General features: G+C 49.8%; 55 protein-coding genes (1 of these 55 running past the window's edge). 20 read left to right on the top strand and 35 right to left on the bottom strand.

All coding sequences use genetic code 11. From position 1 onward, the window contains the following. On the bottom strand, positions 1 to 584 hold the 5' portion of the coding sequence (locus BZG13_RS03290; protein WP_158074860.1) for an ABC transporter substrate-binding protein. 439 nt of this gene lie to the left of the window's left edge; only the first 584 of its 1,023 coding nucleotides appear in the window; it begins with the start codon at positions 582 to 584; its stop codon lies off the left edge, out of view. Between the two features lie 250 nt (positions 585 to 834). Here BZG13_RS03290 and BZG13_RS03285 point away from each other — a divergent pair, with 250 nt between their 5' ends. From BZG13_RS03285 to BZG13_RS15600, 4 genes are all read left to right on the top strand, one after another. Further along, entirely contained in the window at positions 835 to 1,221 is a 387-nt protein-coding gene (locus tag BZG13_RS03285) for a hypothetical protein (protein WP_077484995.1), read from the top strand. A gap of 57 nt (positions 1,222 to 1,278) precedes the next feature. Beyond that, positions 1,279 to 1,635 carry an NADH:ubiquinone oxidoreductase gene (locus tag BZG13_RS03280; protein ID WP_069360848.1) on the top strand — a complete coding sequence of 119 codons (357 nt, stop codon included), beginning with the start codon at positions 1,279 to 1,281 and terminating at the stop codon, positions 1,633 to 1,635. 49 nt (positions 1,636 to 1,684) lie between these two features. Beyond that, the gene (locus BZG13_RS03275; protein ID WP_198532052.1) at positions 1,685 to 2,239 is read left to right on the top strand and encodes a GNAT family N-acetyltransferase; all 555 of its coding nucleotides are present in this window, start codon (positions 1,685 to 1,687) and stop codon (positions 2,237 to 2,239) included. A 156-nt stretch (positions 2,240 to 2,395) separates the two neighbouring features. Further along, positions 2,396 to 3,859, top strand: coding sequence for an MFS transporter (locus tag BZG13_RS15600; protein WP_077484991.1), 1,464 nt, complete (start codon positions 2,396 to 2,398; stop codon positions 3,857 to 3,859). A 63-nt stretch (positions 3,860 to 3,922) separates the two neighbouring features. Here the strand turns inward: BZG13_RS15600 and BZG13_RS03265 are convergent, their stop codons facing one another. After that, complete coding sequence (locus BZG13_RS03265; protein WP_077484989.1) at positions 3,923 to 5,593, bottom strand: methyl-accepting chemotaxis protein; 1,671 nt, start codon at positions 5,591 to 5,593, stop codon at positions 3,923 to 3,925. Positions 5,594 to 6,111: 518 nt separating this feature from the next. Here BZG13_RS03265 and BZG13_RS03260 point away from each other — a divergent pair. The 3 genes from BZG13_RS03260 to BZG13_RS03250 are packed head-to-tail and all read left to right on the top strand — an operon-like array spanning position 6,112 to position 8,470. Further along, entirely contained in the window at positions 6,112 to 6,843 is a 732-nt protein-coding gene (locus tag BZG13_RS03260; protein WP_077484987.1) for a 5-oxoprolinase subunit PxpA, read from the top strand. Next, on the top strand, positions 6,840 to 7,535 hold the full coding sequence (gene pxpB / locus BZG13_RS03255; protein ID WP_077484985.1) for a 5-oxoprolinase subunit PxpB: 696 nt from the start codon (positions 6,840 to 6,842) through the stop codon (positions 7,533 to 7,535). Before BZG13_RS03260 ends, pxpB begins: the two co-directional genes overlap by 4 nt. Then, a complete protein-coding gene (locus BZG13_RS03250; protein ID WP_077484983.1) occupies positions 7,520 to 8,470 on the top strand; it encodes a biotin-dependent carboxyltransferase family protein in 951 nt (316 codons plus the stop codon). Before pxpB ends, BZG13_RS03250 begins: the two co-directional genes overlap by 16 nt. Before the next feature lie 73 nt (positions 8,471 to 8,543). On the opposite strand, the gene BZG13_RS03245 is transcribed toward BZG13_RS03250, so the two are convergent. Both BZG13_RS03245 and BZG13_RS03240 read right to left on the bottom strand, forming a co-directional pair. Beyond that, complete coding sequence (locus BZG13_RS03245) at positions 8,544 to 10,373, bottom strand: DUF3413 domain-containing protein (RefSeq protein WP_077484981.1); 1,830 nt, start codon at positions 10,371 to 10,373, stop codon at positions 8,544 to 8,546. Positions 10,374 to 10,437: 64 nt separating this feature from the next. After that, a complete protein-coding gene (locus BZG13_RS03240; RefSeq protein WP_077485243.1) occupies positions 10,438 to 10,848 on the bottom strand; it encodes a diacylglycerol kinase in 411 nt (136 codons plus the stop codon). Between the two features lie 96 nt (positions 10,849 to 10,944). Between BZG13_RS03240 and BZG13_RS03235 the strand changes: the two genes are divergently transcribed. Then, positions 10,945 to 11,988: a glycosyltransferase family 9 protein gene (locus tag BZG13_RS03235; protein ID WP_077484979.1), complete on the top strand. Its 1,044-nt coding sequence runs from the start codon at positions 10,945 to 10,947 to the stop codon at positions 11,986 to 11,988. 39 nt (positions 11,989 to 12,027) lie between these two features. On the opposite strand, the gene acnA is transcribed toward BZG13_RS03235, so the two are convergent. Further along, a complete protein-coding gene (gene acnA, locus BZG13_RS03230) occupies positions 12,028 to 14,766 on the bottom strand; it encodes an aconitate hydratase AcnA (RefSeq protein ID WP_077484976.1) in 2,739 nt (912 codons plus the stop codon). Between the two features lie 168 nt (positions 14,767 to 14,934). After that, on the bottom strand, positions 14,935 to 15,546 hold the full coding sequence (locus BZG13_RS03225) for a DUF6151 family protein (protein ID WP_131825388.1): 612 nt from the start codon (positions 15,544 to 15,546) through the stop codon (positions 14,935 to 14,937). A 439-nt stretch (positions 15,547 to 15,985) separates the two neighbouring features. Here BZG13_RS03225 and BZG13_RS03220 point away from each other — a divergent pair, with 439 nt between their 5' ends. The 3 genes from BZG13_RS03220 (at position 15,986) to BZG13_RS03210 (ending at position 18,531) form a co-directional block, all read left to right on the top strand. After that, complete coding sequence (locus tag BZG13_RS03220) at positions 15,986 to 16,621, top strand: 2OG-Fe dioxygenase family protein (protein WP_077459016.1); 636 nt, start codon at positions 15,986 to 15,988, stop codon at positions 16,619 to 16,621. A 2-nt stretch (positions 16,622 to 16,623) separates the two neighbouring features. Next, positions 16,624 to 17,871, top strand: coding sequence for a cysteine desulfurase-like protein (locus BZG13_RS03215; RefSeq protein ID WP_077484972.1), 1,248 nt, complete (start codon positions 16,624 to 16,626; stop codon positions 17,869 to 17,871). Between the two features lie 192 nt (positions 17,872 to 18,063). Next, positions 18,064 to 18,531: an ASCH domain-containing protein gene (locus BZG13_RS03210; RefSeq protein WP_046075497.1), complete on the top strand. Its 468-nt coding sequence runs from the start codon at positions 18,064 to 18,066 to the stop codon at positions 18,529 to 18,531. A gap of 51 nt (positions 18,532 to 18,582) precedes the next feature. On the opposite strand, the gene BZG13_RS03205 is transcribed toward BZG13_RS03210, so the two are convergent. After that, positions 18,583 to 18,867: a hypothetical protein gene (locus BZG13_RS03205; protein WP_077484970.1), complete on the bottom strand. Its 285-nt coding sequence runs from the start codon at positions 18,865 to 18,867 to the stop codon at positions 18,583 to 18,585. A 160-nt stretch (positions 18,868 to 19,027) separates the two neighbouring features. On the opposite strand from BZG13_RS03205, the gene BZG13_RS03200 reads away from it, so the two are divergent. Further along, positions 19,028 to 20,413 carry a class II fumarate hydratase gene (locus BZG13_RS03200; protein ID WP_198935501.1) on the top strand — a complete coding sequence of 462 codons (1,386 nt, stop codon included), beginning with the start codon at positions 19,028 to 19,030 and terminating at the stop codon, positions 20,411 to 20,413. A gap of 34 nt (positions 20,414 to 20,447) precedes the next feature. Here BZG13_RS03200 and msrB read toward each other — a convergent pair whose 3' ends face one another. From msrB to BZG13_RS03180, 4 genes are all read right to left on the bottom strand, one after another. Beyond that, complete coding sequence (gene msrB / locus BZG13_RS03195; protein ID WP_077484966.1) at positions 20,448 to 20,891, bottom strand: peptide-methionine (R)-S-oxide reductase MsrB; 444 nt, start codon at positions 20,889 to 20,891, stop codon at positions 20,448 to 20,450. Positions 20,892 to 20,998: 107 nt separating this feature from the next. Then, positions 20,999 to 22,066 (bottom strand): succinylglutamate desuccinylase/aspartoacylase family protein, encoded by a 1,068-nt coding sequence (locus tag BZG13_RS03190; protein ID WP_077484964.1) that lies wholly within the window; start codon positions 22,064 to 22,066, stop codon positions 20,999 to 21,001. Continuing rightward, complete coding sequence (rimK, locus tag BZG13_RS03185) at positions 22,053 to 22,958, bottom strand: 30S ribosomal protein S6--L-glutamate ligase (protein ID WP_077484962.1); 906 nt, start codon at positions 22,956 to 22,958, stop codon at positions 22,053 to 22,055. Before rimK ends, BZG13_RS03190 begins: the two co-directional genes overlap by 14 nt. Positions 22,959 to 22,972: 14 nt before the next feature. Next, positions 22,973 to 23,413: an ATP-dependent zinc protease family protein gene (locus BZG13_RS03180; RefSeq protein WP_077484960.1), complete on the bottom strand. Its 441-nt coding sequence runs from the start codon at positions 23,411 to 23,413 to the stop codon at positions 22,973 to 22,975. A 214-nt stretch (positions 23,414 to 23,627) separates the two neighbouring features. Between BZG13_RS03180 and BZG13_RS03175 the strand changes: the two genes are divergently transcribed. Beyond that, a complete protein-coding gene (locus tag BZG13_RS03175) occupies positions 23,628 to 24,968 on the top strand; it encodes a magnesium transporter (RefSeq protein ID WP_077484958.1) in 1,341 nt (446 codons plus the stop codon). A gap of 298 nt (positions 24,969 to 25,266) precedes the next feature. On the opposite strand, the gene BZG13_RS03170 is transcribed toward BZG13_RS03175, so the two are convergent. The 4 genes from BZG13_RS03170 to BZG13_RS03155 all read right to left on the bottom strand — a co-directional run bounded on the left by BZG13_RS03170 (position 25,267) and on the right by BZG13_RS03155 (position 29,627). After that, positions 25,267 to 27,138, bottom strand: a complete 1,872-nt coding sequence (locus BZG13_RS03170; RefSeq protein ID WP_241824768.1) for a PhoX family protein — start codon at positions 27,136 to 27,138, stop codon at positions 25,267 to 25,269. Between the two features lie 187 nt (positions 27,139 to 27,325). After that, the gene (locus BZG13_RS03165; protein ID WP_069362838.1) at positions 27,326 to 28,177 is read right to left on the bottom strand and encodes a lipase family protein; all 852 of its coding nucleotides are present in this window, start codon (positions 28,175 to 28,177) and stop codon (positions 27,326 to 27,328) included. Between the two features lie 117 nt (positions 28,178 to 28,294). After that, positions 28,295 to 28,795, bottom strand: a complete 501-nt coding sequence (locus BZG13_RS03160) for a hypothetical protein (protein WP_069362839.1) — start codon at positions 28,793 to 28,795, stop codon at positions 28,295 to 28,297. Between the two features lie 97 nt (positions 28,796 to 28,892). After that, positions 28,893 to 29,627: a transporter substrate-binding domain-containing protein gene (locus BZG13_RS03155; protein ID WP_077484954.1), complete on the bottom strand. Its 735-nt coding sequence runs from the start codon at positions 29,625 to 29,627 to the stop codon at positions 28,893 to 28,895. A 235-nt stretch (positions 29,628 to 29,862) separates the two neighbouring features. Here BZG13_RS03155 and BZG13_RS03150 point away from each other — a divergent pair, with 235 nt between their 5' ends. Then, positions 29,863 to 30,453: a TetR/AcrR family transcriptional regulator gene (locus BZG13_RS03150; RefSeq protein ID WP_069362841.1), complete on the top strand. Its 591-nt coding sequence runs from the start codon at positions 29,863 to 29,865 to the stop codon at positions 30,451 to 30,453. 34 nt (positions 30,454 to 30,487) lie between these two features. Here the strand turns inward: BZG13_RS03150 and BZG13_RS03145 are convergent, their stop codons facing one another. From BZG13_RS03145 to tnpA, 5 genes are all read right to left on the bottom strand, one after another. Further along, a complete protein-coding gene (locus BZG13_RS03145; RefSeq protein ID WP_069362842.1) occupies positions 30,488 to 31,207 on the bottom strand; it encodes a YebC/PmpR family DNA-binding transcriptional regulator in 720 nt (239 codons plus the stop codon). A 134-nt stretch (positions 31,208 to 31,341) separates the two neighbouring features. Next, complete coding sequence (locus tag BZG13_RS03140) at positions 31,342 to 33,570, bottom strand: methyl-accepting chemotaxis protein (protein ID WP_077484953.1); 2,229 nt, start codon at positions 33,568 to 33,570, stop codon at positions 31,342 to 31,344. 146 nt (positions 33,571 to 33,716) lie between these two features. Continuing rightward, positions 33,717 to 35,246: a bifunctional GNAT family N-acetyltransferase/carbon-nitrogen hydrolase family protein gene (locus BZG13_RS03135; RefSeq protein WP_077484951.1), complete on the bottom strand. Its 1,530-nt coding sequence runs from the start codon at positions 35,244 to 35,246 to the stop codon at positions 33,717 to 33,719. A 32-nt stretch (positions 35,247 to 35,278) separates the two neighbouring features. Further along, positions 35,279 to 35,962 carry a GGDEF domain-containing protein gene (locus tag BZG13_RS03130; RefSeq protein WP_077484949.1) on the bottom strand — a complete coding sequence of 228 codons (684 nt, stop codon included), beginning with the start codon at positions 35,960 to 35,962 and terminating at the stop codon, positions 35,279 to 35,281. 62 nt (positions 35,963 to 36,024) lie between these two features. Continuing rightward, on the bottom strand, positions 36,025 to 36,438 hold the full coding sequence (gene tnpA, locus BZG13_RS03125; RefSeq protein ID WP_108743538.1) for an IS200/IS605 family transposase: 414 nt from the start codon (positions 36,436 to 36,438) through the stop codon (positions 36,025 to 36,027). 60 nt (positions 36,439 to 36,498) lie between these two features. Between tnpA and BZG13_RS03120 the strand changes: the two genes are divergently transcribed. Further along, positions 36,499 to 37,701 (top strand): RNA-guided endonuclease InsQ/TnpB family protein, encoded by a 1,203-nt coding sequence (locus tag BZG13_RS03120; RefSeq protein WP_077484945.1) that lies wholly within the window; start codon positions 36,499 to 36,501, stop codon positions 37,699 to 37,701. Between the two features lie 50 nt (positions 37,702 to 37,751). Here BZG13_RS03120 and BZG13_RS03115 read toward each other — a convergent pair whose 3' ends face one another. The 8 genes from BZG13_RS03115 to cspE all read right to left on the bottom strand — a co-directional run bounded on the left by BZG13_RS03115 (position 37,752) and on the right by cspE (position 44,827). Beyond that, the gene (locus tag BZG13_RS03115) at positions 37,752 to 38,354 is read right to left on the bottom strand and encodes a hypothetical protein (RefSeq protein WP_077484942.1); all 603 of its coding nucleotides are present in this window, start codon (positions 38,352 to 38,354) and stop codon (positions 37,752 to 37,754) included. Positions 38,355 to 38,512: 158 nt separating this feature from the next. After that, positions 38,513 to 39,145, bottom strand: coding sequence for a LysE family translocator (locus tag BZG13_RS03110; RefSeq protein ID WP_077484939.1), 633 nt, complete (start codon positions 39,143 to 39,145; stop codon positions 38,513 to 38,515). Positions 39,146 to 39,327: 182 nt separating this feature from the next. Further along, positions 39,328 to 40,755: an aspartate kinase gene (locus BZG13_RS03105; RefSeq protein ID WP_069362847.1), complete on the bottom strand. Its 1,428-nt coding sequence runs from the start codon at positions 40,753 to 40,755 to the stop codon at positions 39,328 to 39,330. A 77-nt stretch (positions 40,756 to 40,832) separates the two neighbouring features. Further along, on the bottom strand, positions 40,833 to 41,222 hold the full coding sequence (locus BZG13_RS03100; protein ID WP_046075984.1) for an ectoine synthase: 390 nt from the start codon (positions 41,220 to 41,222) through the stop codon (positions 40,833 to 40,835). A gap of 50 nt (positions 41,223 to 41,272) precedes the next feature. Further along, positions 41,273 to 42,550: a diaminobutyrate--2-oxoglutarate transaminase gene (gene ectB / locus BZG13_RS03095; protein WP_077484936.1), complete on the bottom strand. Its 1,278-nt coding sequence runs from the start codon at positions 42,548 to 42,550 to the stop codon at positions 41,273 to 41,275. Between the two features lie 11 nt (positions 42,551 to 42,561). Next, a complete protein-coding gene (gene ectA, locus BZG13_RS03090; RefSeq protein ID WP_077459636.1) occupies positions 42,562 to 43,119 on the bottom strand; it encodes a diaminobutyrate acetyltransferase in 558 nt (185 codons plus the stop codon). A 318-nt stretch (positions 43,120 to 43,437) separates the two neighbouring features. After that, positions 43,438 to 44,436: a bacteriohemerythrin gene (locus BZG13_RS03085; protein ID WP_077484934.1), complete on the bottom strand. Its 999-nt coding sequence runs from the start codon at positions 44,434 to 44,436 to the stop codon at positions 43,438 to 43,440. 184 nt (positions 44,437 to 44,620) lie between these two features. Further along, positions 44,621 to 44,827 (bottom strand): transcription antiterminator/RNA stability regulator CspE, encoded by a 207-nt coding sequence (cspE, locus tag BZG13_RS03080; RefSeq protein ID WP_025744354.1) that lies wholly within the window; start codon positions 44,825 to 44,827, stop codon positions 44,621 to 44,623. 581 nt (positions 44,828 to 45,408) lie between these two features. On the opposite strand from cspE, the gene BZG13_RS03075 reads away from it, so the two are divergent. Both BZG13_RS03075 and BZG13_RS03070 read left to right on the top strand, forming a co-directional pair. After that, entirely contained in the window at positions 45,409 to 46,359 is a 951-nt protein-coding gene (locus tag BZG13_RS03075) for a slipin family protein (RefSeq protein ID WP_046075979.1), read from the top strand. A 15-nt stretch (positions 46,360 to 46,374) separates the two neighbouring features. Further along, positions 46,375 to 46,845: an NfeD family protein gene (locus tag BZG13_RS03070; RefSeq protein ID WP_443216350.1), complete on the top strand. Its 471-nt coding sequence runs from the start codon at positions 46,375 to 46,377 to the stop codon at positions 46,843 to 46,845. Positions 46,846 to 47,151: 306 nt separating this feature from the next. Here the strand turns inward: BZG13_RS03070 and BZG13_RS15340 are convergent, their stop codons facing one another. Further along, positions 47,152 to 47,325 (bottom strand): hypothetical protein, encoded by a 174-nt coding sequence (locus BZG13_RS15340; RefSeq protein WP_198532068.1) that lies wholly within the window; start codon positions 47,323 to 47,325, stop codon positions 47,152 to 47,154. A 259-nt stretch (positions 47,326 to 47,584) separates the two neighbouring features. On the opposite strand from BZG13_RS15340, the gene metC reads away from it, so the two are divergent. Next, complete coding sequence (gene metC / locus BZG13_RS03065) at positions 47,585 to 48,778, top strand: cystathionine beta-lyase (RefSeq protein WP_077484928.1); 1,194 nt, start codon at positions 47,585 to 47,587, stop codon at positions 48,776 to 48,778. A gap of 66 nt (positions 48,779 to 48,844) precedes the next feature. Here metC and BZG13_RS03060 read toward each other — a convergent pair whose 3' ends face one another. From BZG13_RS03060 to BZG13_RS03040, 5 genes are all read right to left on the bottom strand, one after another. Beyond that, positions 48,845 to 50,443, bottom strand: coding sequence for a methyl-accepting chemotaxis protein (locus tag BZG13_RS03060; RefSeq protein WP_077484925.1), 1,599 nt, complete (start codon positions 50,441 to 50,443; stop codon positions 48,845 to 48,847). A gap of 239 nt (positions 50,444 to 50,682) precedes the next feature. Next, entirely contained in the window at positions 50,683 to 51,921 is a 1,239-nt protein-coding gene (locus tag BZG13_RS03055) for a quaternary amine ABC transporter ATP-binding protein (RefSeq protein WP_077484922.1), read from the bottom strand. Continuing rightward, complete coding sequence (locus BZG13_RS03050; protein WP_069362854.1) at positions 51,914 to 52,810, bottom strand: ABC transporter permease; 897 nt, start codon at positions 52,808 to 52,810, stop codon at positions 51,914 to 51,916. The genes BZG13_RS03055 and BZG13_RS03050 overlap by 8 nt, the downstream gene beginning before the upstream one ends. 67 nt (positions 52,811 to 52,877) lie before the next feature. After that, positions 52,878 to 53,873, bottom strand: a complete 996-nt coding sequence (locus BZG13_RS03045; protein ID WP_069362855.1) for an ABC transporter substrate-binding protein — start codon at positions 53,871 to 53,873, stop codon at positions 52,878 to 52,880. Positions 53,874 to 54,039: 166 nt separating this feature from the next. Continuing rightward, on the bottom strand, positions 54,040 to 54,579 hold the full coding sequence (locus BZG13_RS03040; RefSeq protein WP_077459272.1) for an isochorismatase family protein: 540 nt from the start codon (positions 54,577 to 54,579) through the stop codon (positions 54,040 to 54,042). Between the two features lie 159 nt (positions 54,580 to 54,738). Between BZG13_RS03040 and BZG13_RS03035 the strand changes: the two genes are divergently transcribed. Then, on the top strand, positions 54,739 to 55,608 hold the full coding sequence (locus BZG13_RS03035) for a DMT family transporter (protein ID WP_235614313.1): 870 nt from the start codon (positions 54,739 to 54,741) through the stop codon (positions 55,606 to 55,608). A gap of 23 nt (positions 55,609 to 55,631) precedes the next feature. On the opposite strand, the gene BZG13_RS03030 is transcribed toward BZG13_RS03035, so the two are convergent. Next, a complete protein-coding gene (locus BZG13_RS03030) occupies positions 55,632 to 56,615 on the bottom strand; it encodes a lipid A deacylase LpxR family protein (protein WP_077484919.1) in 984 nt (327 codons plus the stop codon). A 138-nt stretch (positions 56,616 to 56,753) separates the two neighbouring features. On the opposite strand from BZG13_RS03030, the gene BZG13_RS03025 reads away from it, so the two are divergent. After that, positions 56,754 to 57,584 carry a rhodanese-like domain-containing protein gene (locus tag BZG13_RS03025; protein WP_077484917.1) on the top strand — a complete coding sequence of 277 codons (831 nt, stop codon included), beginning with the start codon at positions 56,754 to 56,756 and terminating at the stop codon, positions 57,582 to 57,584. Positions 57,585 to 57,671 lie beyond the last annotated feature (87 nt).

The raw sequence follows: 57,671 nt of genomic DNA, 5'->3' as shown, positions 1-57,671 counted from the left end.
TCATCCCACTGACCATGAACGACTTGATGTAACGTAATGTCTGAGCGTTCAACGAAAAAGCGTTTGCCGCCTGCTTCGCGTTTTACGGATGCGGGGGTGGTGAGATCACCTGAAATCATGACGGCTTCGCCAGGGGCATTATCGCCTGCTTGCACCATGGCTTCGGCGATCGCATAGCCTATCGCATGATTATTGGGAATGATGCTTGGCAATAGGTATTGTTGCCAATGTGGATCTTGATAGAGTTGAGTTTTGGTCTGCTGATCGACATCATTCAAGATAAGTTGCACATAAATGGGATATTTGCTCAGTATGGGGAGTAGGTTTTTGGCCGCCAGCTTTTCATTCACAATAATAATGTAATCAGGGTGGGTCGGTTTACTCAAGGTAGCGGCTAGGATTTGACGCACCGCGAAGTGATTGCGATCGGCGTGACGAATTGTTAGATCCACATTCAATGCAGAGGCTGCGGCATTGGCATATTCATCCACGTCCTGCCAGAAGCTTTCCGTTGCATAACCAGGGTTAATAAATAATACACGCGGCTGGGCCTGTTCAGCGTGAGCGTGGATACTGAACAGCATGTATACAGAAACAACACACCACAAAACCAGTCTTCTACACATGTAGGGAAGGCTCCTCTCCATTTGCCATCTGTGTTAAGGATAGCGCATATGTATACGCTTGATTGCGGTAGATTTATCATTGTCTGTCATTGGTTTAGATTGCCGCTGCTTGACACATAAATTTTATTGGGCAAGCGAAAGCTTATACGGCATCATAGCTGTGTAGACTCGCGTGCCAGTCCATGGCGAATAAAATGAAAATAATGTAATGAAATCTTACTACGATAAGAAGAAATTTAAGCGGCATTTTCCGATGGATTTTTATGGCGAGAGTGAAGGCTGGCAGTTTGCAGTGCGCGCCTTGTCTCCCGCGCAAGTTCTATCGGCGAAACGTTGGGTAGCACGATTGAACTGTCGTCGCCGAGACTTTCGGCTCGTTGACTTGGCGATTGACTGCTTCCACTTTGTGAGTGGCGGTGATGAGCAGATGCGTTTCACAGGGGTGGATTTGGGCACTAAAGTGAGTATCCGCCGGCAAGGGCAGATCGTCACTGTCGACGCGCTTAATCACCGCTATGGTGCTTTGATAGCAAACGTCCAGTCGTCGATTTCAACCGCGTGCATAGAGCCTGCAAGCAAGGTCGCACTCTCTTAAGAGGCTTGTTTTTGGCGGTTTGCGTCAGTGCCATACTGAGAAAAAAGGTGGGAACTCATGACGTTTATTGTGATTATTGTGCTTAGCATTCTAGGTGGATTGTTGGCGGGTGAGCATTTCCATTCTTATCTTCTTGGCTTGGGCGTCGCCAGTACAGCGGTGGGGGCTTGCTATTGGATCACGTTTCGTAGCAGCCATTACCCGCAGTTTGCTTTATTTTTGTTGTTGCTCGGGGTGGTCGCTAAAATTGCCGTGACGGCCGCGGGTGTATTGCTCGGGTTAAAACATGCCTTGATCACCTCGCCTTTGGTCTTTTCGCTTTCGTATTTATTTTTCCTGTTTGCCTCGACCTATTGCTATTTTCGCTATCGTGAATATTGGCTCACGCGCTTGCGCCATAGAGATTTGCAGTAACGGGGTCGGCGGTGTGCAGTGTGATCCTTAACGAAGAACGGTATTGGTGATGTATTCAACGGCGCGACTGACGCTACGCGCATGGCAAGCGTCCGATTTGGCCCCTTTTGCGGCACTCAATCAAGACCCAGGCGTTATGCGCTATTTTCCCAGCGTGCTCTCACGCGCCCAAAGTGATGCGATGGCGGCGCATATTCAATCCAAGCTGGCGGATAATGGGTTCGGATTTTGGGCAGTAGAACTGACGGAGACACGGGAATTCATTGGCTTTGTGGGGTTAAACCGGCCCACCTTCGACCTCGGCCATCAGCCGTTTGTTGAAATTGGTTGGCGTTTAGCGTCGGCACATTGGGGGCGAGGCTATGCCACTGAAGCGGCACAAGAAGCACTTGCCATCGGCTTTGAGGACGTTGATCTCCCGGCGATTTACGCATTTACCACCGAGAGTAATCTGCCCTCACAAGCGGTGATGAAAAAACTCGGGATGACACCGGCTGCTCCCTTTACCTTTTCTCATCCTCATTTGGCAGCAGATCATCCGCTCGCAAAGCATGTCTTATACGCGATATCGAAACCCAGCTGGCAGGCAGACCATGCTGATTAATCGCCAGTACGATACGTAGGGGATACAGTATTTAAAGCAACATATTCAGTTTTCAACGCGGCGGTCTTGGGTTCGCCATGATGAACACTATCACATTGATTTTGCGGTGCCTTGCCAATAAGGCCAGACTAAAAAACAAAAAGATGGGGAGCAAGTGTGCACAAACTCGCGGATGACTTACACCAAAAACTTTTTAATGAAGAAGATGCGCGTGCCTGTAAAGACATTGATGGCAGTGCGTGTCGTGAGGTTCCGGGCAATTTTTTCCGCATCATCGTTAGCCAAGGACTCACCAAAATTGGCGACGCGGTGTCTAACCCGAAAATTGTCTTGCCAGCGCTGCTCACCGCAGTGGGCGCCCCGTTAGCGTTAATTGGCTTATTGGTGCCAATCCGAGAGGCGGGGTCGTTAGTGCCTCAGGTAGGTATCGCCGGTTATGTCCGCCAATTCGCGGTACGTAAGGGGGCATGGGTGGCGGGCTCTGNTGTCTTGCCAGCGCTGCTCACCGCAGTGGGCGCCCCGTTAGCGTTAATTGGCTTATTGGTGCCAATCCGAGAGGCGGGGTCGTTAGTGCCTCAGGTAGGTATCGCCGGTTATGTCCGCCAATTCGCGGTACGTAAGTGGGCATGGGTGGCGGGCTCTGTCATTCAAGGGGCGTGTATCTTAGCAATGGCGATCGCCGCGTTGCTTTTAACCGGTCAAGTAGCTGGCTGGAGCATTGTTGGCTTGCTGGTGGTATTTAGTCTGGCGCGAGGGCTGTGCTCAGTTGCCTCCAAAGATGTGTTAGGGAAAACCATTCCTAAGCCGCAACGAGGACGCTTGAATGGATGGTCGTCAAGCTTGGCGGGGGCGGTGACGATTGCCGCCGGTGTTGGATTGTTCAGTGTTTCTGATCAGCAACATGTTTGGGTGTACTGTGCGCTACTAGCATTCGGTGCTGCGCTCTGGTGGGTGGCAGCGGCGCTCTACAGCCAGGTGGATGAATACGAAGGGGCCACAGAAGGCGGAGCCAATGCGCTGACGCATGCACTTTCTAAACTGCGTTTATTGGTGGATGATAGACGCCTGCGCCATTTTGTGATCACGCGTTCACTGTTACTCTGCTCGGCCCTATCTGCGCCTTATTATGTACTGTTAGCCAGTCAGCATAGCCAAGCGCTGGCGATTACCACTGCAAGCTTTGTCGCGATTAGCGGCGTTGCGAGCCTCATTTCTGCACCTTTTTGGGGACTTTTTGCCGATCATTCTAGCCGCCAAGTGATGATGATCGCCGCCGTGGTCACGGCGGTACTAGGGCTGGTGGTGGTCAGTATTAGTCAGTGGTACCCGACGCTGTTCTCATTGGCGTGGGTGTTACCTGGCGTCTATTTTGTCCTGACCATTGCTCACGAGGGCGTGCGCCTTGGGCGTAAAACCTACATTGTGAATATGGCCGAGGGCAATCAGCGCACCGATTATGTCTCAGTTAGCAACACCTTGATTGGTTTCGTGCTCTTATTTATGGGCGGCGTCACGGCATGGTTGAGCCAGTGGGGATTAATGGTAGTGATTGCAGTGTTATCGGCGTTGGGTCTACTGGGTGCATTGATGGCGCGCGCACTGCCAGAAGTAGAAAGATAAGTCTGAGGACGGAACATGAAAGAGGCGCTGCTCACCAGCGCCTCTTTCATCTGGTGTTGCCGGTTAGACTTTAAACTGGCTCACTAGTCGTTTGAGCTCTTCGCCTGTCTGATTCAAGTCAGTCGCCGCTTGTGCCGAGTCATTACTGGCGTTAAGTAGCTGGCTCACAATGTCGCGAATCGATACCAGATTACGGTGAATGTCTTCGGTCACCGTGGTTTGCTCCGAGGCGGCCGAGGCAATGTAGCTGGTCATGTCATTGATTTGGGTAATGGCATTGCTCACCGAATCAATGCCGCTACCAATTTCGTTGGATGCCTCCGAGGTTTGCTGGCAGGTGTCGTTACTTTGCTTCATCCCCTCTACAGCCTGATTGACGTACGACTGTAGCTCATCCAGCATTTCGCGAATTTCGTGAGTGCTCTTTTGCGTGCGGCTTGCAAGGGTTCTCACTTCATCAGCGACCACCGCAAAGCCGCGACCCTGTTCGCCTGCACGTGCGGCCTCAATGGCAGCGTTTAGCGCCAGCAAGTTGGTTTGTTCAGCAATATCGCCAATCACAGAAAGCACGCCAGTAATTTTATGAGACTGCTCATTCAGCGAATCCACATGTGTACTCGAGGTATTCATTTGCTCGACCAGCGCTTGCATCGATGTGATCGAGAATTGCACTTTCTCTTGGGCGTGACGCGCATCGTCAGTAGCAGCACTGGTGGAATCAGCCACTTGGGTGGCGTTCTGAGACACCTCCTGCGCAGCCGAGCTCATCTGGGTAACAGCGGTGACCACTTGCTCAGTCTCGTTATCGTGAGTCTGTAATTGCGTGGCAACCATCTGGGTTTGCTCGTCAATCGTGCGTGCGGTGTGGCTCACTTTTTCCGTGACATCCACCACGCTACGTATGGTGGTTTGCAGCTTATCGATAAAGCGGTTGAACGCATCCCCAAGCAGAGCAATCTCGTCACTGCCTTTAATTTTCAGGCGCTGGGTCAGGTCGCCATCACCGTCGGCAATATCATTGAGGTTGTCCAGCATTTCTTTCACCGGCGTTGACATCCGTTGGGCAATAAAGGCGACGGCAACGAACGTAATGATCAAAATAAGAATGCCCGCAATGATCATTCGCGCAGTTTGTGCCGCTAAAGCCTCTTCTGCATTTTCACGGAAATCGGTAATACGTGCCTCAATGTCGTCAATGTACGCCCCCGTTCCCAACATCCATTGGCCGTTGTTGACCATATCGGCATAGCCAATTTTTTCGATCAGTTCATCGGTACCCGGCTTTTGATAGAGGTAGGTGAAGGTGCCATCACCGTTTTGCGCCGCTTCGAGCAGACCCACAATAATTTTGTTGCCTTTGGGATCAGTAAGGTTAATTAACGATTGTCCTTCGACTTCAGGTTTCAGCGCGTGAAAGATATTGGTTCCCTGACGATCGTAAATATAAAAGTAGCCCGCCTTACCAAAGGTCACTTCGCGAAGTGCGTCTTTAACATTTTGCGTGGCATCGCCGTCCGCTTGCTGTGCGTTTTTTACTACAGTCGCGGCAATTTCTGTGGCTTCGCGAAGCTGCATTTTTCGCTCATCAATTAATTTGGTTCGAAAAGTGGCAATGTTCTCGTCGACCAGCTCCCGCTCGTAATAGGTAGTGATAAATAACGTAACGAGAATAGATAATACCAAGGGTACGATGGCAAGCACTAAGAGCTTTCCGCGCAGCATTAACTTCAACATACCGGATACCTTGTGTTAATGATGGTTTCGATTTCGCTAAAGTATGGAAGATATCCTTTCCGTTTGCCGCGCAAAAAGCCCTTTTATTTGATGTGGATTGGGAAACATCCTGCAATCCATCACATCTGTCCAACTTATTATGCATAAGAAATTGAGATAACTACCTGATTCATCACTGGTAAGTAAATAAAAGCTATTTTTCACTCACTCCTCTTACCTCTTTATCCCACAAGCAGGCCCAACGAACGCTTAACGTTCTGGCATGTTTGGTCTGTCTGTATACGCGCCTTTTTCTGCCCATCTTTTAGGACGTCAGACAAATAATCAGGGGCGTTCAAGAGTGCTTTTCGCCGTTCTCGAATGGGCGATATCAGAGAGATTAAGCTATCGGTCAGCACGTTTTTTACCGTCAACGCCCGGCAAGCGCGACACAAGACTAACATCCTGACGATTTTGTTGGTTTATCCGCGGGTTAAAAAGCCTTAAGGTAAAGCAAAGTCAGCGAAATCGAGGGAGTGATGAAACTAAACGCAGACATGGGTGAAAGCTTTGGTGCGTGGACGATGGGAATGGATAGCGCACTGATGCCATGGATTGATATGGCCAATATTGCGTGTGGCTTTCATGCCTCTGATCCTGATGTAATGGCGGCCACGGTAGCACTCGCAGTAAAGCACAATGTAAGTATTGGTGCTCATCCCGGTTACGCCGATAAGCAGGGCTTTGGCCGTCGTCATATTGATCATACCCCAGCACAAATTAGTCACCTCGTTCGCTATCAAATCGGCGCATTACAAGGGATCTGTGCACGCTTTAATGCGAGCCTTGATTATGTGAAGCCCCATGGTGCGCTGTATAACACCATGATGGTGGACAATGATTGCTTTGAAGCGGTGTTGGCTGCGGTGGCTGATACGCTGCCCAATACGCCATTAATGGTACTGGCACTGCCTGATAACCGCCCGCATCGCCAGCTTGCTCAACAAGCCGGTGTACCGCTGATTTTTGAGGCCTTTGCCGATAGAGCCTATCTGGCGTCAGGACAATTGGCGCCGCGCAGTCAACCGGGCGCCGTGTTAGATGACGCCAACGCGATGATTGCGCAGGTGTTGCAGTTATCTCAACATGGCACGGTGACAACCCTAGAGGGGCAAACGCTCACCCTATCGCCGGATACGGTGTGTGTGCATGGCGATAACCCACAATCGGTCGAGGCGATAAAACAACTCAGAAAGGCCTTAACACCATGACACTCAAGGTTGAGCAGGTCAGTGAAACGACAGTAATGATCCGGTTGGGCAATAAGATCGATCTTGCCTTAGTCCCACAGTTATCTGCGCTGTGTGAGCGAATCCAGCAACATTTTGGTCGTGGTGTAGTTGAGTTAATTCCCGCCTACACCAGCGTTCTGGTGGAAGTGAATGTTCGCTTACTATCGCCAGAAACGTTGAAAACGTGGGTGATGAATCAAGGCGACTCATTGCGAGTCACCCGTGACGCTGGGAGCGGAAAACAGGTGACGTTGCCGGTGTATTATCACCCCTCGGTTGGGCCCGATTTAGCTGCGGTCGCCGAGTTTGCCGGCGTAAGTGAGCAAGAGGTGATTGCGCGACACAGTCAACAAACTTACACCGTCTGTGCGATTGGTTTCGCGCCCGGCTTTGCCTTTCTTGCGTCGGTGGATGAGACAATAGCTATGCCCCGTCATACCACGCCTCGTCATCAGATCCCTGCCGGCAGTGTGGGCATTGCACAACAGCAAACCGCGGTGTATCCGGCAGCGTCACCCGCGGGCTGGCAAATTATTGGCAACTGCCCCAAAGTGCTATTTAATTCCCGTCAATCGCCCATGATGCCGTTTGATGTAGGTGATTCCGTCTGTTTTGAGCCTATGCCAGAGTCTGATTACCGCGCGGCAGGAGGTCAATGGTGGCAGGATTAACGGTGCTTGACCCCGGCGTATTGAGCTTGGTGCAAGACACAGGGCGCTACGGGGTGGGCCAGCTTGGCTTAAGCCAAGGAGGGCCGGTCGATTGCCACGCATTTGCTTGGGCGAATTATTTACTCGATAACCCCGCAAAGACGCCGTTGGTCGAGATAACCATGGGTCAAGCACGTTTTTGTGCTGACCACGCGATGTCGATTGCCATCACCGGCGCAGACATGCAACCTTGTATTAATGGTCAGCGCGTGGGTATGTGGCAGACCTTGACGCTAAATACGGGTGATGAACTGCGTTTACGCTACGCGCGCCGTGGCTTGCGCGCCTATCTCGCGGTGCGTGGCGGGTTGGCGGTAGATGGCGCATTTGGCAGTGCCGCGACGGTAATGCGCAATCAACTCGGCGGCCTGCATTCCGGATTAGGTGAACAGGCGGGAGGTATGGCGCTCACCAAAGGAGATGTGTTGCCTTGTCGACCGCATGCGCTGTTGCCAAGGGTGCGCGGTGTGCCGACACGTTTTATTCCTGACTACCATGCCCTGACCCCACTGGCGCTTGTGCCGGGGTATCAGTTTGATAGCTTCAGCGCCGAGGCGCTAACGGCATTTTTTGATGGCGAATACACGGTCGATCAGCACAGTGATCGTATGGGCGTGCGGCTCAATGGACCGAGCGTCCTGAGCAAGCAACTGGGAATTGTCTCCGAAGGCATTGCGCTCGGGGCCGTGCAAGTGCCCCCTGACGGTCAGCCGATTGTACTACTTAACGATCGGCAAACACTCGGTGGCTATCCTAAGCTTGGCTGCTTAACCCGTGCCAGCTTAAGCATGTTGGCGCAAACGCGACCCGGTCAGACCGTGCATTTTTATCCAGCGCGGCTGGCGGATGCATCGGCGCAATGGCAGACGTTTGTGCAGTTTTTTGACTGGATCTAGCCCGAAGAAAAATGGATAAATGAGCCTCTGGAAGACAGAGGCTCGTGAAGGGGAGTCTCGCGCAAACAACGGACTAGCGGAAACGGCTAATTTGCTCGAGGGCTTTTTCCATTTGCGCAAAGTCAGGTGACGCGTTTTCTATGGGTCGGTTGGTGTTATCCATGTATTGATATTGCCCCCCTGCACCCACTTCTAAAATAGTATCGTCGGTGACTAACGCATAGCCGCTATAGTTTGACGATAACACCCAATCTTGACCGGGGTTGGGTGCAAGCAAGTCATGACCGATCGCGTAGCTGGCCGCATCGGACGTGACGCCTAAATAATGCTTCATCAGGGTGGGCGCTACATCTTGGTGGCTGGTCAGCCGCTTGCCAGTATCGACTTGTTTGGCATTGATGCCGGGGCCTATCATCGCGAAAGGCACGTGAATTTGTGGGTCAGTAAAATTGCTGTTGTGGCCCCAAAAATTCAGTTGGTTGTCATTCATCTCTTGTCCATGATCGCCAGTGAGCACCAGCAGAGTATTGTCGAATTCTCCGCTTTGTTTTAGCTCCTCAACCACTTGGGCCACCAAGCTATCAACGTAACGTACGCTGGTCTTGTAGCGATTAAAAAACGGTGTCGGATCTGTCTCGTTGTCCAACTTGAGGTAGTTAACTTCATCCAACATCGGCTGATATTTGGGGGTAAAGTCCGCAGGAAAATCATAGCCATGTGGCGCATCGTAAAATAAAAACGAGAAGGTGGGACGATTGGGGTCACGCTGCTGGTGCCAACGGATCCAATCTTGGGTGAGATCCGCGTCTAGCTCGGCGGGAGAGCCGCCCTCAGAGCCGTTACGTAAATCGGACACCTTAGCAAACACGGTTTGGTTGAATTCCGGCTTTTCCAATTGTGTCGCGGTGAACACACCCAGTTGATAATCGAGCGCCTGTAGGCGATCCATCAGCATCGGTGATTGTTGATTGGCAAGAAAGCTGTGCCAATAGGTGCCAGGCATGCCATAAAACAGGCCAAAAATGCCGGTTCGAGTGGCGTTCCCCGTCGCGAGATGATGTGAATAGGTACGGCCATCTTGCGCCAGTGCCGAAAGGTTGGGCGTGTTGTCGGCATTGAAGGTATCTGCGCGCCATGAGTCAATCACCAAAAACATGATATTCACCGGTTGCTCAACCTCGGTCGTGTTCAGCGGTGAAAGGGGATAGTTAAGATCGGCTTCGCGATCCACATCCATGGCTTTTTGGCGTGCTAGAGCTTGTTCATCAATCCAGCCGTTTTTACGCATCATAGTGTTAGCGGTGGCCGGATAAAAAAGTGGCAAATAACGTTTCACCGTTGTCACGGGCTGATACGCATAGGCTGCAGCCCAAATATGAATCCCGTGGGTGGCAAGCAAGGTAAGAAACGTGAGCAGCGCGAATTTTTTGCCGATTTTCTGTTGGGAAGAAAAACGTGTCCGTGACAATGCAGCCAGTAGCCACCATTGCGCAGCGACACACACAACCACGCCCCCGATCACCATCAGCCAAGTGATCAGCGGGAAGCTGACAATCTGTCCGGCGAGGATCAGATCCAGCACCATGGCATTAATATGGAATCGGTACTGGGCAAACACGATGGTATCAATGAAAAGCGTGATCACACCCACCGAGGCAATCAAGGCGAGCAATGGTTGGCGCACCTTGGTTGGTAGGAGTAAAAGTGGAAGTGTCACCAAGCCAACAATGGCGGCGAGTAAGGCCATTTGGCTAAAGATACTGACCACGATAAAGATGATGCCAAGTGGCTCAGTGGGAAAACTCGGTAGAAACGCAAAGTAGCGGCTAGCTATTGCCATCAATACAAGAGCGTTAATGGCAATAAACCAGCTATGTGTTTGAAGTCGCGATTTAAAAGACATGGTTTCTCATCACAGTTGAGTGAATCAATCGGCAACGTATTGGGCGCGTTGCCGGGTTGTGTGTTTAGGTGTATGACTGAATAAGTGGCGTGCCGAAGTGATGCCAAAGGGTGGCAAGCCAGACCACACCCGCCAAAAGCAAACTGACAAATACCGCCGCAGAGCCGATGTCCTTGGCTCTGCCACTGAGCTCATGACGCTCTTCACCCACTCTGTCGACCACGGCTTCAATGGCGGAGTTAAGTAATTCGACGATAATCACTAACACAATGACGCCGAACATCATCAAGGATTCCGTCAGCGGTAATTGCAGCCAGAGTAATACGACTAGCGCCGCAGCCAATAATACAACTTCTTGACGGATCGCCGCTTCATGGTGATATGCCGCTTTTAATCCAGCCCAAGAATAGCCGGTGGCTTTAATGATACGTATCAGCCCTCGCGGCTTTTCTGAGGGGGATGTATTAGCGCCCATAAATACATTCTCGTAACAATTTGATCGATAGGCTGGCATTTTACATTTGACCGAGCCAACTGCATAATCGGCGCGATAACTTAATTGGAATTTGTTATGCCTCTGTTTACTCACGCCCCACGCTCCCTGTGTTTTATACGCCTGTCTGCGATTGGCGATGTTTGCCATGCGGTGGCGGCGATTCAAGCCGTGCAGCGCCATTGGCCACAGACGCAGATCACTTGGGTGGTTGGTAAAGTCGAAGCACAGCTTTTAGCCGGGCTTGAAGGAGTGGAGCTGGTGGTGTTTGACAAAAAGGCAGGCTTGGCAGGCATGCGTCACGTCTGGCAGCAGCTGAAAGGGCGCCGGTTTGATGCGCTAGTGCATATGCAGCTTGCTTTACGCGCTAGCTTATTGACGGTGGGGATCGGCGCGCGCCATCGCGTGGGGTTTCATCGTCACCGAGCGAAAGAGGGGCAGTGGCTGTTTACCAATAAACGGATCCCCGACACCCAGTCGTGCCATGTGTTAGATAGCTTTTTCGCCTTTACTCAATACTTGGGCGTGCCGGTTACGCCGCCGCAGTGGCAACTACCACTTTCTGAAGACGATCATGCCTTTGCCGAAGCGCAACTGGGTGACAAACCTACTGTCGTGATCAGTCCTGCCGCGAGTAAAGACGAGCGCAACTGGCTGCCAGAGCGCTACGCTGAATTCGCCGACTACGTGGTCGGTAAAGGGTATCAGGTGGTCCTGTGTGGTTCACCGGCCGCGCGTGAAAAAACGCTGGCCGCGCGCATTATTGCCGATGCCAACGTGCCGGTGATGAACTTGGTGGGACAAACCAGTCTCAAGCAATTGGCTGCGGTGCTCGCGTGCGCCGATGCGGTGCTGGCCCCCGATTCCGGCCCCGCGCACATGGCAGCCACACAAGGCACGCCCGTCTTAGGCCTTTATGGCCATAGCAACCCGAAGCGCACCGGCCCTTATAATAATCTCGCGGATGTGGTCAGTGTTTATGAAACCTTTGCTGAACAGCAACATGGAAAGCCCGTTGAGCAATTAGCATGGAGCACGCGGGTGAAAGGCGATCATGTGATGGCCGCCATTGACACTCAGCAGGTGATCGACGCGTTTGAAACCATGATGGCGACGCAATAAAAAAGGCCCCGCGGGGCCTTTTGGGTATTGGTACCAGTATTAGCTAGCGAGTTGGCGCAGCACGTAGTGGAGAATGCCGCCATGGCGGTAGTAATCCCATTCAACCGCAGTATCGATGCGGACGTTGACGTCAAACTCCATGGTTTTATCATCCCGAACCGCACGTACCTTGAGGGTAGAGGGTTCGCCCTTGATCTCGTCAAAGTCGAACACTTCTGTCCCATCCAGCCCAAGTGATTCGACGGAATCACCCTCTTTAAATTGCAGTGGCAACACGCCAAAGCCCACTAAGTTAGAGCGGTGAATACGCTCGAAGCTTTCAGCAATGACGGCTTTGATACCCAGCAAGTTGGTACCCTTGGCGGCCCAGTCACGGCTCGACCCTGTCCCGTACTCTTTACCCGCAAGCACGACTAATGGCGTATTATCTTTTTGATAGCGTTGGGCCGCTTCATAGATGCTCATTTGCTCATTGGTGGGCAAATAGGTAGTCATGCCGCCCTCGGTGCCCGGCGCCATTTGGTTTTTCAAGCGCACGTTGGCAAAGGTGCCACGTACCATCACCTCGTGGTTGCCTCGACGTGAGCCGTAGCTGTTGAAATCTTTTGGCTCAACGCCTTTAGATTTCAAATACTCGCCCGCTGGACTATCTGGCTTAATTGCGCCGGCGGGTGAGATGTGGTCGGTCGTGATCGAATCACCGACTTTGACCACACAGCGTGCGCCTTTAATCGGTTTCATTTCCGGCAGTGCCATGGTCATGCCGTCAAAGTAGGTTGGTTTTTTAACGTAAGTGGAGTCAGGCCATGAATAAATCTCATCTTCAGGCACCGGCAGTTTACGCCATGCGTCTGTGCCGGCAAACACATCCGCGTATTTGTCTTGGTACAGCCCTTCCGTCATTGCGGATTGGATAGTTTGCGCCACTTCCTGCGGGGTGGGCCAAATGTCTTTGAGGTAAACAGGCTTACCGTTTTCATCTTGTCCTAATGGCTCCTTAAGGACATCGACATTCATATTACCCGCCAGTGCGTAGGCCACCACTAACGGTGGTGAGGCGAGATAGTTGGCTTTCACATCTTGGTGAATACGGCCTTCAAAGTTGCGGTTACCGGAAAGCACGCTGGTCGCAAGCAGATCCGCCGAGCGAATGGCTTCAGTGATAGGCTCAGGTAGCGGCCCTGAGTTACCAATACAGGTGGTACAGCCAAAGCCAACGATATTAAAGCCAAGCGCTGCAAGCGGCTCGAGCAGGCCGACGTTTTCTAAATAAGCCGGCACTACTTGTGATCCGGGAGCAAGCGAGGTTTTCACCCACGGTTTTGTTTTTAAGCCAAGCTCGCGTGCTTTCTTGGCGACCAGCCCCGCAGCAACAAGCACGGCAGGGTTCGAGGTGTTGGTGCAGGAGGTGATTGCCGCAATCACAACGGCCCCATGCTCAAGCGTAAATCGCTCACCTTTGTAGTCGACCTCCACTTTACCTTGTTCTCGAAGGCTAGGATTATCGACCGCGGTTTGTCCGCCTTCACTGGCAAAACTGGCGATCAGGTTATTTGCTGCCGCTTGCTCTTTTTCCAACAGCTGATCGAACTGGGCTTTGGCGTCGGTTAATGCAATTCTGTCCTGTGGGCGTTTGGGGCCAGCAAGACTTGGTACCACATCGCCGAGGTCGAGATGGAGCGTGTCACTGTAATCGGCAACGGGTGCGTCGTCATCACGCCACAGACCTTGTGCTTTGGCGTAGGTTTCGACCAGTGTGATTTGCTCATCAGTGCGGCCTGTCAGGCGCATATAGTTGAGGGTCTCATTATCAATCGGGAAGATGCCACAGGTTGCACCATACTCGGGCGCCATATTGGCAATGGTCGCACGGTCGGCCAGCGGTAATTTGGCGAGCCCGGGACCATAAAACTCAACAAATTTACCCACCACACCGCGTTCACGTAGCATCTGGGTGACGGTGAGTACTAAATCAGTGGCGGTAGCGGAAGCAGGCAGCTCACCTTTTAGCTCAAAACCAACCACTTCTGGGATCAGCATGGTGATAGGCTGGCCGAGCATCGCCGCTTCTGCTTCGATCCCCCCCACGCCCCAACCGAGCACGCCTAAACCGTTGATCATGGTGGTATGCGAGTCTGTACCTACCAGGGTATCTGGCATGGCTAACTTGTTGCCGCCTTGCTCTTCCACCAGTACACCCGGTGCTAAATACTCAAGGTTTACTTGGTGCACAATCCCAGTGCCAGGTGGCACCACGCGGAAGTTAGAGAAGGCTTGTTGACCCCAGCGCAAAAACTGGTAACGCTCGCTGTTACGCTCAAACTCAATCTCGGTGTTTTTCTGCAAGGAATCAGGGTTGCCGTAGTCATCCACCATGACCGAGTGGTCGATGACAAGATCAACCGCACCAAGCGGGTTGATTTTGGCTGGATCGCCTTTTAAATCGCGCATGGCGGCACGCATGGCTGCGAGATCCACCACGGCAGGTACGCCAGTGAAATCTTGAAGCACGACACGTGCAGGGGTGAAGTTTACCTGATCTTGCCCAGCTTTATCGGCTTGCCATTGGCAAAGCGTACGAATGTCGTCTGCGGAGACATTCTTGCCATCTTCTTTACGTAGCAAGTTCTCTAGCAGGACTTTTAAGCAGTAGGGTAAACGACTGATCTCGAAATTATCGGACAGTGCGTCCAGGCGGTAGTAGTCGTAGGTTTCACCGTTGACATGTAGAGTACGTCGGGTGTTGAAACTATCTGGGTGTTGAGATGGGTTGCTCACGGATGCCTCCCCTTGTCCGTTATTGTGAATAAGAGAGGCGACCTTGCCTAGAAGGCTGTCGCCTCGCTCGGGGGATTGCTTGATTTTACAGCTCTATTGTAAATGGGATGATGACGAAGTTAAAGCGTTGTTATCACGATACAACCTATCACTCCCATCGGTCTTACCTTATCTTGTCACGGCAGAGGCTTTTTCCTTCTCGATGAGGGGGGCTGATTGCTCCACATGATGAATCAGGCCACGCGGACGCCCTTCACGGTCAAAAAAGACATTCGGACGATGCTTACCCAGTAGCCGTGTCCACAAGCCCTTTACGGCAGTGATAATCATCAGGCGCAATGGAAATCTTGCGTGAACCTTGTTTGCTGTAGGCGTTGAGCGAGCATCTTGTCCTTGCACATACCAGCGAACCGGGCCGATTTCTTCTTCATTATCGCCTTCAATCTGATAGCAAGCGCTCACCACGCCAACAAAAGGAATATCGGCATGAATGGTATTGGCGATAGGCGTTTGACAACAATGGGTATACCAGCGGTATAGACCTCGTTCGCTCAGTCTCAAACAGGTTAATTGATCTCGGCCGCGATAAATGCGGAGCTGCGATGGCGTAATTTGTAGCACTTCTGTGCCGCCGCCTGGCTCGAGTTCAGTATGGTAGCCCAGTGTTTGCGCATAGGCCTGGCAATCACTGCAAAAGCACACACAACGTTGGCTTTGTTGTGCATCAATGATCTCGCCTGTCATTTGCCCACATGAACACCGAATGGCAAGACGTGCCATATTATTTCCCCTAGTTGCAGAGCCTATCTCATCAGTATAGCGCGAATTATGTGTTTAGACGTTTGCGATAAAACGGATATAGACCGTCGCAATCACGCGAAAACGTTATCTATAAGATCCTGTTCTATCGGATATGGCAACTTTTCGTGACAGTAAACTGCCGAGAGTGCGACTTAAAATATCGATCATTGCCTTTTGATTGGTGGTTAATGCTAATGTTTACTAATTGTTAACTTTTGGGTTGGAGGTTTTCAATGGCTTAAGGGGTATTAGTAGGTAATCATTCTGATTGATGGTTTTAAAGTCGACAAATCTAGGGTCGAAACTGGAAATGGTAGGGGATTTAGTTAAAAATAACATGTAACGCATTTGTTAATATTGTGCTTGGCAATGGCCCTGGCATCAATGCGTGCTTCGGTACGGATAAAAGGAGAACGCCATGACTACGTCTTCACTACTCATGCAGCTCAATCAACTGGATGATAACGACATCAAGCAGCTTCAACCCTCGTTTGATAATCTCCCTGGCACTTCACATGCAGACGGCGGCTATCGACTTCGTCGTTACTCGGTGGTTCATGTTTTCAATGAAGGTGTCGAAAAACTACCACCACGGCCGTTTATGCAAACCTCGGATATCAACGAGTTCCAAGGCGATGTGGCGAGGACATTTGAAGATATTGAATCAGAAACCGTGCAAAAGCCTGGCTTTCATGCCATGTGTCGCACTTTCCGCGATATGTATCAGTTAAGCGACGGTAACGATATTGAAATCCACCAAATTCGTATTCAGGCGGATGATCAGTCGGTACAAGTCGCCCCAGAGGGGGTTCACCAAGATGGCTTCGATCATATCGCCATTGTGAGCATTGGCCGCGATAATATTGATGGCGGTGACTTTCAGGTATTTAGTCACAAAACAAGCGCCCCGCTGTTTAGTTTGCCGCTGGCACCGGGACAAATGGCAGCACTTGATGACCGTACACTGTGGCATTACGCTGAGCCAATTACGCCCGTGGATAACCAGAAACCGGGCACGATGGATGTATTTGTACTCACAGCAACAAGGAAGTAACGATGACACCAGCAGGCTTTTCACCTCATGCTGTTCGGGGCCACTTTCCCGCGCTCGCCCAAATCATTGAAGGCGAACCCGTTGCATTTTTTGATGGCCCAGGGGGCGCGCAAGTGCCCCGCGCGGTGCTTGATGCCATGGTGGATTATTTAGGGCACTACAACGCCAACCTTGGTGGCCAGTTTTTCTCTGGTCGTTATACCACCGAGCTGATGCAGCGGGCACGGGATGTGGCGGCCGCCTTTGTGAATGCCTCATTGTCAGAAAGCATGGTATTCGGGCCTAATATGACCACCTTGACTTTCTCGTTGAGCCGCGCAATCAGTCGCGACTGGCAGGCGGGGGACGAGGTGATTGTCTCCGCGCTGGATCACTATTCTAACGTGTCTAGCTGGCAGCAAGCGGCGCACGATAAAGGCGCGACAGTGAAACAGGTGCGTGTTGAAGAGTCGACATATTCTGTCGATATGACACATCTTGCCAGCTTGATTACCGACAAAACCAAGTTAATTGCGGTGACGTTGGCCTCCAACACCACAGGCAGTTTGGTGGATGTGGCAAAAGTGGTGGAGATGGCGAAAAAAGTCGGCGCCAAAGTGTATGTCGATGCGGTGCATTACGCGCCCCATCACTTAGTGGATGTGCAAGCACTCGGGTGCGATTTCCTTGCCTGTTCGGCGTACAAGTTTTTTGGGCCCCATGTTGGTTTTGTGTATGTCGCGCCTGAGTGGGTACAGACATTAAAACCGTACAAAGTAGAACCTGCGACTAATCAAGGCCCTGGCCGGTTCGAAACGGGCACGCAAAGCTTTGAAGCCATTGCGGGCTTTATCGCCGCGGTTGAGTATCTTGCACAATGGGGCGATCCAACGTCTTCACTACGAGAAAGACTAGCGGCAAGCTTTGCGCAGTATCAAGCACATGAGCGGGCCCTGTCTGCTCATTTTATTCAGTTGATGCGCGCTTATCCCAAAGTACGTATCTATGGCATTACTGACGATCATCTGCTCGATAAACGTACCCCTACCTTTGCGATGCGTATAGAGGGGGTCGAGCCAGCTGAGGTTGCGCAAGCACTCGGCGCGCAAAATTTTTGTGTCTGGAACGGCCACTTTTATGCGCAAGGCTTGTGTGAACAGCTTGATGTTTTAGACAAGGGCGGTGTGATCCGCATCGGTATGATGCATTACAACACGGTTGATGAAATTGATCGGCTACACCAAGCCTTATTGCCATTTATTAGCGATTAAACGTCTCTTCTATTCTGAGCGGCCATCCTGGCCGCTTTTTTATATTGGTTGGTTAGTGTCAGCGACCTTTATTTCGTTGTAAGAAAAATGTGAAACGTTAGCTGGCGCATAGGCGAAAACGAAACAGAGCGTTAAGATAACCGTCGTTTAACTGCCCAAGAACCCATTCAAAAAGAAAACAAGGCGAGAGAGATGACTGAAGAACAATACGCCTTTTGGCACCAGTACCTTGCGACCCTGCCAACTCACCAGCGGCCAAGTGACGATATGGTGGTAGTCGATACGTTAAGCCACCATACCGTCAGAGCCAATGAAGTCGCGACCTTGGTGAGTTTGAATAAAAAGAAAGCGCACTGCCGGTTGCGTAGTTCTTTGGAAGAGAAAAATGCGGTGATCCCGCAAAAAGGACATTATAAGATTGTCCTTAATGGTCACCAGCGACCCGTTTGCATCGTCAAAACCACACAGGTGAGCTATTGCCCATTTAACCAAGTCAGCGCCGAATTTGCTGCACGAGAAGGGGAGGGAGATGGTTCTTACCAGTGTTGGCACGAAGCGCATTGGGGATACTTCTCCCAGTACGCCAAAACACACGGGTTGCATTTTGATGAGCACTCGGATGTGGTGCTTGAAGAGTTTGAGAAAGTCTATCCACTCTAAAAATTAAAGCCGCGCTGAGCGGCTTTTAGGGTAATTGCTTAACTGAAGGCGTTACTCACCGATATCCAAATTAATCTCATCGGCCCATGGCATGTCTGGCAGGGTATCTAAGTTGGCTTCATAGCGGGACAGGGTAAATTGTCCGTTGTGATTGCTGACGTCGTAGATCTCAACCATTAATGCACAGGCAATGTACTCGATAGCTTCATCGCGTGAATAGCCGGTCATACGTAGGCGCATCAAGGTTTCTGCTACCTTTTTAGGCTCTTGGTCGGCAATCTGGTTCTCAACCACTTCAATCAAATTAGTGATACTGGTACTGGTTTCTTCTTGCATAATGTTGCTCGTTATGGGTGACAATGACGCCATACTAGGAGATGCACGACGAAGAGGCACGGATTTTTTGTCAACGGATGCAGTGACTGACTTCATTTAGCTACTTTAATGTGTTAATGATAACCATTATCGAAATGGCATGGCGACATAAAAGGATATGATCATGGCGAAAACACGTATTGAAACAGACAGTATGGGTGACGTTGAAGTGCCTGAGCAGGCTTTGTATCAGGCACAAACGCAACGTGCGGTGAATAACTTTGCGGTCAGTGATCAGACCATGCCCGAAGACTTTATTCGCGCACTGGCGATGGTGAAATACGGTGCGGCACAAGCAAATGAGTCACTGGGGTTGTTAGAGCGTAAGATTGCCGACGCCATTTGTGAGAGCGCACAAGAAATCATGGCGGGTAATCACTTGGATCAGTTTCCTGTTGATGTGTTTCAAACCGGGTCGGGCACCAGTTCGAATATGAATATGAACGAGGTACTTGCTACCTTAGCCTCAGAGAAATCCGGTGAGATGGTTAGCCCCAACGATCATGTCAACATGAGCCAAAGCAGCAATGACGCCGTGCCAACGGCCATTCAGATCAGTACCACGTTAGGCTGCGAGCAAAAACTGCTGCCTGCACTGGCTCATTTGCGTGATGCTTTGCAAGAAAAGAAACAGTCCGTTGGCGATATTGTCAAAACCGGGCGTACCCATTTAATGGACGCCATGCCAGTCACCATGGCGCAAGAACTGGATGCCTGGTCGCAGCAAATTGAACATGCCATGGTACAAATTACCCAAAGTTTGTCGCCGGTACGCGCGTTGGCGCAGGGAGGGACAGCGGTCGGCACAGGGATCAATGCTCACCCATTGTTTGCTGAGCGTTTTGCCGAAGCGGTAGCCGCGCTGAGCAAGACGGGTTTTACGGCAAGTGAGAACCCATTCTTTGCCATTGGCAGCCAAGATGCGCTGGTGGCCCTTCATGGTCAATTAAAAACCACCGCGGTGGCAACCATGAAACTAAGCAATGATTTGCGCTGGATGAACTCGGGGCCACTTGCGGGACTCGGTGAGATCGAGCTGGAAGGGTTGCAACCAGGTTCGTCAATTATGCCAGGCAAGGTCAACCCCGTTATTCCCGAGTCGGCGGCGATGGTGTCTGCGCAGGTGATGGGCAATGACACCACGGTGACGGTGGCGGGTCAGTCGGGGAATTTTGAGCTGAACGTGATGCTGCCAGTGATTGCCGCGAATGTGTTGCAAAGTATCAACTTGCTCGCTGGCGCAAGCCGACTGCTTGCCGATAAAGCGATTCGCAGCTTTAAAGTGAGAGAAGATAACCTGCAAGCCGCGTTGTCTCGTAACCCTATCTTGGTCACCGCCCTCAACCCTGTTGTTGGGTACTTGAAAGCGGCTGAAATCGCTAAAAAAGCGTATCAACAAGGACGCCCGATTCTCGACGTTGCCGAAGAAGAAACTGATCTAGACCGAGAAAAGCTGGCTGAGTTGCTTGATCCAACCAAACTGACACAAGGCGGTATTGCTGAGTAAAATACGGGGCGAGGCAGACTCGCCCTTTAAAGCATTAATCCATTTTTTTAAGTGCAATGGCATTCATACAAAAGCGTAAGCCAGATGGCTCGGGGCCGTCTGGGAATACATGGCCAAGGTGAGCGTCACAGGTGGCACAGGTGGTTTCAATTCGCGTCATTCCGTGGCTGCCATCTTTATGATAGGCGATGGCATCATCTTGCGCAGGTTGCGTAAACGACGGCCAGCCTGTCCCCGAATCAAACTTTTCATGCGCATCAAACAGCAAGGTGCCGCAGCATGTACATCCATAACGCCCTGGTTCAAAGAGCGTGCACATCCCTGAGCTAAACGCGCGCTCTGTGCCTTTTTGGCGGGTAACACGAAAGGTCTCTTCACTGAGCTGTGCTTGCCACTCTTGGTCTGTTTTCTCAACTCGCGACGGCGGCGTGAGATTACCGTTTTCACTTCGAGCGACGATGTCTTGCCATGTCAGCATGATGTCGTTCCTCTTATTGAACGGGCGGCTGCCCGTGCTACAAAACGCGTAGTGTTATGAATCTTATGGCTCGATGCAAGTAGTACGGTTTGTTTCTCGTGACGCGATCATGTTGATAGGGTGCCAATTCCCCATTTTAGCTCATCATCTTGGTCGTCTTTGACTTGATCTCGATAATCTTCCATATGTTGCTCAATCAAGTCATCGGGTTGTGAGAAGAACGCAATATGGAAAACCGCATCCCCTTCATTCACCACAGGCAGTGTTTGCTGCCCAATGAGAATGCCGCTCTGGGGGGCGATGACTTCAACCTCTTGACTGCCTACTGGATCAGAAATGATACCGATGACTTGTTGCTTGGAGACCATCTCACCTAGGGCAATATGGCTGCGGAATATGCCATCTGCATCGGCACGTACCCAACGGGTTGCTCTGGCTGTGACGGGTTTGTACGGTAATTTCCGCCGCGATTGACGCAGCATGCCTAAGTGGCGCATTACGCGTATGCATCCCCTAACGCCTGCGTTAATAGCGTAAGGCTCAAAACGTAGTGCTTCACCGGCCTCATAGGTGATCACCGGAATCTCGATACGCTCAGCTTCGGCGCGTAGCGATCCTTCACGCAATGCGGCATCTACCACCACAGGCGCGCCAAATGCGGTTGCCATCGCCGCTGCCTCTTGATTCTCCAGATTGGCTCTAATCTGAGGCAAATTGGTGCGATGAATGGCGGCGGTATGAAGATCGATCACATGGGTGCATTGGCTGATCACTTCATTAAAAAGCTGATACGCCATGCGCCCGGCAATAGAGCCACGTTCTGAACCTGGAAAAGAGCGATTCAAGTCTCGCCTATCTGGCAGATAGCGAGATTTATGAATAAACCCAAACACATTCACCACAGGAATCGCAATTAAGGTGCCATGTAGCTTTTTCGGATCGGTTTTGGCCATGACTTGACGAACCACTTCAATGCCGTTGAGCTCATCGCCATGAATAGCTGCACATATTAACAATGTGGGGCCCGATAATTTGCCGTTAAGTACCTCGATACTCACGTTGAGCGGTGCGTGGGTATAAAGCTTAGCGATTTCCAGCTCTAGGCTGAGACGATCACCTGGGTTAACGGTCTCGCCACCGATTTCGATGGCCTTGTTTTTTTTAGCCCTTCCCACGAGTGCGTGTCCTTTTTGAGTAAGCGTTCTTTTCGATATATTCCACAACCATGCCAGCAACATCTTTTCCGGTCGCGTTTTCAATGCCTTCTAGCCCTGGAGAGGAGTTAACTTCCATGACAAGCGGGCCACGTTCTGAGCGCAGCAGATCAACCCCGGCGACATTGAGCCCCATAGCTTTGGCCGCAGCGATGGCTGTGCGTCGCTCTGCGGGCGTGATCCGAACCAAGGATGCTGAGCCTCCGCGGTGTAAATTAGAGCGAAACTCGCCTGGCTGGGCTTGACGTTTCATTGCCGCAATCACCTTGTCACCAATCACAAAGCATCGAATATCAGCACCGCTGGATTCTTTAATGTACTCCTGCACCAAAATATCGGCTTTTAAGCCCATAAAGGCTTCAATCACACTTTCAGCTGCTTTTTTGGTTTCGGCGAGGACGACACCAATGCCTTGGGTGCCTTCCAGCAGCTTGACGACCACAGGGACACCGCCCACCATTTCCAGCAAATCACCCACATCACCCGGCTTGCTGGCAAACCCAGTATGCGGCATACCTATGCCTTTGCGCGACAGCAATTGCATTGACCTTAGCTTGTCTCTAGAGCGGGTAATGGCCACAGACTCATTAACAGGAAAAACCCCCATCATTTCAAACTGGCGCAATACGGCACAGCCATAAAAGGTGACTGAGGAGCCGATACGCGGAATGATGGCGCCAAACCCCTCTAACTCCTCGCCAGCGAGATGAATCGACGGTTGTGTCGAGTTAATGCTCATATAACAGCGTAATGCGTCAATAATTTTATAATCATGGCCACGTTGTTCGCACGCTTCAATCAGGCGTCGAGTGGAATAGAGGTTTTTATTCCGGGAAAGGATACCGATTTTCATTGTGGTTAGGGCTCCTATTTGCCAAGCAGAAATGAATGCATAGGATCGACAATGACGTTTCCCGTCATTGCGGTACGACCTAACAGCATACGAAAGCGCATGTTATCGCGTGCGGTGAGTGTCATCTCTATGGGATAACACAGTTCACCGGCTTTAAGTGTGGTCTGAATCACATAGCGAAGTTGCTCATGTCCGCCAGAGTCGCGCACGACACGACGCGCAAGCACGGGCGCTTCTGCTTGAATCACATGCTCGTCATCGCCTTGGTGAGGATGGATCCAAAAACGAACCCAAGTGACGTCTCCTTTCTCAAACTCTTCGATTTTGAAGGTATGTAAGCATGAAGTCCGCGCGCCCGTATCAATTTTGGCTTTTATACGCGCAATATTGAGGTCGGGGAGGCTAATCCACTCACGCCAACCTACACACACTTTTTCCGTTGATTGAACCGGCATTGTTATCATTACTCGTTAGTGCTCTGCCTTGCTTTCACCATAGAAGTGATAGCGGTTATTCGTGGTAAGAATCTGAAAAATCGGCGATGATATGTGATAACCATCGCACACTGGAAACGGCACTATCATCGCATATAGGAGACAGCTGAGGGCCCCTGCCGGGGGCGGTTCGCTGGACTGTTGTGCACATGATGACCGTTGAGAAGGAACTACCATGCAAACGAGTGATAGACAAGAAGTGATTGACGATTTGCTATCAAAAGTCGATCAAGATGCGCCCGAGACGATACAAGAGATAGAGCAAGCACACGGTGTGGATAGCCTCGCTCTGTTGTTGGAAGCCTTGCCCGTCAACGATCGTGTGGGCTTTTGGGAACAACTCTCTCCCTCGTTACAACTGCCAGTGTTGGCGGAAATGCGTGATGACGCCGGTGAGGCGGTGATCCGTGCCGTTGATGAGGCACAACTCTATACGCTTTTTGCTGATCTCGACGCGGACACCTTGTTGGAGTTGCAAGATGTGTTGACCGAACCGCTGCTAGAAGAAGCGCTCGGTCGTATGGACTCGGAGCAAAAGCAACGCTATGCCTCGGCACAACAGTATGCGGATAACCAAGTGGGGCATTGGTGTGATCATCAACCCTTAGTGGTGCCCGCCAAAACAAAAGTCAATGTGGTACTGCGTTTACTGCGCCGTGTGATGCCCAAATATTGTGATCATGTCTTCGTTGTCGACAGTCGAGGCATCTGGGTCGGGGCTGTCCCTATTCATAAGCTGTTCGGCGCGGACGGGGTGCTAAAAATCAGTGAGCTGGTCCGTGAGCAGTTCCCCAGCTTGAACGCACGTGATGATATTTATACCAGCGCTAACAAAGTCGCGAGCAGTGAAGAAATCGCACTGCCCGTGCTGGATGACGGTAATATGTTGATTGGGCGACTTGATTTGGGCACGGCTTATGAGATGCAAGCGGAACGGGCAGAAGCGCAAATTATGGCCACCGCGGGCTTGGATGAAGATGAAGATTTATTCTCCCCGGTAATGAAAAGTGCGCGCAACCGTGCGTTATGGCTTGGGGTGAACCTGATGACAGCCTTTCTCGCGTCATGGTTTATCGGTCTATTTGAAGCAACGTTGCAGCAGGTTGTCGCGCTGGCGGTACTCATGCCCGTGGTCGCTTCTATGGGGGGGATCGCCGGTAGTCAAACCCTGACGCTGATCGTGCGAGGCCTCGCGCTCGGGCAAATCTCTAAAGCTAACCTAAAGCCTCTTTTGAGCAAGGAATTTAAAGTGGGGCTGCTTAATGGTGTGCTTTGGGCGCTTGTGATTGGTGCCATTGCGGGTTACTGGTTTGAAAGCTGGGGACTTGGTGCGGTTATCGGTGCTGCGATTGTCGCCAATATCATCAGTGCGGCATTGGCGGGGATTTTTGTGCCAGTGTTATTAGAGAAGCTGAAGATTGATCCGGCACTGTCAGGCTCAGTGATTTTAACCACAGTGACGGACATCGTCGGCTTTGTCGCTTTCTTGGGCTTAGGGACGTTGTTTTTACTGTGAGTTTTACTTGGACGTGATGCGTCGTCACTCAGTTGATCGCTTGATAGCGCGCGTGATGGTCACGAGCGCTATAAAACGATAACACCAATGGTGGTCAATAGTTTGTTTTCGACCAACAGTTGGGCGATATTTTTCAACTCAGATAACAAAATCACTCCCATCATGCTTCTGGCAAGTTTTGGCGCTATTCTGCCCCTTTGTTAAGCAAAATAGAACATAAACTTACAAAAAGCCCTTGCGTTGGCAAGGGCTGAGCGGTTTTAACAAAGTAAACCTTAGATCATTGGACGACGAAGGTTTAGGTCCCGATCACGCCACCGTCGTCTTTGGTGATCATGATAACCGAAGAGCGAGGAATGGCGTCACCGCCTGCAGGGAAGTGCGCGCCTGGATGTTGCACGCCCACAAACATAGTGCGTGAGTCGGGCGTAAAGGTCAGTCCTGTGATCTCGCACGATGTAGGCCCGGTGAGGAAGCGACGAATTTCCCCCGTTTGCGTGTCGGCACAGAGCATTTGGTTATTGCCCATGCCCGCAAAGTCGCCCTCGTTGGAGTAATCGCCGTCGGTTTGGATCCAAAGACGTCCTGCGCGATCAAAGCCGATACCATCTGGGCTGTTAAACATATTGTCTTTGTTGATGTTATCGGTACCTGCCATTAATCCAGATTGCTTCTCGGGGTGGCCGGCCATCACGAAGATGTCCCACTCAAAGGTCGCCTGAGTATGGTCGCCTTGGGTCGGTGCCCAGCGAATAATATGACCATACGGGTTTTTGGTGCGTGGGTTGGCCGCATTTAATGGCTGGCTGTCTTTCACGCCGCGGTGTTTGTTATTGGTGAGGGTGCAGAAAACATGTTTGTTGTCGGCGTGCACGGCGACCCACTCTGGGCGGTCCATGGTGGTCGCCCCCACTTGCGTCGCGGCTTCGCGGGCAAAAATGAGCACGCTAGCTTGATCAGGAAAGCCGTTCTCTGGCGTTAGGCCATTTTTACCAAAGGTGAGCTCTAACCACTCTCCTTGGCCTTTTAGCTCGTCGTCGTTGCCAGTAAATTTGGCGACATATAAGGTGCCATTTTCGAGCAAATCGCGATTAGCGCTACCTTTACTCGGATCGTATTTTCCTTCAGAGACAAACTTATACAGGTGCTCGCCACGTTCATCATCGCCCATATACACAACGACATGACCATCATCATTCACGGTCAGCGCGGCATTTTCGTGCTTAAATCGACCCAGCGCACTGCGCTTTTTCGGGGTTGAGTTGGGATCCATAGGATCAATTTCGACCACCCAGCCAAAGCGATGGGGCTCATTGGGATGCTTGGCGACATCAAAGCGCTCGTCGTGTTTATACCAGTCGTATCCCCAATCACTATCGCTGACGCCGTAGCGCTGATAGGTTTTGCCTAAGGTCACGGTTTTTTCGCTGGCAAAATAGCCGTTAAAGTTCTCTTCGCAGGTGAGATAGGTGCCCCAAGGCGTTTCGCCGTTGGCACAATTGTTAAAGGTGCCGAGGATCTTCTCACCCGAGGGGTCAGCCGCGGTTTTAAGCAATGAGTGGCTGGCAGCAGGACCTGTCATTGCCATTTCTGTATACGCGGTAATACGGCGGTTTAAGCGGCCTTGTGGATTCACTACCCAACGACCATCGACTTTTTTGAGCTCAACCAAGGAGACACCGTGCGCTGCTTGTGATTTACGCGCATCATCGGCTGAGATGTTTTCTCCACCGTGCGTAAACAAATACTCATCGTTGATGTACTCGTTATTGACCGCGAGCAAGGCGCGATCATTGGCGAGCGGGAAAAATGTCATGCCATCATTATTGTCGCCAAACTGCTGCGCTTGCGCATCGGCGTTGTTTTGTTGAGAAAACGCAGGGGCATTGGCAAAAATAGGATCTCCCCAAGACACAAGTACATCTGCCTTATAACCTGCAGGGACGCTAACTGTATCAGCGGTTGAGGTGGGGATGGCTTCAAACCCGAGCAGTTCACTTTTGCTCATGCTGCCAGCCATGGCCTTTGCGACAGGGTTAGCGGCAAAAAAAGCGACTGTACTGGCTGCGCCCGCGCCTTGTAAAAAGCGGCGACGACTGACGGCGGCATCAATAAAGCGATTGAATTCGGGTTCTGCGTCCAGCGGACGTTGGTCAATATGCTTGCTCACGACAATTCTTCCTTTCTGTTCGTTATCGTATTTATGATTTAGGTGATAGCGATGCGCTAGAAAGTACATCGCAAAGTCGGTCGAAAGTGTGGCGAGGCAATATGAAAACGCGGTGACTACTGGGTGACAGTCTTGGGACAGTGAAGGAAGCTGGTATCAAGATCACGTATTGGTTGGTACAGACAAATTAGTGTTGGTCAAAGTAATCTTTGCGTCGGATGTATTTATCCATGTAGTGATAAGCGATGGGGCGTGCGAGCCAGCTAAATAAAACCCGCAGCACGCGAATCAGTGACGACGTGTCGGTATAGATTTTGTTTTCATGTAGCCATAGAAGCCGACCGACATGCCAATACAGCAAAGGAATACCGGGTAAGAAGGTAATAATGTCGACATCACAACAGATACGGTAGGTTTTGGTGTGAAAAGGATAGTGCTGCTTAAAGCGCCACATACCGGCAGCGGGTTGACCAAAGGTGACGATGCGTTTAATGGCACTGCTCATTGGTGTTGGAAGCATCGCCGCGGCAAGGACCGCCATCGCGCCGCCTGACGAGTGGCCAATAAAAGAGACTTTTTTGTTGGCCTGGACCAAAGGCGAAAGGGCGGAGCAGAGTTTATCGAGCACCGTATTGCCGTCTAAGGAAGCCATATCCGCGGCATGTGCGACATCAGCAAACTGGCTGGTCGTCATTGCTTGGTAACGACGTTTGTGCTGTTGCCATGGCAAACTTTTTTGTGTCAGTAAGTAGTGAAACCCCCAGTGTACGCAACAATAAGCGTTAGCCATGCGAATACGCTTAGGACCACAGGCACAATTTACCAGCCAGTCCCACAAGGTTTGCGAGCCGCGAAATACCACTACCACATCGTCATCATCTCGCCATAGCACGCGAATAATACAACGCCCCCAGCGATCGTAAATATCGCGTCGCCCACTCGGACTGAAGCCGTACTGCGTGTGATTAAAATAGGCAGGATAAGAGGCGCGGCATAAAATGGCATACCGCTCGTATTGATACCGCTTTAGTCGCTTCATGGTGAACCTTGTGTCATCGTCATGGGCCTAGGCTAGCGAATAAACGTGACGAAATAGCGAAAGCAGTGTGTGATTATCAATCAATAGCTCAGATCTCTGGGCGTGGCCAAGGCATGACTAATAATTAGTAAGAAAAGGCTCGAGATGTGTATCGTAAGTCAGGGCTTGGATTGGCCCTCGGTGCGTGATCAAAAATTCCGCATTGGTGCAATTCCCGACACCGATAATGACTTGTACCAGCAAACGTAAGTCTCTTAACCAACGTTGAGACTGCTCTTGGCTCCAATCGTCACGATACAGGCTCATGTGATAGTCCACCCACCAGTAGGCACCACGAATAAAGGCCTTCATCACTGATTCAGCCGCCAAAATTTGCTCGGCAGTCCCAGAGAAATCAAAATCAGGCGAAATGGGCTTGCCTTGTGTAAAGGCCACATAATTGCGGCAATGACGGAATAATGCGAGCTGAAGCCCTGCAGCGGAGTCATAGTGGGTAAGCGCCAATGTGGTCACGGGGAGGTGTTTAATTGACCGACGGAATAACGCGGCAGTGCGCTTCCCGGGCATAAGGTGCTCAATCGCATAAAACAAATCTAGACTGATAAGCTGATTACTCAAAGCAACTCTTCTCTAACTGATTCAACCGACTCATCCTGCCTGAAATGGCGTGTCGAGTATACAGTACTACGGACTGAAAGGAAGCAATAAACCTTCATTACTCAAGCCCATAACGCGCTTTCAGCTCAGTGACCTTGGCATGATTATCGGCTAAAAATTGGTTAAATTCTTTAATCAGTTCTGGATAGTGAATCGTCGAAAGGTGGTGTGTTCCTTTCACATGTGGGAGGGCATCATCAAATTTGACGGAGCCTTTTTTTAGCCCCATTTGGTCAAGATAAAACTGTGCGACGTCAATATTGGTATAGCCTCCATCAACGCGACCACTGATGACCTTCATTAACAGCGAATCATATTGATAGCTTTCATCAACACGTATTTTCCCTGCGTTGATGCGAGATTGATAAGGATGAGGTGTGAAGCCAGTAACGGTACCGAGTAAACGGAATTCATCCAAAGGCCGGCCATAATATTGGTCAATGACCATGACGCCATTCGTGTAGCTCACCACAGAATCACTGTATGTGACACTGGCATTCTTTTTTATTTTTTGCCCCCAATCTGGACTGTCGGGATATTTTAGATCAAAGGCGCCTTCAACAAATCGACGATCGAGCCGTCTTAACGGTAGCGCTTTATAAACGAAACGGTAGTGATATTCATTGGCAAACATATCCAAAAGCTCTCGGTTAAAGCCAGAATAGTTGCGATTAGAATAGGCTGAATACGGGTAATACTGTGAAAAACTCTGTACGCCAACCACATACGTGGTCTTAGCGCTCACCGGCCATGTAACCGCTAATGTTAACAGTAACGCCCATAGTCTTTTCATCACTGACTTCACCCCTTACCATTTCTACCTCTCTTCATTGTAGCCATTGCGTTTAAACCTGTCTTTGAACCTTATTCTGTTATTTTACAACACCCACTTTCATGCCTTTTTTCTTCCGGCGCCTTGGTGTTGAGGAATCATTCGGTTATCGGTCACATTTTACCCAAAAAAAATTGAATGAACATTCGGTATGTTTTATTTTTTCATCTGAACTTTCACTTTTGATCAAAAAACGATGAACAAAAACGAAATTGCGTCGCGTGCTATGCGCCAACATATTCTTTCGACTACGCTAGAAATCGTTGGAAATGAGGGGCTTGCTGCGTTAACGGCAACAAAATTAGGGAAGAAAGCCGGGATCAGTAAAGGGGCGTTGTATCATCATTTTGACAACCTTGATGCCGTCAAATATGCAGCGGTTGATGAATTAATCTCTATGTTTCTCGCCGTGGCCGAGCCTGCCAATTTTGATGATTTTGAGAGTTATCTCGAAGTGACAGGGGATACCTTGTATCTCACCATGCAATGTGAGCCCTATGCGATGAAAGCGATGTATAGCTTTACCACCCAAGCCTTATTTGATGAACAGTTTAGGGTCGCTATTCAGCGTTTTTCACAACATGGGTTAACGGAATATACACGCGCAATTGAGTACTTCTATCAGGGAAAAATCCCGCAGCATCAGATTGATACGGCGATTCGTGTCGTGGATGCGTTTTTCCTTGGAGCGGGGTTGCAAAGTTATGTCTTGCAGGGGGACGATCAGTTTCGTCAAAATTGGGCGTTATTTTCGCAAATGTTACTCACGCAACTGGGTGAGCGATAAGGCGCCATGATGACATGGCGCATAGTCATTGTGTTTAGATTAGCTCTGCGTTGTGGTAGACATTTTGCACGTCGTCGCAGTCGTTAAGCATATCGAGGAACTTTTCAAAACGTTCAACATCGTCGCCGCTGACCTGAGTGTCGATTTGAGGCACAAAGGTGATCTCTTCAAGATCAATCGGCGTGTCGCCAAGAAAGTCACTTAGCGCATTTTTCACTTTGAAAAACTCTGTATGAGGGGCAAAAACGGTAATCACTCCTTCGTCTGCTTCGATGTCTGACACATCCACATCAGCCATCACCAAGGCCTCAAGCGTGCCTTCTTCATCCTCGCCTTTAAACTGGAAAACAGCTTGGTGCTCAAACATATGAGACACCGCACCGGGCGTGCCAATTTTCGCATCGTTTTTCACAAAGCACTGGCGTACGTCCATATAAGTACGGCTGTTATTATCCGTTAAGCAATCCACTATCACCGCGCAGCTACCTGGCCCAAAGCCTTCGTAACGCGCTACTTCATAGTTTTCGCCACCTGTGCCATTGGCTTTATCGAGCGCTTTGTCGATCACGTGTCCAGGCACCTGGTCTTTTTTGGCTTTCTCAATCAAACGACGCAGTGATAGATTGCTCTCAGGATCCGAGCCACCATTTTTAGCACAGACGTAAATCTCTTTACCGTACTTTGAATACACCTTAATTTTCGCGCCCTGGGTTTTCGCCATTGACGCTTTACGAACTTCAAAACTTCGTCCCATTCGGAATCTCTCTTAATAACGCTTACGCAGAAACGGGTTGATTCTATCAAGAGAGTGATCCTTTGTACCAGTCAATGCACTGACCTTGAACAAAGTCAGTGCGATGGGTACTCAGAGAAAATGATGCCGCTCGATTAGGCTTGTTTGCACTGAAATTTTTGCGTGTGGCCTTTTAGTGTATGGGACAGTTCACTGAGATCCTGCGTTGCTTGAGTGATCTGATCCATCGCTTGACGGTTTTCACCTGTCATGGTGTTGATCTCTTCCAAGTTTTGATTAATCTCCGTCGCCACGAGAGATTGCTCCTCTGAGGCACTGGCCATTTGCATCGCCATGTCTGCAATTTCATCCACCGCATTCACCGCTTGCTTGAGCGACGATAAGCTTGTTTCTGCGCGTTCTGAGACATAGTTGGCGGTTGTCGCACTCTCCGAGATAGCTTGTGTTGTGGTGCTGGAGTTATGCTGAAGATTATCAATCATCTGCGTGATCTCACTGGTCGCTTGTTGTGTGCTTTGCGACAGTGTGCGCACTTCGTCGGCGACGACCGCAAAGCCGCGACCTTGTTCGCCCGCGCGTGCCGCTTCAATGGCTGCATTCAATGCTAACAGGTTGGTTTGATCCGCAATTTGGCCAATCGTTTGCAATATGCTGGAGATATCTTCAGCGCTTTGCCCGAGCGCATCTGTTTGCTCTTTGGCGTGATTGAGACGCGTGACAAGATCTTGCATCGCATCGACAGACTCGGTCACTTGTTGGTCACCGTTATGGATAAGTGAACGCGCCTTTTCGGTAGCATCCGCTGTCGAGGCGGAACTGGAGGAAATTTGATTGGCAGTCGCTGTCATTTCTTCCATCGCTGCCGCCACTTGCTCTGTCCGAGCGTTTTGGGCTTCAAAGTTAGTGAGTGTTTGCACGCTCGAGGAGGATAATTGCTCAGCCGCAGCCGCTTGTTGGTTAGTGGCGCCGATAATATCGCACACCATGGTCGTGAGGTTGGTTGCCATCGCACGCATGGAGCGATAAATCCCCGTTGCTTTAGGGCTTGCGTCAAAGCGCACTCTCAGATCACCGTCGGCAATTGTTTGTACTATCTTGGCCATCTCAGCCGGTTCGCCACCTATTGGGCGGGTAATCGAACGCGTCAATAGAATAGCAGTGACTACGATCGCAGTCACCGCAATCACCAACACGGTGATAATGAGTCCTTGCAGTTCGTTGAGTGCTGCGAACGCCTCTTTGACGTCCATTTCCGCAATAATTGCCCAGCTGAGTCCACTGACCGTCAGCGGGGCGTAGGCAGAGAGAACGGGATTACCGTTGTAATCATTAATGACATCGATACCGGTTTCGCCTTGCATCGCACGCTCAACGGCCAGTGTTTCAACGCTGCCTTGCGCAGGTTGCATAAAGGAGGCGAAAACCGACCGATGCTCGGCATCTAAGAAGGAGTCTGAGCGCATCAAGTTATCTGGTCCGACGAGATAGGTTTCGCCTGTGTTTCCCAGTCCATCTCGCTCTGCCATAATCGCACTGAGCTTATCTATCGGGAATTGATAGGCGAGCACACCAATGACGCTACCGTTGTGATAAATCGGCGATGCCATAAACCCTGCTGGCGCGTTGTTTGAGGCGGTGTAGGGTGAGAAATCAATAATCACGGTATCGCCATCTGCTAACGTTTTCGCTTGACGGAAAGCGTCAGCTAGGCCGGACGTACTAAACAGACCCGTTGTTAGCGACGTGCCGAAATCAAGCTCTTTAGAGGCGGAGTAAAGGATGTGGCCTTGGTTTGCTTCGATCATAAAGATGTCGTAGTAACCAAACTTTTCTTGAACATCGCGTAAGTAGGGATGGATGGTTTGATGCGCTTGATCGTACTGAGACAATTGGCCACTGGTTTGATATGCGCCTTTTTCTCCCGCGGGGTTGGGGTTGTCGATTAAGTAGGCTTTTTGTAGCGCCACCGTTTGTGGCGTTAGATCGTTCACCAGATCTTGTGCGCTGGGTAGTGTCTCTGTGCTGATCTCATCGAGTGGATCAATGAGGTGACGCTGATAATAGCGGGTCAGTTGTGAGCTTGCCTGGGCGGTATGAGAAGGGAGTGTCTCCATGGCATCAATCATGCTGGCCATGGTGTTGGACACGGAAGGGGTTTCAGCGGTGGTAATTATCTGTCCTTCAGCCGTTTGAAAGTAGCGTGTGACCGCTGATTGTTTTACCTCTCTCAACGCTTCTAGCTGACTAAACGTTTGATGCTCGAGTGACGACGAGGCGGTATGAAGAGAAAGCAAACTAATGATCAACGCGGGGATGCAACCCACACCCAGTAAGCTAACTAACATTTTATATTTGAGCTTCATGATCTCACCTCAATATCGCATCGGATAAAAAATAAGCAGCTTGTTGAGTAAGGATAGAAGCTTTTGGTAAATGTGTATGGGAATCTAGTCTTTTTTGTCTCCTGTTTACAAATTAAAGCCCCGCACTCGGCGAGGCTGGATTAAGGCTACTCTTGGCTTAAATGGCTAGCATAGAGCTTGGGCCTACGGTGTTTCAAGTTCGTCACCGAGCCTCGTTCATGCAGCATTTTGAGCTTGTCCAAATCGACGTCAGCGAAAATCATCATCTCGGTATTAGCATTCGCCTCCGCAAGTGTTGCATCGTGCGGGAAATAGACATCCGAGGGTGAAAATACTGCAGACTCAGCGTACTGGATGTCGACATTATCTACCCGAGGAAGGTTGCCCACGCTACCGCCAATCGCGACATAGCACTCGTTTTCAATCGCTCGCGCTTGGGCACAAAGGCGCACGCGCAAATAACCGTTTTTGGTATCGGTCCAAAAGGGCACGAATAGGATCTGTACACCTTGCTCGGCAAGAATACGCCCTAACTCAGGAAACTCGGCGTCATAGCAGGTGAGAATACCCACTCGGCCCGCATCGGTTTCAATGACTTTGACCGTATCCCCGCCATCGATGACCCAGTCACGTTGTTCGTGCGGCGTAATATGGATTTTGTATTGCTCATCAATGCTACCGTCGCGATGCATCAAGTAGGAGACATTATACAGTTTGCCATTTTCCAACACGGGCATACTGCCAGCGATAATATTGATGTTGTAGGTGACGGCCAATTGCGAAAAACGTTGCTTAATTGCTTGGGTAAATTCACTGAGAAAGCGGATCGCCTCGACGGAGCGCTTATCGGGTGCAAGCCCCATTAATGGCGCGCAGAAGAACTCGGGAAATAGCGCGAAATCTGACTGATAGTTGGCTAAGGATGAGACGAAGAATTCGGCCTGATTCAAAAGATCATCCACTGAGAGCACATGACGCATCTGCCATTGCACGACCCCGAGGCGGACGATGGTTTTTTCAATATCATGCACAGAGGATGCATCTTCTTCATAGAAGAAGTTATCCCACTCCAACAGTGTGGCATAACCTGCAGACTTATCGTCTTCGGGTAAATAGCGATTCATCAAACGCTTAACATCAAAGTCATTAGACAGCTGAAACGAAAGGATCGGATCGTGAACCTCTTTTCTTCTGACTTTATTAATATAATCCGTCACTGAAACACCATTGTGTTTGTGATAACCCGGTATACGACCGCCAGCAAGGATCGCTTTTAAGTTAAGCGCCTGACACAGATCCTTTCTCGCTTCGTAAAGTCGGCGGCCAAGACGATGGCCACGATAATCAGGGTGTACAAACACGTCGAGACCATACAATGCATCCCCTTTTGCGTCGTGGAACACCACCCCATCATCCGTGATAATGTCGGCATAGGTATGCGGCAGCGAAAAGCGGTTGTAGGATACTTTAAGCGTTAACGCGGCGGCGACGATTTTTCCATTATCTTCAATGCATATCTGGCCATCCGGGAAAGCGGTGACCAGTTGCATGATCGTGCTCTTAGGCCAAGCACCGCCGACATCCGGGAAGACGAGATCCATCAACTCTGCTAAGGGCTGATAGTCGCTGACTTCAATGACACGCAGATTCAGTAGCGTGGCGGTGTTCTCATCCATTACACGTTCTCCTAGTACGGGCTGAACGTCCATTATGACAAAGATTGACGCTCGAGATAACGTTTAGGTAGAGAAGGGCTATCAGTTTCCTGGCTGATGGGCGATTGATTGGATGTTGGTGATATGCTGGACGGCGCATCACCATGTTCAGTTAATGCGAATTCAATGCGGTTTCGCCCACGGGCTTTTGCTTCGTATAAGGCGGTATCCGCGCACTCAAATAACTGATTCATGGCGACATATTGCTTCTGACGCTTGATGCCGACGCCGATACTCACCGTAAACTGGATGTGATGGCCGTATTCGGTCGTCACCTGGCATGCCTCGATTTGGCGTTTCAGTTGTAGCGCAATGTCTTGTACGCGACGCACAGACTGACCACTGAGTAGCAAAATAAATTCTTCACCTCCCGTTCGGGCGCAAAACGCGCCTTCTTGTTGGGTGATCCTCTCTAAGTGCTGACTGAAAGCGACCAATACTTGGTCGCCAGCAAGATGCCCATAGACGTCATTAATACTTTTGAAGTTATCCAAATCAGCCAGGATAAGGGCATTTGGTTGATTAGAAAGAAGACGCTGTGCGGATTGCGTCACAAAGGCGCGTCGATTCGGAAGCTGCGTCAAGGTATCACGGAGCGCAAGCTGACAAAGCGTGTGCTCTAGTCGCTCAAAACAAAGGTAAATGAAGGTCATAAACTTGACGAATTCGGCCATCATAAATGGCTAGGGTACTCCCTGCGAAGCTGCAGGGAGGGGAATAGCCAAAGATGCGCAGCATCTCAATGCGGCCTATCCTGCTCTTCGATGTATTGCTTGATCGCCGTTAATGGCGCACCTCCGCACGTTCCTGCGAAATAGCTACGACTCCAAAGAACGTTTTTACTAAATGCGTCAGCCACATCATTAAACTCTCTGCGTATCCTACGAGAGCTAGTTGCTTTGAGTGAATTAACTAACTTTGCGACACTTGGTGTCTTCGGTGATGTCGAAATTAACAGGTGAACGTGGTCTGACTCACCGTTGAACTCCTTCAACTCTGCATCAAACGCCAAGCACAACTCTTTAAATGTAGCTTCTAAACGTTGCAGGTGTAATTCACCAAAGACCTTGCGCCTATATTTGGTGATAAACACGATATGCAAGTGCATTGAATAGCAACTGTGACGCCCTTTATTTACATTGCACACTGATATTGAACTCTCTTGTTTAACATCATATTATATAAGCATTATACGTAAACACACCGATTTGTCATGTTGATACGCAAAGCCTACAAATTCAGATTAGAGCCTACTGCCGATCAGGTAGCTAGGCTTGCTGTGCTTTGCGGTCACGCTCGGTTTGTGTGGAATCAAGGCTTGCGTCACTGCCTAGACAAGCTGGATGCTGGCGAAAAGATCCCAAGCGCCTTTGAGCTTAATAAGCTAGTGACTCAGTGGAAAAAGCAAGAAGACCTAGTGTGGCTCAAGGAAGCCTACACCGACAACTTGCAGCAAAAGCTAAAAGACTTACATGGTGCGTGGATGCGTTGCTTTGATAAATCTCTGGCGGCTGAAAAACCTCGGTTTAAGAAGAAAGGCAAGAACCAAGACTCGATCCGATTCGTCAACTTCAACAAGTATTGCCTGCTTGAAGGTAATCGTGTGAAGTTGCCTAGTAAGCTGGGTTGGGTGAAGTTCCGTAAGTCTCAAGAAGTGCAAGGAACAATTAAAAACTGCACTGTGAGCTTTAAGTCGGGGCACTGGTATATATCCTTTCAGGTTGAGCAAGAAGTAGCTGAGCCAAAGCATATTTCCACATCTGCCGTGGGTGTTGATGTTGGCATATCAAAGTTTGTTGCGCTATCTGACGGTTCGTTCCTAAAGCCGCTTAACGCTTTTCGCAAACATGAGAAGCGTCTTGCTACGGAGCAGCGCAAGCTATCTAGAAAAGTTAAGTTCTCTGCCAACTGGCAAAAGCAAAAAGCCAAAGTTCAAAAGCTACATACTCTCATTGCGAATTGCCGCAAGGACTACCTACACAAAGCTTCATCTCAAATCAGCAAGAATCACGCAATGATAGCGATTGAGGACTTACGGGTATCCAATATGTCTAAATCAGCTAAAGGCAATGCAGAAGAACACGGCAAGCGCGTCAAGGCCAAATCAGGGCTGAACAAATCAATTCTCGATCAAGGTTGGTATGAGTTCAGAAGACAACTTGAGTATAAGCAGTTATGGAATGGCGGCATCGTCATAGCTGTCCCAGCGCAATACACAAGCCAAACCTGCCCTTGCTGTGGTCATGTGTCGAAAGATAACCGTCAAACTCAAGCGCACTTTGAGTGTGTTGAGTGTGGTTACACTAACAACGCAGATATTGTTGGTGCATTAAATATATTAGAGCGGGGACACCGCTTGTTAGCCTGTGAAGTGAGTGGTGCAACAATGCCGCCAGCAGCAGGAACTAGCCACTAAAGCAATTTAGTGTGCACCCAGTAATGGGAATCCCCGCCGAAATAGCGAAGCTAGGCGGGGGAGGATGTCAATAAGATCAAGTAATACACGGCGATATAACGTTGAGATAGGCCGGTGTTCTTCATCGGAGTGTCAAAGGCGAAGTAGGCGCGAAGCCCATAAAGTATCAGTAAGAGGAGGAGCACGGACGCATAGAGTTTAAAGCCTATCCGCTTTCTCTCTGGGCTCTCTACAATGAGGATTAAAACCGCAAGGTGCATTGCCACGTAGAACGCACAATACCAAGTAATACGGAGAGCAAGCGGAATATGATTGGCAAGAATGAGTGTATAAACCCCTACACCTAAGAGTGCGGCCAGCGAAGCCGTCCGCCATGACAAGGGTTTGCCCACGAAGGATTTCGTTCCTAACCACACCAGAATATGCGAGCAAATCGCGGCTGTGGTGCCTATCCAAACGAGCCCCGACGTTTCAGTGACATTGCCAATGTTATACACCGACGTGCCCGTCGAGATCAGCAGACAAGCCAGCCCCCACAGCTTGATGTCTTTGTATTGATTAAATTGCCACCCAATCAACAACACGCCAATGGTGAGTAGCCAGAACACACTGATGTAAGCCAGGGTAAGTGTTGGAAGGTGAAGATTAAACACGTGACCGAATCCATCCGATAAAGGTGAAGGCGTAAAACGCCTTCAACGAGCCAATGTCAGTTATACGACTGACAGGGGCATAATATATCAGACAACTGCCTGAATTTTTATCACTCAGCGTCTGGTTCGTTGGCTTTTCACCCAGGTCGTCGGATGGATTACAAGGATTGTTGAGCAAAAAGCCAGGCAGCGAGCGCCGCAAAAACGAGCGCCATTATTTTATGCTGATACATTTGGACTCGGGTATTGGTGAGCATTGCATTGCCAAGCTTGCCGACTATCGCCACTAAAAGCAGATTAAAAACGAGCCCTAATATGTTGAGGAGCAGCCCAAGCGTTAGCAGTTGCGTGCTGGACGAGGCTTGAATTTGCTGCGAAATAAACTGCGGTAAAAACAACACAAAAAACAGTAGTGCCTTTGGGTTCAATAGGTTGGTCATCACCGCGCGTTTATAGAGATATTTGCCCATGCCTTGATGATGCGCGAGCTCGGCGCTGTCTGTTGGAGAGGCACGCCACATATCTATACTCATTTTTAGCAAATACGCGGCTCCTACGTACTGCAGAATGGTGAGGGCCGTTGGCGACATCGCAATCATGGCTGATACGCCGGTTGCGGCTAACCCGGTCAGGATCAATCCTGATGTTGCATTACCCAAGCTTGCGGCCATACCAACCCGTCTGCCATAGCTAAGACTGGCGCTCACGATTAGCAACATATCCGGTCCGGGCACCAGCAGAAGCGCGACAACGGCGGTTAAGTAAACGGGGAGCATATTGGGATCGATCATAAAGGCACTACAGCTTTCCAGATAAAGTGCGGAATTTTACCTTTTAAATAGACTTTATCAACACGGATAGGCGATTAGGTTGGTTTTTAATCGTAAGTAGAGGTTCTAGGGTAGCCTATAAAACTAAAAACCCCCTTAGGTAAGGGGGTAGGGTTTCTTGCTTGTCATGTGCACCGAGAGTACTAAGCGGCCCGAATGGTTGGCTTAGGCGTAGGCTCTTCAATAAAACAAGCATGTAGTGCACAAATTGACGCATGGTAGAATTTATCGAGTACTACATATTGCACATCCACATCGCGCATTGATGAGTGCGCCGCTTTAGGGTTTATCTCCGCGTCAAGCAACGCCAGCATACCCTTGCTCATGGTTTGGTTTGAGTCGATGCGGCTACCAATGACAGAAATCAGTGCGACCATTTCACCCGTAATCTTCGCTTTCGGGTAGAGTTTCTCAACACGACTAATCACCTTGTCTTGACTGGCTGTTTTGCCGTCTAAGTAGTAGGTAATTGAGTTGGCATTCATCTCTTTACTGATGAGCTGCACGTTCTCTTCGCGAATGATTTCCATCACGTCATAGCTGACCTGATCAACATGCCCAACCATTGATTGGTCAAAGATATGGAGAGCTAGCACCTTATCTCGACCCGCAATGATCTCGATCTCTTTGTCTTTTGGACGATATTTGTGTGAGATCACCGTGCCCGCATGTTCAGGCTCGAAGGTGTTTTTCACGACCAATTCGATACCCACGGCGCGCATCCCCGAGGCTGCATTAGGGTGGATGGCTTCCATCCCTAAGTTGGCCAGCTGGTCAGCCACATCGTAGTTACTGAGACCCATAGGCTGGACACGTTCTGGACCCACAATGCGAGGGTCGGCACTGCTTAGGTGATATTCTTTGTGGATTACCGCGCTGCTTGCTTTGGTCAACACCGCAATACGGCTGAATGTCATTTCACTGTAACCGCGGTCATAGGTCTTCATCAGACCTTCATCACAATAGACGTAGCCGGTAACGATGGGCAGCTCAGTACTGAAATCAATGTCTTCCATGGCATTGGCGATCACCGTATTGAGGTCGCCTTTGCCTTCATCGGGATTATCCCAGCCAGAGAGGTCAACAAATCGTGAGTTTATCCCCACACTCTCAAGCAGTAGCGTTGAGTTGTGCGCACTGTGTGCCTCACCGATAGAGGAGAGAAACTCGCGAACTTGTGGGAGATAGCTTTCCAGAGAAAACTGCCCATAGTTACAGGTTTCGAGTATACCTTCGATACAGCTATGTGCTTTTTCCATGCGTTGACGGATAAAGTTGTCAGCACGTTCACGGTATACAGGATCGGGGAACATATTGCTATTAATAAGCAGCATACGTTGCTCTAGCTCGTCCATCGCATCACGCCACTTTGGATTATTGGCGGCGAGAAGGCGATAAATGCCGGGCTTGCCCGAACGCTTACATTCTAGCAATGCATCCGTGATGCCAGCGTAAGCAGAAACAACAAAAATGCGGTTGTACGGGTTTGACGGGTACAAAAAGATATTATCCATGACAGCGTCGTAGGCTGACATCGACGTACCGCCGATCTTTTCAACGGTATGATTCATGTGAGCTCCTTGTGGGCTTTTATGAATTAGGGAGTCGATTGGGTTTACAGGGGCAGCATCCGGCTGCCCCGTGACGGTTAATCGACTAATGGATAAACACCGTTTTCATCGTGTGTTTCCTGCCCAGTAATCGGTGGGTTGAACACACAGGCCATGACCATATCAACACCTTTGTTCGCGCGAAGCTGGTGCTCGTCATGTTTGTCTAGGATATACAGTGTGCCAGGTTTAATAGGATAAACCTTACCGTCATCCGTGGTTTCAATTTCACCTTCACCCGACATGCAATACACAGACTCTAAGTGGTTCTGGTAGTGAATGTGCGTGTCAGTATTGGCATAGATGGTGGTAATATGGAAAGAAAATCCCATATTATCATCGCGTAGCAACATGCGTACGCTTTCCCAGTTTTCTGCCACCACGCGGCGCTCGGTTTTCTGGCACTCTTCTAATGTGCGGACAATCATGTTTATTCCTTCAACGTCTCTTCGTTAAACAAGGCTTATTATCTTAGCGATTACGATGCTTTTTTAAGCTTCTCTTTCTTGTACTGCTCGACCGATTTAACGAAGATCTGCAAGCCTTTTTCCATCTCTGCTTCACTGACTGTCAGTGGCGAGAAGAATTTGATCACTTCATCATCTGGGCCCGCGGTCTCGATAATCATGCCATTGTCGAAACATAGGCTAGTGATGTCGTCAGAAATGTCACCGTTTTGACAAGCGATACCCTGCATCAAGCCACGTCCTTTGATGGTGTCAAACAGATCACTATGCTCGTGCAACATCTCTTGCAAGACCTTGTTTAGCTGATCCGCACGCGCTTGAATATGCGTTTGGAACTGATCATCACGCCAGTATGTGTCAATCGCTTCCGCTGCAGTTACAAACGCGTGGTTGTTACCACGGAATGTACCGTTGTGTTCACCCGGTGCCCATTGATCCAGCTCAGGTTTTAGTAGCACCACGGCCATTGGTAGACCATAACCACCAATTGATTTGGACAGGGTCACAATATCGGGCTTAATGCCTGATGGCTCAAAGCTGAAGAACGTACCCGTACGGCCACAACCAGCCTGGATGTCATCGACAATCATCAAGATGTCGTGTGCCTTACAAATATCTTGCAGGCGCTGCAACCACTCATTAGAGGCTGCGTTTAGGCCACCTTCGCCTTGGACGACTTCAAGCAGCACTGCAGCAGGTTTATCACCGCCTGTTAGGCCACTTGATGCGTCATTAAGCATGGTTTCAAACAGCGTTAAACCATCAATGTCTGCATAGCCATCGTACGGAAGACGTGTCACCGCGTTATTGACAGGGATGCCGCCACCACCACGGTGATGATGATTACCCGTCACTGCCAATGCACCATATGTACAGCCGTGGAAGCCGTTGGTGAAAGATACAATATTTGCACGGCCTGTCACTTTACGAGCAAGCTTCATTGCCGCTTCAACAGCGTTAGTGCCTGTTGGGCCAGTAAATTGGAACTTATAGTCCAAATCACGCGGTGCCAAGATGTGTTCTTTAAATACTTCGAGAAAGCGTGCTTTTGCACCTGTGTACATATCCAGGCCGTGTGTAATGCCATCTTTCTCGATGTACTCGATCAGAGCTTTTTTCAACGTTGGGTTGTTATGCCCATAGTTGAGTGAGCCGGCGCCAGCGAGAAAATCGAGGTAGCGCTTGCCGTCGACGCCTGTGATCCAGCAACCCTTAGCGCTTTCAAACACCACCGGGAAGTTGTTGGCGTAACATTGAACATTTGACTCCTGCGATTTAAAGATATCCATAACTCATCCTGTTATTTTTTGAGTGGAATTCGGAAAAGGTATTCGGTGTCATGTTCACCGTTGAAGTGCTCTTGTTCGTCAAGGAACACAGAGCGCTGACCACCTGTACCGTAGAGGCGGTCTACCTTTTTAAACAGCGCCCAAGATCCGGCGTTGTCTTCTGTGATCGTGGTTTCGATGAAGCGAATATTGCTTGAGACTTTGCGTGCCATCAGCGCTTCGATCATCGACAGGGCAAGCCCTTCTCCACGTGCTTTGGGTGACACGGCAACCTGCCAGACAAAAAAGGTGTCTGGCTGCTCAGGGCGAATGTAGCCCGAGATAAAGCCTTGTACATCACCCTCACGCTCTGCAACGACACAGGTCTCTTTAAAGTGCGTCGCCTGTAAGAAGTTGCAATAAGCGGAATTCACATCCAACGGTGGGCACTGTGTGATTAATCGATAGATATTGCCGCCATCCTTGATAGCTGGCTTACGAAACACAAACTGCGTGTTGGTCTGGGTCTGTTTACGGTCACGTACTTCAGATTCCAGTACTGCCGTGTCTGTCGTTTTTGATCGCCACATAATTGTTTTGTGCTCTAACGAATTCGTTTTATATAATAGGCGATGAATTTGGTTTATCAACCCCAGATTTTAGTGTTGGGTTTATCATCTGTAATTAAATTGATGAAATATATGAATTTATTTATTGTTAAATTTTTTGTGAAAGTAAGTGTTTTGAGAAGTAACATTTACTGGCCTAAAGGTGTGGGCAGGTTCCCACATCCCATATATGTGGCGGAATAGGGGCGATAGGTTAGGAACAGATAGCTTGGATGTATGTCTCGGTGCCAACAGGCAAAGAGCACTGTGGGCACCGAGGTGGGCTAGCGACTTAGTGTGCTAGGGGCCCTGTAGTAAGAAATCACGATATTGGGTATCTTCACGCACCACATGGTGAATCCACCAATAACGTAGAAACTTAAAAAACTCTGAGCGGTATAGCTCTGGGTCGGCTTGGCACTGTAGCAGCACATATTGCGCTTGCCGGGCGAGGCGTTGGTGAATCGCAGCATGCGCTTTGTATTTGGGGTAGGCGCGCGCTTCGAGAATATCTTCCTCGAGCTGAAAGTGCGAGTCAATGTAGTCACGAAAGCGTTGCGCGAGGGCCTCAAAATCCGTCTTAGTCTCGTCCTCATGGTGGTAGGCAATGGCCTCATACGTATCGTTGATGATAGAGAGCAGCTGCTTGTTACTCTCATCCAATGATTGATGGCCCACTGTATACTTTTCTTGCCAACGTATAAACTTACGCTCTCGTTTAATGGGGGCCGATACTTGTGGCTCTTTTTCTGAAGAGCCTTCAGGAGGCAATGGTGTATCAATGACAGGCTCTGTGATGCACTCTATCTGGTATTGCTCTTCCTCAGTAAAAACAATCGCGCCGTTGTGCTCAAACTCCGTTGATTTGGCAGGATCTGACTGGTACATCTCAAAGTAGAATGTGGGGGGCTTTTTAGCTTTGGTCTGCTTAGATAGCTGCTTGACACGGTTTTCTAGATCTTGTTTTTTCACCGGCTTAACCATAAAAGCATCGACGTCATAGCGAATGCACTCGCTGATCACTGCCTGAGACGCGTTAGCGGTTAAAATGATGATGGGTGTATCATGACGCAAATGATAGCGACCGCTCCGCATCAGTCGTAACATTTCCAACCCGTCAATGGGATCCATTTGTAAGTCGGTAATGATCAGATTGGGAGCTTCATGGTATGCCTTTGATATCGCTTCGGCGCCATCTTCTGCCGTGATCACCGACTTAATACCCAGTGCTTGGGCCATCATTCCAATGGTGTCACGAATCATTTCATGATCGTCAACAATTAAACACGGAGATAGCATACGTCCTCCTGACAATGTCTATGTTTTCAGCCTAGTAGATGGTGGTAAGAGCGTCTATAGCGCGTGTGAAAGGAATGCGACCTGGATGAGGTTTTGCTTAAAAATGATGGGTAAGAGCAAACAACAAATGATAGCGACAAAAAAGGCGCCCAGTTGGGCGCCTTTCTCTTAAATTTGGTTTGGCTTACAGGCGAACGACGTTCGCAGCCTGTGGGCCTTTCTGACCTTGCTCGATATCGAACTCAACCTGTTGGCCTTCTGCTAGTGTGCGGAAGCCTTCACCAACGATAGCACGGAAGTGAACGAATACGTCTGGACCGTTCTCTTGCTGGATAAAACCGAAACCTTTCTCTTCGTTAAACCACTTAACGGAACCATTAGCTTTGGACATGGTGTCTCCTGAATATATTAACTAGGTGTTGCAGTGACGCGAGTGCCGTTAATCGACTCTATGGGCAAATGTAGCGAATATCTTCAGGACAACTAACTTTCCAGCCTAACGGTGGGGTGTTTCGATGTATCTATATTCAATTGCTGCATAAATTTCCGATTATCGAAGCTGCTAGGCAGCCTCAACAGGACCACGCGTTATTTGCGCGTCAGTTTACTATTGGTTGCGACTCGGTATGTCTACGACCAACAGTCCGTCAACCAACACGGTTGAACAGTATCGAGAATACACCCAAAAGAATGTGAGGTAAATCTATTTTGCGGATGAAAGCGGCAACTTTGTGCGAGCGTATTGTGAAAATGAGAGCAAGGCCAGATAACTGTGATATATCGGCGTATAGTACATCGTAGAAAAGCGATCTAGATTGCGAGGAGTGTCAAATCACTCATTGGATGATGTCTTTTTATGCTGACAATAACGTATCATGAGAGGCGACGAGTAACGCCGCAGACACGTTTGTGCGCGCGTTTGGGTTTGTTTATGCCAGTCATAATTGTGACTCGCAGTGATAGGGTTTCTCCATGGATACGATTTTTTTAGAAACGTCGAGTTTTATAGGCGTCTGGGTCGTGCTGGCGGTCTTAGTGATCGTGGTGCTACGCGGTGCGATTAAGTTTGTGCCACAAAATACGGCGTATGTCGTCGAGCGGTTTGGTAAGTATTACAAGACGATGGAAGCGGGTCTCAATTTCATCGTGCCATTTATCGATCGTATTGGTTATACCAGGACGTTAAAAGAACAAGCGTATGATGTACCCAGTCAATCCGCGATCACGCGCGATAATATTTCGCTGGTTGTTGACGGTGTCTTATACATCAAGGTATTGGATCCGTATAAAGCGTGTTATGGCGTCGACGATTATGTGTACTCAGTGACTCAGCTTGCGCAAACCACCATGCGTAGTGAGGTGGGTAAAATGGAGCTGGACAAAACCTTCGAAGAGCGTGAAAGCCTAAACACCGCGATTGTCTCTGCCATCAATGAGGCCGCTCAGCCATGGGGCGTTCAGGTGCTGCGTTACGAAATCAAGGATATCGATCCACCTCGCTCTGTTCTCGATGCCATGGAGCGTCAAATGAAGGCTGAGCGAGAAAAGCGTGCGGTGATTCTTGAATCAGAAGGGGCGCGTCAATCGGATATCAACGTTGCTGAAGGTCAAAAGCAGGCCCGAGTCTTAGCGGCGGAAGCGGAAAAGTCAGAGCAAATCTTGCAAGCGGAAGGGGAAGCGCAAGCCATTATTGCGGTTGCCGAAGCGCAAGCCGAAGCACTTGAAATCGTCGGGACACGAGCGATTACAGAGGAAGGCCAAAAAGCCATCCAGTTGGAGCTGGCAGAAAAAGCGATCAAGGCGAAACAGGCGATTGCCAAAGAGTCCTCAGTGGTACTTCTGCCTGACTCTGGGACAGGCGCAGCGAATGTGGTTGCAGAAGCGATGACAATTATTGATACACTCAATAAGAGCAAAGCGTAAAACAGGATGTTTAGTGTGAGTATCTACCTTGCAGAATTAACCGTGATTGTGGGCTTGTTACTGTTAGCCGTTGAAGTCTGGCTACTGGGTTTATCGACCATTGTGTTATTGGCAACCGGTGTTGCTGCTATTTTAGTGGGACTCTTGGCGATGGTCGGCGTTGTGCCAGAAACGGTGACGGCGTTATTTAGCAGCACCGGGATAGTTGCAGGCTTGCTAACTGCCATGCTGTGGCGGCCACTTAAACAGTTACAACGGGGCGGACGACGCCCGGATAATCGCCATAGTGATTTTATCGGATTGACCTTGACGCTCAGTGAGCCGTTGAGCCGAGAGCAAACATCGACGGTAAAATACTCAGGTGTCACTTGGCAACTACAACTAAGTTCGGCCGCCAGTGATTGCACATTGCTGGCTGGCGATCAGGTCAAAGTGGTGGGCGTTGATGTTGGACGATTTACGGTGGAGCCTGCATTGCCGGAGTGAGAGACACGTTCAGTGTCCGAACACGAACAATCGCTGTTGATGACATGAAAAAGCTCGGTTACAGTGCCGAGCTTTTTATTGCGTATCAGCCTGTGATTTAGGCTTTTTTTAGTTGCTTTTTAAGCTTCTTCAGCTTGTTTTCCTGCTTCGCAACTTTCGCTTTTGTTTTCTTAATTGATTTTTTCAGATCTTTTTTCGACGCTTTCGCCATGATTTCTCTCCTTAATGATGATTTGCCGAAGCGTTTGCCACTGCAGTACAGCTTCAATGCTGTGGACGGGGCCGGCATGTCCACCCCAAGTATGATCACGATGATTTATTCGTTTCGTGGTCTTTTAAAAACTGTTTAATAAATCGGCGTATTTCACGTGCTGCGGATGTGTCCAGTTCGTCGCAGGCCTCTAAGAAGGCATCGCGTTGATCGCTATTGATTCTTACTAGTAACTGGCTGTCTTTCTTTGCTTTTTCTTTTTTTGCCATGCCAATGCGCCTATCTTTTAGATATACAGTGTATATACGTTTTTATAGTGGTGCCAGGAGAGAATAGCGAAACTGTGATCTACTTAGTACTGTAATCAATATGGATCGCGAATATCAATAGGCTGAATGAGTTAGTGCTGAGCGCTATGACATATAGCCAAATCGATGTCATAAAATCTATTTTTAGCCATCTAAATGTCTTTACTGCCCTTGTGTGAACCCGTAGGCTATAAGTCAGTCAACCTAGGATGAGTGAACGATGGAAAAGAAATACAGTCGTACACAGCTAATACATGCTGGACGCCGTAAAGCCTATACCCTTGGAGGGGTCAACCCAGTCGTACAACGTGCCTCTTCAATTGTTTTCGATACGTTAGCTGAGAAGAAGCACGCGATTGTCAATCGTCACCAACAAACCTTGTTCTATGGTCGACGAGGAACCACCACCCATTTTGCGCTGCAAGATGCCATGACCGAGCTTGAGCAAGGCGCGGGATGTGCACTCTTTCCCTGTGGTGCAGCGGCCATCGCAAACAGTATCCTTGCGTTTGTGAAAACCGGTGACCATATTTTGGTCTCAGGATCGGCGTATGAGCCAACCCAAGATTTTTGCCAGAAAATTCTCGCCGATATGCAGGTGAAGACTGAGTATTTTGATCCTCTCGAGGGCGCGGAGATTGGTCAACGTATCACGCCAAATACACGGGTTGTGTTTCTGGAATCACCCGGCTCTTACACCATGGAAGTGCACGATACGCCAGCAATCGTTCAAGCGGTAAGAGAAAGAGCGCCAGATGCGATCATCATGATGGATAACACTTGGGCAGCAGGTCGCTTGTATCAACCTTTAGTGCAAGGCGTAGATATTTCGATTCAGTCCGGGACCAAGTATATTATTGGTCATTCGGATAATATGCTAGGTACTGCGGTTGCCAATGCCCGCTGCTGGCCAACCTTGCGTGAGCGTGCCTATTTAATGGGGCAAACGGTCGACCCTGATACTGCTTACCAAGCCGCTCGTGGATTAAGAACGCTAGATGTGCGACTTGCCCAGCATCAGGAAAATGCCTTACAGGTGGCTAATTGGTTGAATGAGCAAACGGAAGTGGCAAGCGTGCTCCATCCTGCATTTGCCGACTGTCCCGGGCACCGCTATTTCGCGCGAGATTTTAAAGGCAGCAATGGCCTCTTTTCGTTTGTGTTTGCGCAGCGTTTGTCTGATGCGCAATTAGACGCTTTTTGTGATCATTTGCAGCATTTCAGTATGGCTTATTCATGGGGCGGCTTTGAGTCGTTATTGTTGACCAATCAGCCAGAGCAACTCAATCGCATCCGCCCTGTGGGTAAGGTGGATTTTTCCGGCACACTTGTCAGGCTACATATCGGCTTAGAGGACGTTGACGATCTGATTGCCGATCTGGCGGCCGGTTTCGCACGCATTAATAATGCCTGAGCCAAATCGCCCCTGTGAAAAAGGGGCGTCCTCTATACCCTGCGAGGCGGTTATCAAACCAGGCCGTTAGGTTTGAAATTGGTCAGTTAATTGTGTCAACGCGCTGGATTGATGGCTTAACTGGCCACTGACATCACTGGTGGTATCGATTGCATCGGTGAGTGACTGGCTACCTTGTTTGAGCGCGCGACGCTGCTGGGTGAGGTGAGCAATTTCTTTATGCTGAGAGTCCAGAGCGGCTTCCACTTCCGCACTGAGCTGTTCAAGCCCCTGGAAGGTGGTGTGCATCTCGCCTAAGTAGCTCTGCAGTCGGACACTGGCTTGCTGATTGTCAGCACTGGCTGACTGTGTTTCCGTTAGCAGGGTATTGGCGGTATCGACTTGGCCGAGTAAATCATTGATCCAACCTCGAATGTCGCCAGTTGATTGAGCTGTGCGTTGAGACAAACTTCTCACTTCATCAGCGACGACGGCAAAGCCTCTCCCATGCTCGCCGGCGCGCGCGGCTTCAATCGCAGCATTGAGGGCGAGCAAGTTGGTTTGTTCTGCAATGCCCTCAATCACATCCATGACGCCGGCGATTTGGTGACTGGTTTGTTTCAGCGTTGCCATGGTACTCGAGACGTTTTCAACCACTTTGACGCTATGGGCAATTGAGGCTTCTGTCGCACTCATTTGTGTTTGAATTTCATCGTTGTCTTGAGAGACTTTGCCGATGTATTCACGGGTATCATGAATGGCGTTGGCAATTTCCGTGGTTGCGCTTTCCATAACGGTTAGCGATTGCGCGACATCGTTAACGTTTTGCCGTGTTTGCTGGTTAATCGTCGCCACTTGGGTACTTTGTTGGTCTAACGTATCCGACTGTTGATCAAGCGCTGATGTTCGCGATTGTATATCGGTAACAAAGTGACTGAACTTATCGAGCAAGTTATTTGATGCGCGAGCGACTGCACTGACTTCATCCTGATACTTATCGAATAAACGCACGGAGAGATCGGAGCGCTTATCGATATCCGTCAGGGACGTAGCAATATGATCCAGACGCACCACCACGGTTTTTCGCAGCCACGTCATCAGTCCCAAGGCCAGCAGTAGTGTGATCCCACAACCGATATAGACAATGTTCGATTGCTGATGCAAAAAAGTAATAAGCGCACTGGCAGAGTTTTTCGCGTTATCTTGACGCTCGGTCAGCTTTTCGTTGATGGCTGCTAACATGGGGTCAACGGCAGGATAGAGATCAAAGTCCACAAGACGCCCTGCATCGTAAAAGCTTTTACTGTCGACCGTTTTAGCAAGCTTGGTGAGGTATTGGTCAAACTTCTTTTTACCTTCTTGCTGTTCGGCACGCCAGTCCGACAAAGACGGATACTGTGATAGCGCTTGCCAGCTCTGTTGATAACGCTGCTGAAGTTTTTCAAACTCAGGGGTGATCTCGTTCCAAAACAAGACTTGTGCTTTGATTTTTTGCGACAGATTGACGAGATCGCGGTGATCCCGCTCAAGAGCTAAAAGCGCCCATACTTCGGGAAGTTGATGATTTACATATTCGGCTGAGGCATCCGCGGAGCGGGCCGATATCCAAAGTGCGAGACTACCGAGTCCGATGGTCGAGGCGATAAAGAGGGTGAAGGCGATCAATAACCGCTGTCTTACGCTCATGGTACTTCCTGTCAACTGCCTAATCTAATGATGCGCCGCAGATTAAGGAGCCACTGTTTCATTAGAATGACAGGTGTCTCAATAATGTGATTTGGGAGTGAGATCACCGTTCATTTATTTGAACGTGACGCAGGTGCAGCCCCAGAAGAGGGCTAAAAAAGTACAAAGCAGACGTAACGACAAGAAAAAAGCGCCCGACTGGAGGGGCGCTTTCACAGCGAATGATGGTGTATTGGTTGCTAGCTGGCCTTTTTCGGTGAGTTTTGATCCTCAGATAACGCAGACCCTTTCTGAGCGCTTTCACTGAGAATGTTTGCGACGGTCTGTCTGGATAGATGGCCTATAAGCTCGCCTTGATTATCAAACACGGGGAGCGGCCATTTGGACTCCAATGTATCTGGGATGACGGTTTCCAATAACGAGTCTTGCTCAATGGCCGGTACGTCTTCAAGGAGGCTTGCCTCAATATCACCGCTTGGATCTTTATCACTGAGGGTTTTTTGGCTTAATGTGCCTTGATAGCCGTCTTCTGTGATGTAATAGCCATAATTGGCTTTTTGTTGACGCATCTGCTGAATCGCATCGCCAATCGTATTGGCACTGATGCGGCAGATTTGTGGCTGCATCACGGTTTCGACCGTTAATGCGCGAGCACGGTTAACGTCTTTTACGAAGGCTTCGACATAGTCATCGGCCGGTTGGAGCAAGATATCGACCGGCTCACCCACTTGCACGAGCTTACCATCACGTAAAATGGCAATACGGTCGCCCAGCCGCAAGGCTTCATCAAGATCATGAGTAATAAAAATAATGGTCTTGTGCAATTTTTCCTGCAGTTCTATCAGCTGGTCTTGCATCTCACTGCGAATGAGCGGATCAAGCGCGGAAAATGCTTCATCCATCAGCAAAATTTCTGCATCGGTGCAGAGGGCGCGCGCGAGGCCGACACGTTGCTGTTGCCCGCCAGATAATTGTGCCGGATATTGATCGGCGTAGCCGTCAAGACCCACAGTCGACAACCATTGATCCGCTTTTTGATCGCGTTGCGTTTTTCCTTCCCCTTGGATTCGCAAACCAAACCCAACATTTTCTCTTACTGTGCGGTGCGGGAGTAGGCCAAAACGTTGAAACACCATGGACATCTTATGGCGTCGAAACGCCTGCAACTCTTTTTGCGAGTGCTTCATGATATCGGTGCCTTCCACGCGGATTTCACCTTCGGTGGGATCTATCAAGCGATTGAAATGACGAATCAAGGTTGATTTGCCGGAGCCCGATAGGCCCATGATCACAAAGACCTCCCCGCGGCGAATAGATAGGTTGATATCACTGAGGCCAATGGTGTGCCCTGTTTCTTGCAATAAGGCGTCTTTACTTTTTCCTGCTTTGACCGCAGGCATGACCTTTTGCGGGTGGTCGCCAAACACTTTATATAGGCCCTGGATCTCAATTAAGGTGTCCTGCACTGGCTTAGTCATGATCGCCTCCTTTGAGATGCTGCTGGGAACGTTTGGCGTAGCTTTGAGACACACGATCGAAAATAATCGCAATCACCACAATCGCGAGACCGTTGAGAAGGCCCAAGGTAAAGTATTGATTGGTAATCGATTTAAGCACAGGTTGTCCAAGGCCTGAAACGCCAATCATCGAGGCAATGACCACCATCGCCAAGGCCATCATAATGGTTTGGTTAATGCCCGCCATGATGGTTGGCATTGCCAAGGGGAGCTGGATCTGGAATAAACGTTGAAAACCATTAGCGCCATAGGCGGTTGCTGCTTCTAGCACATCTTTGTCGACTAACCGAATACCCAGATTGGTCAAACGAATGACTGGCGGGATGGCATAGATAACCACCGCGATAACCCCGGGGATTTTGCCAATACCTAATAGCATTACCACTGGGATTAAGTACACAAACGCGGGCATAGTTTGCATAATATCCAGTAACGGCGTGACCATGGCCTGAGTACGATTGGACTTGGACATCGCAATGCCTATCGGCACACCCACGCCAATCGCGACCAGTGTACACACCAAAATAATACTCATGGTGCTCATGGTGTCCTCCCACATCCCTAAGTAGGCAATCAGGGTGAATGAAACAACCACAGCTGTTGGGAGCTTCCAAGAGCGACTGGCGAGGTACGCGATACCGGCCAGTACGGCAATTACCAGCCACCAAGGTGTGGCGAGGAGCAAGTCTTCGAACCAAACAAGAAAGTGGAGGAGGGGGTCAAAGAAGGCTTCAATACCTTCACCATATTCGCGAGAGAAGTTGCGATATGCGCCGTCGAGTGTTTGTCGAATAGCGAGCAGATCGCGCCTGCTCATTTCTGGCACTTCCGTTAGCCATGAATCAGCCATTGTTATTGTTCCTATACTGCTAAAGGAGAGTCAGCGCAGCGGCAGTACCACGCTGACTGTTGCAAGGTTACAGAGCGTCTTTTACTTTTTCAGCGACGTCACTGGGCACCCATTGTGTCCAAATGTCTTCATGGTTAATGAGGAAGTTGGTCATCGCATATTCCCCATCGGCCTGATTGTCCTCCATCCAGGCGAGTAAACCATTCATTTGGTCATTGGTGAAACCACGTTGTTTTAAATATGTCAGCGCCTCGGGGGCGCGAGTGGCAAAGCGTTCTGTTACTACGGTGTCAACGTCAGCCGCCGGATACATGGTCGCTTTCGGATCCATACAATCATTGGCGGTAATACAGTCTTTGTAGTGCTGTACGTCTGTGCCTGTTTCAAAGTCCACCTTGACCATATCATATTTACCCAATACCGCTGTCGGTGCCCAGTAATAACCGAACCATGCTTCTTCGCGTTCGTAAGCTTTGGCGATTGAGCCGGCAAGGCCTGCACCAGAGCCCGGATCGACAATTTCAAAGCCGCTGTCAGCCAGATCTAAAGCCTCAAATTGGTTTTCTGAAGTAATTTGGCAGCTCCAGCCCGCGGGGCAGCCATAAAAAGCAGACTTTGAGGCATCTTCTGGGTGGGGAAATAAATCAGCGTTCGCTTTGATCCCTGAAATAGTCTTCAGTTCAGGATGCTTTTCGACCATATAACGCGGGATCCAAAAGCCTTCTTCGCCGCCTTCAACAAATGCACTACCTGCGTAGCGAACTCGCCCTTCATCGATACCGCGTTGTAGGCCTTCGCGCATCGAGTTACTCCAAAACTCGGGCGCAATGTCGGGTTCACCTTTTTCAATCATCGAGGTGCCCGTTGGCATGGTATCACCAGGCACAAGCTCGGCATCGCAGCCGTAGCCATGCTCTAAAATAAACTGATCAATGTTGGCAATCAGGCTGGCAGAGTTCCAATTCATGTCAGCGATGGTGACTTTGCCACAGGCGTGATCATCTGCGCTGGCCGGTAATGCCGAGAGCGAGAGAATAGCGGCTGAGAGTAATCGTTTGTACATATGCTTCCTTTCCTTTTCAAACATGCGTTCCAAATAATATTAGACCACTAATTAAATTGTTAGGATAATAATGCGGCACAAGTCTCATTTTTCGTTTTCTTAAATCGATATTTGCGCCTAACGCCCTCCACTACGTGATACAAATCATTAGAGATCTACTGAGTGATCACTTGATGAGTGACAAAAACGCTTTAAAGTCTGGCCCCCCTGCGTGTTGTTGCCATTCAAACAACAAGGCTTCGACCACGGTGACCCAGGCGCCATGCTGTTGCATCATCGTGATGCCACTTTGGTAGTGAGCAGGCTGACAGGATGACGTCGCATCGGTGACAAGGTGCACATGATAGTGATGGCGAAGTAGATCACAGGCGGTTTGATACACACAAACATGTGTCTCAATGCCACATAAAATCACTTGTTTGCGGTTAAGTGAATTCAGTACCTGCTCAACTTGCGGCTCGGCAAAAGCGCTAAATGTATGCTTAGCTATCGGTGTGTTGTCTGGCATGAGGTCGGCGAGTGCTGACGTTGTTGCGCCAAGCTTTTCAGGCAGTTGTTCTACCCAAACGACAGGTATATCGAAGTGTTGGCACCCACGTAATAGTTGAGCCACGTTTTGGTGTAACTCCTCGCTTCCCACTACTTTTTGCGCCAATTTGCCTTGCATATCAATCAACAAAACGACGGCATTTTCGGTGTTAATCATTCTAGTATCCCCCTGTTTTACCGATAAATAAGCATAGCAGCTCTACATGATTACGCTGGCGTTCTTCGCCCACAACCATTTATCTTTTTATAAAGATACTTGATGCTGATCAATTTGTCGGCTAATCTATCTTCATATAAAGATAAATGGAGACAGGTGATGCATTATTTTATTGCGATTCTCGCCCCCATTTTTTGGGGAAGTACTTATTCGGCAGTTGCATTGTACTTGGGGGATCTTTCCCCTTACTGGATGGCGGTCTGGCGGGCGCTGCCTGCCGGGATCTTAATGCTGTTGATCAGTCGCCGTGGTTTACCCTTGAGTTTGCCGAGAATGCTCGCAGTGAGCTTTTTCAATATTGCTGCTTTCTTTTTACTGTTATTTGTCGCGGCATATCGACTACCGGGCGCAGTAGCGGGCACGTTAGGGGCCACCTTACCGCTCGTTTTGATGCTCTTGCAGTGGTTAACGGAGGGAAAACGGCCAGAGCCTAAGCTGCTTAGCTTGGCATTACTTGGGCTTGTCGGGGTGGGATTGTTGCTTAACCCGTCCACAAACATAGACTGGGTAGGGGCGGGCGCCATGCTACTAGCAACCTTCTTTGTCGCACAGTCAACATTGTGGATGAAGCGATGGGAAGCCAAAGATATCTTTGGTTTGACCGCGTGGCAGTTGGTATTGGGTGGTGCGATGTTAATCCCCTTTGCCTGGAGCCTAGCGGGGCCACCACAAGCGCCAACTCTGCACGCGGTGCCAGGTTTAATATGGGTGATTGTGCTCAATACGGCTGTCGGTTATTGGGCCTATATCCGCTCTATTACCGTGCTAGGGCCTAATCGCCAATCGATTATCATGTTCCTTAATCCGCTCACGGCCGTGACCCTAGGGGTACTCTGGATTGACGAGACGCTACAACCGCTTCAGTGGTTGGGTATTGTGATGATTCTCGCGTCTCTATTGTGGATGAAATTCTCCGATAAGTTAACGCTATCGCGCAGTGCGAAAACGGCGGCGGCTCCCTCACGATAGTGGGAGAGGGAATCGCACTATTACTAATAGCGATAGTGCACGGTCCAGGACACGTAACTATAAGTGTTATCGATCGCTTGCTCATAATCCTTGGTATGCAGTACGACGCTGATATCCGTGCCCCAGCGGGGTTGATAAAACGCCACGCCCGCTGCGGCACTGGCTTGCCAGTGGGTCATGTCGATATCTGCATTTTCTGGCGGTTTATCGCCATTGATGGTGATGTCATTGGCACGATAGCGTCCTTGGATAGCGGTATACAAGAAGGCGCCTTTTTCACTGGCTTCAAACAAGCGGCTATCGAGGTGCCGGCCAGGCTCGAAGCTAATGCCACCGTAGGTGTTAGCAAGATCCAGTCCCACTCGGTAGCTAAGGCCTGCTGACAACTCACTACGGAAGTTGCCGATATCCGCTCGGCCTGTCACCCCCCATTCTTGATGCTCGCTACGGTGTAAAAGCTGGTGGCGTTCATAGGCAAGCTGCGCCACTGGGGTATTTTCCACTTGATAGTCCCAGCCTTTTGGGTCGGGCGAGTCGATGAGGTCATGAACGTAAGACTGTCCTTCTTCGGTTTGTGAGGCGGGGCCAACCATACCAAGCATTAGTGACCACTTATCGACCCGTTCTGGCGTCTGCTGGTAGAGACCGGGTTCGATAAATATCAACCCTGCATAAGGACGTTCCCCGGGTTGAGGTTTTTTCAATTCGATATCATTGGGCGTCCACATCATTTGCCCAATATCCACACTCCAGCCTTGTCTTGCTGCTTCATTGAGCGGAAGTTGCTCGGCAAACCAACGAATCGGCTTAACCGATGTGGTGCGCAAATCATCAGACCAATCCGCATGCCAGTGGGCATAAACGCCGCTGGTGTATTGGTTGTCGACCCCCAATGGGCTGTCGTTTTCAATCGTTAATCCAAAGCCAGCCGCCAAGGCTGCACTTGGCGCAAGTAGCAAAGTGGGAAACAGTAAAATAGTGCCACTGATCACGCGAGACGGTGTCATTCACATCCTCATTGAGTTGCATCTTCAATGCGAGGCTCTCAGTATGAGTAAAAACGCAGGCTGACACCAGATGAGAAAGGTCAATATCTTGTGAAAGGGTGGTAAGCCGTCAATCAACGATGAAAAGGAACTGTCAACATGTCAGTGTTTGTAACTGCCGAGTGGCTGGCCCAACGCCTTGATACCGTGATCCCTGTCGATGCCAGTTGGTTTATGCCAGATGTATCGAGAGACGGCTTTCAAGAGTGGCAACAACGGCGGATTCCGGGCGCCGTGTATTTCGACTTCGACGGTCGTATTAAGGATTCTGCCTCGAGCTTGCCCCATATGCTGCCTGATGAGGACAGCTTTGCCCATCAGATGGGCGCACTAGGCATTGCGTCGCAAGATACCTTGGTGGTGTATGATACCCAAGGATTGTTTTCTGCCGCGCGGGCATGGTGGATGTGCAAGGTGATGGGTCATCAAGATGTGTTTATCCTGAATGGTGGGCTACCTGCATGGATGGCCTCAGAGGGGCTGATTGATAACACCCCGCCGCAGCCACGTGTCGAAGCGACCTATCAGACGCAGTTTAAACCCTACCGCTATATGGATGGTGCCACCTTGGCAGACAAACTCGCCGTGATGAATGTGATTGATGTGCGTCCTGAAACGCGCTTTTATGGCGACGTCCCTGAACCGAGAGAGGGTGTGCGTAGCGGCCATATGCCAGGCGCAACCAACCTCCCTTTTGCCAACTTGACTGACCCACGTGGCTTTGTGATCAGTGAGGGTGAAGCACGAACGATCTTGTTACCTCACTTAAGCGATACGCGGGTCAACGTGGCGAGCTGTGGCTCGGGGGTTACCGCGTGCATCTTGGCCGCTGTCGCTGAGCACTATTTCGCCTACCCTGTGGCGGTTTACGATGGCTCATGGACCGAGTGGGGCGGGCACTCACACTGGCCCGTTGTCAAAGCAGGTTAATCCGCAAGCAACGACAAGGAGGTGTGTCACAAGATTGACTTGAGAGTGATCTATGTCACTATCTGACAAGTGTGCTAATGATATATC

The sequence above is a fragment of the Salinivibrio sp. ML323 genome, assembly GCF_001995745.1.
Taxonomy (GTDB): Bacteria; Pseudomonadota; Gammaproteobacteria; order Enterobacterales; family Vibrionaceae; genus Salinivibrio; species Salinivibrio kushneri.
The sequence above is the reverse complement of the archived record's forward strand: the minus strand, read 5'-3'. Positions and strand labels throughout refer to the sequence as shown.

Bases quoted from the DNA above. Each gene is read 5' to 3' on its own strand.
- BZG13_RS03100 (WP_046075984.1), bottom strand. From the start codon at position 41,222: ATGATTGTCCGCACATTAGAAGAGTGCCAGAAAACCGAGCGCCGCGTG.
- BZG13_RS03215 (WP_077484972.1), top strand. From the start codon at position 16,624: ATGACACCAGCAGGCTTTTCACCTCATGCTGTTCGGGGCCACTTTCCC.
- BZG13_RS03150 (WP_069362841.1), top strand. From the start codon at position 29,863: ATGAACAAAAACGAAATTGCGTCGCGTGCTATGCGCCAACATATTCTT.
- BZG13_RS03210 (WP_046075497.1), top strand. From the start codon at position 18,064: ATGACTGAAGAACAATACGCCTTTTGGCACCAGTACCTTGCGACCCTG.
- BZG13_RS03235 (WP_077484979.1), top strand. From the start codon at position 10,945: ATGCCTCTGTTTACTCACGCCCCACGCTCCCTGTGTTTTATACGCCTG.
- BZG13_RS03250 (WP_077484983.1), top strand. From the start codon at position 7,520: ATGGTGGCAGGATTAACGGTGCTTGACCCCGGCGTATTGAGCTTGGTG.
- BZG13_RS03025 (WP_077484917.1), top strand. From the start codon at position 56,754: ATGTCAGTGTTTGTAACTGCCGAGTGGCTGGCCCAACGCCTTGATACC.
- BZG13_RS03240 (WP_077485243.1), bottom strand. From the start codon at position 10,848: ATGGGCGCTAATACATCCCCCTCAGAAAAGCCGCGAGGGCTGATACGT.
- metC (WP_077484928.1), top strand. From the start codon at position 47,585: ATGGAAAAGAAATACAGTCGTACACAGCTAATACATGCTGGACGCCGT.
- BZG13_RS03140 (WP_077484953.1), bottom strand. From the start codon at position 33,570: ATGAAGCTCAAATATAAAATGTTAGTTAGCTTACTGGGTGTGGGTTGC.
- BZG13_RS03035 (WP_235614313.1), top strand. From the start codon at position 54,739: ATGCATTATTTTATTGCGATTCTCGCCCCCATTTTTTGGGGAAGTACT.
- BZG13_RS03285 (WP_077484995.1), top strand. From the start codon at position 835: ATGAAATCTTACTACGATAAGAAGAAATTTAAGCGGCATTTTCCGATG.
- BZG13_RS03120 (WP_077484945.1), top strand. From the start codon at position 36,499: ATGTTGATACGCAAAGCCTACAAATTCAGATTAGAGCCTACTGCCGAT.
- BZG13_RS03165 (WP_069362838.1), bottom strand. From the start codon at position 28,177: ATGAAGCGACTAAAGCGGTATCAATACGAGCGGTATGCCATTTTATGC.
- BZG13_RS03040 (WP_077459272.1), bottom strand. From the start codon at position 54,579: ATGATTAACACCGAAAATGCCGTCGTTTTGTTGATTGATATGCAAGGC.
- BZG13_RS03220 (WP_077459016.1), top strand. From the start codon at position 15,986: ATGACTACGTCTTCACTACTCATGCAGCTCAATCAACTGGATGATAAC.
- ectB (WP_077484936.1), bottom strand. From the start codon at position 42,550: ATGGATATCTTTAAATCGCAGGAGTCAAATGTTCAATGTTACGCCAAC.
- cspE (WP_025744354.1), bottom strand. From the start codon at position 44,827: ATGTCCAAAGCTAATGGTTCCGTTAAGTGGTTTAACGAAGAGAAAGGT.
- BZG13_RS03225 (WP_131825388.1), bottom strand. From the start codon at position 15,546: ATGGCACGTCTTGCCATTCGGTGTTCATGTGGGCAAATGACAGGCGAG.
- pxpB (WP_077484985.1), top strand. From the start codon at position 6,840: ATGACACTCAAGGTTGAGCAGGTCAGTGAAACGACAGTAATGATCCGG.
- BZG13_RS03135 (WP_077484951.1), bottom strand. From the start codon at position 35,246: ATGGATGAGAACACCGCCACGCTACTGAATCTGCGTGTCATTGAAGTC.
- BZG13_RS03075 (WP_046075979.1), top strand. From the start codon at position 45,409: ATGGATACGATTTTTTTAGAAACGTCGAGTTTTATAGGCGTCTGGGTC.
- BZG13_RS03110 (WP_077484939.1), bottom strand. From the start codon at position 39,145: ATGATCGATCCCAATATGCTCCCCGTTTACTTAACCGCCGTTGTCGCG.
- BZG13_RS03245 (WP_077484981.1), bottom strand. From the start codon at position 10,373: ATGTCTTTTAAATCGCGACTTCAAACACATAGCTGGTTTATTGCCATT.
- BZG13_RS03060 (WP_077484925.1), bottom strand. From the start codon at position 50,443: ATGAGCGTAAGACAGCGGTTATTGATCGCCTTCACCCTCTTTATCGCC.
- BZG13_RS03275 (WP_198532052.1), top strand. From the start codon at position 1,685: ATGTATTCAACGGCGCGACTGACGCTACGCGCATGGCAAGCGTCCGAT.
- BZG13_RS03265 (WP_077484989.1), bottom strand. From the start codon at position 5,593: ATGTTGAAGTTAATGCTGCGCGGAAAGCTCTTAGTGCTTGCCATCGTA.
- rimK (WP_077484962.1), bottom strand. From the start codon at position 22,958: ATGAAAATCGGTATCCTTTCCCGGAATAAAAACCTCTATTCCACTCGA.
- BZG13_RS03105 (WP_069362847.1), bottom strand. From the start codon at position 40,755: ATGAATCATACCGTTGAAAAGATCGGCGGTACGTCGATGTCAGCCTAC.
- BZG13_RS03280 (WP_069360848.1), top strand. From the start codon at position 1,279: ATGACGTTTATTGTGATTATTGTGCTTAGCATTCTAGGTGGATTGTTG.
- BZG13_RS03260 (WP_077484987.1), top strand. From the start codon at position 6,112: ATGAAACTAAACGCAGACATGGGTGAAAGCTTTGGTGCGTGGACGATG.
- BZG13_RS03085 (WP_077484934.1), bottom strand. From the start codon at position 44,436: ATGCTATCTCCGTGTTTAATTGTTGACGATCATGAAATGATTCGTGAC.
- BZG13_RS03055 (WP_077484922.1), bottom strand. From the start codon at position 51,921: ATGACTAAGCCAGTGCAGGACACCTTAATTGAGATCCAGGGCCTATAT.
- ectA (WP_077459636.1), bottom strand. From the start codon at position 43,119: ATGTGGCGATCAAAAACGACAGACACGGCAGTACTGGAATCTGAAGTA.
- BZG13_RS03180 (WP_077484960.1), bottom strand. From the start codon at position 23,413: ATGCCGGTTCAATCAACGGAAAAAGTGTGTGTAGGTTGGCGTGAGTGG.
- BZG13_RS03130 (WP_077484949.1), bottom strand. From the start codon at position 35,962: ATGATGGCCGAATTCGTCAAGTTTATGACCTTCATTTACCTTTGTTTT.
- BZG13_RS03155 (WP_077484954.1), bottom strand. From the start codon at position 29,627: ATGAAAAGACTATGGGCGTTACTGTTAACATTAGCGGTTACATGGCCG.
- msrB (WP_077484966.1), bottom strand. From the start codon at position 20,891: ATGCTGACATGGCAAGACATCGTCGCTCGAAGTGAAAACGGTAATCTC.
- BZG13_RS03145 (WP_069362842.1), bottom strand. From the start codon at position 31,207: ATGGGACGAAGTTTTGAAGTTCGTAAAGCGTCAATGGCGAAAACCCAG.
- BZG13_RS03045 (WP_069362855.1), bottom strand. From the start codon at position 53,873: ATGTACAAACGATTACTCTCAGCCGCTATTCTCTCGCTCTCGGCATTA.
- BZG13_RS15340 (WP_198532068.1), bottom strand. From the start codon at position 47,325: ATGGCAAAAAAAGAAAAAGCAAAGAAAGACAGCCAGTTACTAGTAAGA.
- BZG13_RS03050 (WP_069362854.1), bottom strand. From the start codon at position 52,810: ATGGCTGATTCATGGCTAACGGAAGTGCCAGAAATGAGCAGGCGCGAT.
- BZG13_RS03175 (WP_077484958.1), top strand. From the start codon at position 23,628: ATGCAAACGAGTGATAGACAAGAAGTGATTGACGATTTGCTATCAAAA.
- BZG13_RS03205 (WP_077484970.1), bottom strand. From the start codon at position 18,867: ATGCAAGAAGAAACCAGTACCAGTATCACTAATTTGATTGAAGTGGTT.
- BZG13_RS03030 (WP_077484919.1), bottom strand. From the start codon at position 56,615: ATGACACCGTCTCGCGTGATCAGTGGCACTATTTTACTGTTTCCCACT.